Genomic DNA, 57,671 nt, shown 5'->3' with positions numbered 1-57,671 from the left:
CATTCATAAAACTCGCTACTCTTCGTTTAATGGCACGGATTTGCTGATTAAGCTGCGCGAACGTCATATTGAGGAGTTGCACTTGGTGGGAGTTTGCACGGATATTTGCGTACTCCACACTGCTGTTGATGCGTATAATCTTGGCTTCAAGATTGTGGTTCACAAAGATGCAGTTGCAAGCTTTGATCCGCAAGGTCACGAGTGGGCGCTTCGTCATTTTAAGACTTGCCTTAATGCAGATATTGTAGAAGGCTGAGAATTTTAGCTACAAACTATTTAAATAATTAATAAATAGTTATTAAAAATAATCGACGCTGGTTGCTTTGAGCTGCCAGCGTTTTTGTTTATTCGGAGTGTCGACTTGACTATTAATGAGAATCATTATTATTATTGATAGACGTTGTAAAGATATCTTCAATAGTCATTCGTGAAAGAAGAGCGCGAATAGGCGAAATAGAGAAGATGAAGTGTAGAGAGCGAAATAATAATTATGACTAAGGTCATTAGGAATATTGTGAAACGTGCTTTTGCAATGGCAAGTGTTGCAATACTTGCCATTGCCGTGCTCGCATCAGGATTTAGTGCAGCTTTACCGGCAGTTGCATTAGAAAATAGTAATCCTGGTGAAAAATACGATCCTACAAAAAAGGAAGTGCTAAGTCACGGCCATACGGACGTATTTTACCCAATTCAATACAATGGTAAGTTCATTATGGCCGTCGAAAAAGACGGTGCCACTTTCTTAAAGCCTGAAAACACTACTTTGCACGTAGCAAAAAACACGTATACTACAAAATCGCAGCTTCCTGCGCTCGCTACTGAATACTACTATCTCGATAGCTCCGGAAATCAAAAAGGAAATCCTCTCTTCCCGGGTTGGGACACAGGTTATGCTGCAACTTTAGTTGGCGCACCTCACGCAGATGACGCAACAGCAGATATTGCAATTCAGCAAGTTACTGGACCAATGAACGGGCGCATTCTGCTTTGGACTACCGATGGTGCTGGTAAAAATTCGAAGAAATTATCGTTTGAAGAGAACGATTTAGACGACGAACCTGATACTGATGGCAGTCGATTTATGCTACCTGGCGTAATTCACCAACATACTGCTGGCCACGTGCATGCAAACTGGGGATTTACGCAGCCTGGCGTTTACAAACTAAAAGTAGCAGCAACTATTACAAATAAGAACACTAAGAAGCAGATCACAACCGAACCTGCAGAATACACTTTTGGAGTAGAAGATACATATTCAGGCGAAGTACCTGCTTCTGGCATTACGGAAACGCTTGATTTGCACCGTCGCGGTGATTTTATTAATCCTGACGATGATGAAGAAGCGCACGAAGCTTCCAAAGATCATAAAGACACGGATAAAGACGATGGCGGCGATATGCGCATCGGCAATATTCGTGATTCCGGACCTCATCCGCATTATCATTCATACGAAGGTTATGGTGGTTTAGACTTAAAAGTAGTTAACAAACCAAAGGGCGCTCGTATTGAGTGGAGATATGTGCGTGCTGACGAAGGTCCTGACGCGTATGGAACCACTCTTTTTGCTGAGAGATTGCAGCTTCCAGCTGAGCCTGCAATGAACAAGATGAAAGTGTATGCTCACGCAACTGAAGGTGAAACGCAAGTTGGCAAAGATACTGCGTCTGCAACCATCGCCGTTGAAGATCACGGTGCTGACGGACATCCTGTAGTAAAAGCAATTGCTCCTTATAAGCGTTTCAAACCAGGGGATACTTTACACGCGAAAACATTATTGCTTAACCCTCATGTTGCAACCGACGGTGTTACCGGTGCGCCAATTGACGATCCGACAAGTCCAGTAACTTCCATTGTTAAAGATTATGTTTGGTTGATAAAAAAGGAAGGAGAAAGCGAATTTAAGCGCATTCCTGGTGCCGTGAACAGCAAGTTGGAGCTAAAACTTGATGCGTCAATGCAAGGTGCAACGATTCGTCCTTCCTTAGTTTTAAAGAACGGTGAACTTTACCGTAATAAAATGTTTGATGAGTTTTGCGATTATGTTATTGAGATGAAAGGTGTTCCTCACTCTCATAACCATGATGGCGATGATGATCAAAGTGGTTCTGATTCTGAAGATGATGAGAACCCTCACGGGAAAAAGCACCATGAGAAGCGTCGTAATAAGCGCAAAAATAAGACTAAGCATTTTGTTGGTGGAAAGAACTTTTTGAAAGGTGTATTCGGCGGCACTGCAAATTCGGGACTATTTGGATCTAGTTCTAATGGTGGATTCCAATTCGAATCTAATTTCTTTAAGAAATCCAACAGAAAATTCAAGCGCACAAAGAAGAATCGCAATAAGACTAACCGCACTAATCGTAAGAATAATTCTAAAAATAATACGCAAAATGGTGCTAGTTCTGGTTCTAGTTCTTTTACAAGAACAGAAAATTCAAGCGGAACATCGTTACATAATTCATCGCGACGAACTTCTGGCGGAACTCATACTAAGAACAAGAGCTCTAAGAAAAGTGGACAGACTATTCGTAATTTCGTAAGAACAGATAATAATTCTGGCAATAAGTCTAAAAATAGTTCTGTCAATAACTCTGATTTTGTTAAGAATACTGAACGTCATGCTTTGCAAGGTGCAAGGCAATACAACGAAGAATCTGATGAAGCGTATGAAGATGATTCAGATGATACAAAAGGTGATGGTTCCTCGACTAAGTGGGTTGCGGTTGCAGCTTCAGGTGCGAGCGTCGGCTTATGCACAATAACTGGCGCATGCGGAGCATTGATACGTTCTAAATTGAAATTGTTGTAAATAATATTCGTATTATTACTAGAAAGTTTAAATAATGAATTACAAACAAAATGAAACATTGCAAGTAAAACGAAAGCATGTATATTCTACTGCGTTGCTTGCACTCATATTTTCTTTAGTAACTTTGGTTGCATCTTTATGTGTACCAAATCCAATGCAGGAAACTGCTTATGCTAATGAAGGCAATCAGCCAGTTATGATTCAAGCAGGTCATGCTGATTTTGGACCAACGCTAATCGACGGCAAATGGAAATTGAAGATTCGCGATGATACTGGTGACGAACCAGTGTGGCGAGACCCAGAAAATGTGGTATTTAAATTAGGTAGCAATTCAATAATTCCTATGCCTGATGATGCTGCCTACAGTTTTATTGGCGAAAAGCCTGGAACCAAGCTTTACGTAATTCCACAAACTCAAAATCCTGATGTGCCGTGGCTTGGTTGGAATACGCAGGAAGGTGGCGTGCTTAACGAGCTCGATCGCGGTGCAAACCTTTCTCTTGAAGGAGTAAGCGGCCCGGGTAAACTGCATGTTTACTTAGAAAATGGCAACAACAATCCACAGCAACTTTGGGATAGTACTAAAGGATATCCGCAAAACAGCTGGATTGAAGCCAACGCTCATACTCACGTGAATTGGGTGTTTTCTAAGCCTGGAATTTATCATGTGAAGCTTACTTTTTCAGGAAAGCTTAAAAATGGACGCGCAGTAAGCGATACGCGTGTTCTTAATTTTGCGGTTGGAGATAATACCGATCCTAATGCTGCTTTAGGTGCGAGTGCTGCTGGAGCAAGTGGCAACGAGGGCGATGAAGAGGGTCAAGATGAAGAAGATAACGATGAATCCGAAAAAGATGAAGCTAATCATCATCACGAACTCCTTCACAACAAGCATAAGCATTCTCACAAAGTATCTGAAAAAAGTGACGATACAGCTTTAGTTCTTCAAATCGTAGGTATTTTCGTGGCTATTATTGCCGTAATTATTGTGATTTTTGTACTAATAGCTGTAGTTAAAAGCAAGAAAGCACGAAATCTTGCGCTTGCTAAGCGAGTTTCTGCACAAGCTAATCAACAGTATGCAAATAATGCAAATTCTGTGAATAATGCAAATGGTGACAATACTGTGTCAAATCTAGTGAGTGATCAAGAAACGACAATAATGTCACCAATTAATAATTCTCAATATTCTCAATCAGACAATATGCAATCTGATGGTACTCAGTGGAAATAATGGTGTGACGAAAATGGTTCGTAATAGTATAAAGAAATTATCTCGCGCTTTGTTGGTGGGCGTGTGCTTGTGTGGCATGATGATGGGAACTCCCACGGCTTTTGCTGACAATGGTAGTGACGCAACTGTTGTAAGCGGAAAGAAATCTTCTAAAGATTTTGCCGAAATAAAGAAAGCTAATTTTGAAGCGTGTGCCGCTGCTCGCTTAGATAAAACTGCTTCGCAACCTGCGGCTGATAGTAAAGCTACAATATGCCACGCGTATAAAGGTCATACTGACGTTTTTGCAACTTTCTTTGATGTTACAAGCAAGCGCATGGTATTAGGTACCTTGGGCGATGCGTTTGAAAGTGAAGATCATAATGGCACTCGGTATGATACGAATCGACTTATTTTTGAAGTCGGCTCTAAAAATATCATGCAGTTTTCCAAAGATGAGAACGATCCGATAATAAAAGAAATCTACGCAACAACTCGCGAAGGTGTAGTCTGGTTCTTTGATCAATCTGGAGCTGGAAATACTGGTGCATTATGGCCTGGTTTAGATACTAGACCGTTATATGAGGGAGCTGGTTCTACAAAAATTAATCCAACAGTCAAACTGTCATTAACTGGTATCGAAGCACCCCACAACGGCGAAGTTTTTATGTACAGTCGCAGCGGTGACGATTATGAGAAAATGCTCGGCTCTGCTGAAAACTGGCCGAAAGATGTTGACATTACTGATGATGGTGGTAGTGGAAAGCATTCGCACATGTATTGGTCTTTTAACCGTCCTGGTGTGTACAAGCTAAAAATGAAGGCTACTACTACCGTTGGTGACGAGGAGCAAAGTTCTGAGCAAGTCTATACATTCCACGTCACTAATCATGATGTAACAGCTGGGGATTTTGCTGATTATGATGGCGCATCTTTTGACGGTGGCGAAGACGACGAAGAAGATTCAGATGATAATGATGATTCTCAAAGTGAGGATCACAGCATTAATGTGCAACAAAGTAACGGATCTTTCTTCATTAATGGTAACAACAACACTGTGTATGTGACTCCATGGCCTGGAGCAAAAATGCAACAACAAGGACTTCTTGGAAGTAATAACGGTGTTCTTATTAATGGGGAACATAACGCTAAAAACGGAAAGCAAGTTTCTCAAAGTCAGCAATCTGCTGTGACAAAGTTCAAAGACATCAAGGGCGACAAACTTGTTATAGATCATGGTCACGTTGATATTGCTGTATATACTGGCGATTCAAATAAAGTTGATATGGCTGTGCAAGAAGATGTGACAGGAAGCCACGTCTTTAGAGACCCGGATACAGTTGTATTCGCAGTTGGTGATGCTGGTAAAACTAACGGCGTGTATCGTATACCGCAAACACAAATTGATGGTGTGCCATGGATGGGTTGGAATAATCAGTCTATGAATCCGCATAAGCCAACTCAATTGAGCCTAACAGGAGTTGAAGGTCCTGGAAATGTACGTGTCTGGATGTTTGGCGGCTTGGGCGGTGGAGATCAAGAGATTTTCTCCACTCAAGGAGCAACAGATTATACGATACCTGCAAATACGCATGCTCATGCGAATTGGGATTTCGACGAACCGGGATATTACACATTGCAATTCCAAGCTTCTGACGGGAATTCTACAGTAACTCGCAATATTCATGTTGCTGTCGGTGTAGATCCACAAGAAACACCAATGGGGTATGCTGACGGCGGCGAAGGTAATGAAAGAAAGGATACACAAGGCAAAAAGGTTGATCCTTCTGCACCTTATAATCCACCAAAACCTGCTAATTTGCCTCGTTCCGGCGGAAATAATGGCGGCCATGGAATAGGTGCCGTTGGTGGTGGAAATTCTTTTGTTGGTGGTCGTGGTTTTGGATCAAATAATTCACACTCTGGAAAACAATTGCCAAGAAAAGCTAAAAAGCATAAAGGTCTTGTTTCAAAAATTAGTAACAAGAGACTTGCTAAAAGTTTGTACCGACAGAAGTTGAACGATAATGACGATGTTGTGAAGTCTGAAGCAAAAGGTGTAACAGGATTATTTAAGCGAAATCCTTCACTTGCTTATTCGCTTCTTGCTGGTGGAATTATTGCTGTGCTTGGCGTTTTGGGTGCAGGAATTTGGTATCTACACAAGCGTGGACTTGTTAGCTTCAACTGGTTGTTGCGCTATTAGTAGTAGGAGTGTGTAAGGGTGATTCGTAAGCCCAAAAAAGTAAAGCAAACTTTGTTCTCTTCGCTTGCTGCAATTGCAGCCGTTGCGCTTATTTTGCCGCTTTCTGCTTGTGGTAGTGCTAATGGGAATCGTGCAGTACATCGCGATGGTCGCATTAATGTAGTTACAACTACAGGCGTTTTGCGAGATATGGTTGCGAACGTTGCAGGAGACGCGGCAAATGTGAGCGCGATTGTGCCAGACAACGCGGATCCACATTCGTACGAGCCGCGTTTGCGCTCAATTAGAGATGTTGTGTACGCGGATGTAGCTTTTAGCAACTACATGATGCTGGAAGAACACGGCGTAATTACAGCTTTAGATGCGAATTTGCGAAAAGGTGTGCCAAATGTGCAACTTGCGGAAGAAAGTGTTAAGCACGCGGCAGATATTATTCCGATGATAGAAGACGTGTCTTTAGACACGATTTGGCTAGGGCTTGCTACAGAACGCATGGCTGCGCAGCCGAGCGAGGAAGCGCATAGCGCGCAAGGCGCTACAAGTGAAAATACGCAAAAGCGTGCGGAAGAATCGCCCTCGGCGGCGGCTGGTGGACTAGCTTCGCTAAACAATCTCAATAAAACAAAAACAAATTCAAAACAAGCTAGTCAGCTAGAAAAGTCAGGTCAATCTTTGCAATCGAATGCGCCTTCTACCGCAACAAAAGAAGGTCGCGCAACTGTAATAAAGCCTAACGCATACAACATGAAGCGTTCCGACAGAATACGCTTAACAGCAACAAAAGTAAGCGGACCAGGCGCGCTATTTGCATACTTGACTGGCACTTTTGGAAGCGTAGAAACATACTTTAACAGCGCAAACGGCATAAGCGCAGAAGACCACATAGACTTGCCAGCAGACGCGCACACGCATTTAAGCTGGGCATTTAGCAAGCCAGGCGAGTACACGCTTGAATTGCACGCCGACATGCTAAACGCGCAAAACGAGGTAGTTTCTAGTCTTGGAAACGCTAAAATGCGATTTGCTGTAGGCGTAAACGCGCAAAAAATAGCCAAAAAACGTGGAGCTAGTGTAGTGCTGAACAAGGGTCATGCAGATTTGGCTTACGACTTAGCAAAACGCGGATTTGTGTATCGCGTAGATACTTTGCAAGAAAAACGCTCCGCTGCGCCAAAACGCGTGTATTACAAGCCGCAAGATGTTGTTGTAGAAGTGCCAACTAACGCGCTAAAAGAGATACCAGCCGAACAAGGATACAGGTTTTTGGGAGCTGCAAGGCAAAAGATTTATCAGCTGCCGCAAGCAGTTTTAGGAAAGCACGTTCACGGAGATATTGACCCGCATTTGTGGCAATCCGTAAAAAATGGCATAGCATACGTGCGCACAATCGCAGATCGCCTTTGCGAAGTGGACCCTAAAAATGCTCGTAAATATCGCGAAAATGCGGATAGATACATTAACAAGTTGTTAGATGTAGACGCGTATATGCGAAAAAAAGTTGCGTCAATACCAAAAGAGAAGCGCAATTTGGTTACAACGCACGATGCTTTTGCGTACTTGGGTAAGACTTACGGCGTGAATATTGCAGGATTTGTAACGATTAATCCTTCGAGCGAGCCGAGTGTGCAAGATAGGCGTAGATTGCAGCAGATTTTGCGCGATTTAGAGATTCCAGCTGTGTTTTTGGAGCCAAATTTGATCTCGCGTTCGTCTGTGCTTAAAGAGTTGGCAGCGCAAGCGCACGTAAAAGTTTGCCCGATTTATGGAGATGCTTTCGATTCTAAAGTGCGAACTTATGCGGATATGATGCGAGCGAATGCGGATTCTTTAGCGAAGTGCTTGAAGTGAGATTTAAGTGAGATTGATGTTGGATTTAAGTTGGATTTAAGTTGGATTTAAGTTGGATTTAAGCGATGAGGATTGACGAGGGAAATATGGACGCGAACATGGATGCGAATACTGTTATAAACGCGCAAAACTTAAGCGTAAGTTACGGCAGCCGCACTGTTGTAAAAGACGTTTCGTTTACGATTAAAAGTGGCGAATTTGTGGGACTTCTTGGCGCAAATGGAGCTGGTAAAACAACGCTTTTCCGCGCGATTATGGGGCTAATACCGCATTCTGGAAAACTCGAAGTGCACGCTAGTAAAAGCGATGAATCTTTGATTAATTCGCGAGTAAACAACGTTGGTTACGTGCCGCAACGCCACGATATTGCGTGGGATTTCCCGCTTTCTGTACTAGACGTAGTAATGATGGGTCGCATTCGTCACATTGGCTACGTTCGTCGCGCAAAAACAGAAGACTACGAGATAGCGCTTGCTTCTCTTGAGCGCACAGGAATGGCGGATTTTAGGGATCGCACAATCGGCGAGCTTTCGGGCGGGCAAAGGCAGCGCGTACTCGTTGCGCGCGCTCTTGCAGGGCAGCCGCGTTTGCTTCTTTTAGATGAGCCATTTACAGGCTTAGACATGCCTACTCAAGAGCTGCTCACGAGTCTTTTTTTGGATTTAGCAAAGTCGGGAGAAGCGATTTTGATGAGTTCGCACGACATAATCGGATCTATAAACTCGTGTTCTAGAATCATGCTTTTTGACGGAAGCATAGTAGGAGACGGCGCTCCAGAATCGTTAAACGCAAATCAATGGGTGCAAACATTCCATGTGGATGCGCAAAATCCACTAATCAAAGCTGTAGAGCGCGTTATGGCGCATGAAAGTGGGGCAGAAAAATAATGCTATCTCCAATCGACTTTATACAAGACCTTACAAACCCAGACCTTTGGTTCTTGCTCAAAGCGCTTATAGTGGCGTGCCTTTCTAGCGTAATATGCGGAGTTGTAGGATGCTACGTAGTGCTACGCGGAATGGCGTTTATTGGAGACGCTGTAGCGCACTCAGTATTTCCAGGACTTGCAATCGCGTTTGTTCTGCAAGGAAACTTGCTGTTTGGCGGCGCGCTCGCAGGAGTTGCAACCGCGCTAATCGTATCAATCTTTAGCCAAAATCGCAGGCTTCGCGAAGACTCGTTTATAGGCGTATTTTTTGTGTCTGCCTTTGCGCTGGGAATCGTAGTAATATCAAAAGCTTCTGGATATGCAGGGTCCCTAGAATCGTTCCTATTTGGCTCCATTACAGGAATCCCAGACTCCGACATTGCTGTTGTAGCAATAACAGGGCTAATAATCGTAACGCTTTTAATGATGTTCCACAAAGAGCTAGTATGCGTTTCGATGGACCGAGAAACAAGCCGCGCAATGGGCTTGCCAGTAGCGTGGTTGGATGGAATGCTATACGTTTTAGTTGCTATTGCTGTAGTAGTATCTGTGCAAATAATCGGAAACGTGCTTGTTTTAGCGCTTTTGATTACGCCTGCGGCGACTGCGCGATTGCTTACTGACCGACTTGGAAAGATGATGATTTTGGCGCCTGCTATTGGGTGCGCTTCTTCGATTCTTGGAATGTACTTGTCTTGGAGTTTAGACACTGCTACTGGCGGAACAATCGTTTTGGTTGCCACTTTTATGTTTGTTCTAGCGTGGGTGTGCTCGCCTAAACACGGGTTGGTAGCGAGAATTGTGCCGAAACTACGAATCGACTTGCATTAGCGCGCTTTCCTTACTTAGCGTTGCGCGAGGTTTGAGTATTTCTCTCCTCGCAAGTCCCGTCGCTATGCTCCTCTTTTATTGCTCGTATAGAAATACATCAAACCTTCTGAATGTCTAGAACAATTGCGTAGCGTTTATCACCGAGATTCTCGATTTTTCTTGCTCTCTCGGCGAGTCACCACCTTCGGCGCTGAGGCTCGCCTCTTTCGCTGCGAAAAATCTCGAATCTCTACACAGATTGGCGTAATCATGTAGTGTGCTTATGGAAGATTTTGCGGTTTATACTTTGCGGCACAATAGACGTATGGTATCTAAAGGAAAACCTTCGCCTAGAAGCGCAGTTAAGCCGCTCAGCGATGAGCAAGTAGAACGCTTAGCGCGCGCACACAAGTTAGTTGATCCTACTTATTACTACCCAACTGGCGCGCGTACGCCAAACGCAGCAGAAATCAACGCGCAAAATCCAAAGGCAACCGAGCGCCTGCTCGAAGGAACGTCTAGAGTGCTTAGATCTCGTTGTAAAGTGCGCGCATGGGGACTAGAAAACGTGCCAGAAGAAGGCGTGTTTATAACCGCTTGCACGCACGTTACAATGTTCGACGTTTTTGTGCCAATGACGTCTCTATTCCACCAAGGTCGCCGTCCGCGATACATGGCAAAAGCAGAACTCGCGCATTGGCCAATCTTAGGAAAATGGTTCCAGCTTGTTGGCATGCAACCAGTTCCACGCAGAAGCGGAAAAGCGCGCGAAATCGAAGAAGAATCGATTAAAATCCTTACAAACGGCAGGCCGCTTAGCGTATGGCCAGAAGGAACAGTTACGCGCGACCCTCAAAAATGGCCTATGAGCATGAAGCCAGGAATCGGAGTTATTGCGCTCGAAGCATCGCGCAGGCTGGGGCATCAAATTCCGCTATTTTGCGCTGTTACGTGGGGTGCTGCAAGCATTAATCATTGGTGGCCGTGGCCAAGGAAGAACGTTGTAATGTGCTACGATGCGCGTCTTGACTATTCGGATCTTCTAAAAGATATGGAAAATTGGGGTGATTTGCCGCCTATGGAGTCTGCTGCAGAGCTGGCTCGTCGCGTACGCGTGCGCATGACGGAAATTATGGAAGAGATTCGCGGCGAAAAATCGCCAGAAGGATACTTCGATTACAAGCTTATGAAAAGAGTCAAAGAATAGTTGATAAATTGCGATTCGATAAGTCGTAAATTGTTGACAAGTCGTAAGTAAATCGTTGATAAATCAGTGATAAGTTATTAGAAAATCGTAAGCAAGTCACCGATAAATCACTAATAAAGTCTTCACAAAATGCCCGTAAAGCGCACTGTGTAGAATTATGTAATAGTGTGATTAAAAGTTGACTAAGTTGACTAAGTTGACTATAGCTTGACTAGTTGTAAATCGCTACAAATGGCTTAAAGCCAAAGTGGTTTACAAACTCATAAATCGAAAGGCTAGGCGTAAACATGAACGTTACGGTGTTGGGTGCTGGAGCTTGGGGTACGGCGTTTGGGCAGGTGCTTGCAGACGCGGGAAATCAAGTGACAATGTGGGCAATAGAGCCGCAAATTGTTGAAGGCATTCGAGATAATCACCGCAACGAAGTGAGGCTGCCAATCGTAGAGCGTTTGCCAGAAAACATGACGGCTACGGGGAATCGCGAAGAAGCTGTAGCAAACGCAGACATTGTAGTAGTTGCGATTGCAGCACAATTTGCGCGCGTTGCACTCGAAGAATTTGCTGGCAAAATTCCGCAAAATGCGATTGTTGTTTCGCTTATGAAGGGCATTGAGCGAGCTACAGGCAAGCGCATGGACGAAGTTGTGTGCGAGGCCTTGAACTTGCCGCGCAACCGTTTTGCGGCATTATCGGGGCCAAACTTAAGCAAAGAAGTTGCATTAAGGCAGCATGCTGCGGCGGTAGTTGCGTGCGAGAATCGCGAGAATGCCGAAGTTGTAGCAAAAGCTTGCTCAAACAGCTATTTTAAGGCGTTTGTGTCAAGCGACGTAATCGGCGTAGAAATGTGCGGATCGCTTAAAAACGTTGTTGCGCTTGCAGTTGGCATGGCTAGAGGAGCGGGTTACGGCGAAAACACGGCCGCTATGATTGAAACTCGCGGTCTTGCAGAGTTGACGGCATTGGGTGTTGCGGAAGGCGCAGATTCGCGCACATTTGCAGGACTTGCAGGCTTTGGCGATTTAGTTGCAACTTGTGGGTCTCCGCTAAGTCGAAACTACACTTTTGGATCAAATCTTGGAAAAGGCATGAGCGTTGAAGAAGCAACCGCTGTGAGCAATGGCGTTGCGGAAGGCGTTCCAACTACTAGCGCGGTTGTAGCAATGGGCAAGCGTTTGGGAGTTGCAACTCCGCTTGCAAGCGCAATGGCTCGCGTGTTAGAAGAAGGAATCTCGTGCCAAGAGATGCTTGCAATGCTTTTTGATAACGATGTTTGCGAGGAGTAGTGAAGCGCGAAAGTAGCAGTTGCGAAAGCCGCGCGTTAATCGTAAGCATGCAAATCGTAAGTGCGTTAGTCGTGGTCGCGTAAATCGTAAGCAAAAATAATAATCCAAAACAATTCAAAATAACTAAAATAATCTAAGATAGCTAAAATAATTCAAAATATATAGAGGAAAAAAATGACGAAAAAGCGTGTAGTGTTCTTGTATGGCGGTAAAGCAGACGAACATTCGATTTCTTGCATATCGGCTGCTGGAGTGCTCAGTGCTGTAGACGAGAATCGATTCGATATTGTACGAATTGCAATCACAAAGCAAGGCGAGTGGATTGTTGGTGGCGAAGATCCGCGAAACTTCCGCATGGAACAAGGCGAGCTGCCAGTAATCACAAAAACCGCGCAAACGCGCGATGTTGTTTTAGACCCAGCAAAGGGCGCAGACGGATTTTTGGTGCGAGAAGCAGACGGCACGCTTACAAGCCTAGGGCATATTGACGCAGTTTTTCCAGTTCTTCACGGCCCGAATGGCGAAGACGGCACTTTGCAAGGCTTGCTAGAAATGATGCAAGTTCCGTACGTTGGTTGCGGGGTTTTGGCATCTGCTGCGTGCATGGATAAGTATTACGCAAAGCAGCTTTTTAAGGCAGCGGGAATTAATGTTGCTCCTGGAATCGCACTGGATGCGCGCAAGTTTGAAAGTGACGCGGCAAATCGATTCGTCGCGTACGCAAACGAAATTCTTGAGCAAGTTGAAGAAGCAAGACTAGAGTATCCGCTTTTTGTAAAGCCAAGCCGTGCAGGGTCTAGTTTTGGAGTTACAAAAGTTGAATCGCGCGATGCTAAGGCCTTAGCAGATGCTGTTTTTGAGTCTTCGAAGCACGATTGGCGAGTATTGATAGAGCAGGGAATTGACGCGCGAGAAATTGAGTGCGCGGTTCTTGCAGCGCGCGATGGTGAAGAGCCAAAAGCCAGCTGGCCTGGAGAAGTTGTGCTCGACAAGCGCCAGGCTGGCGAAGACCAGTTCTACGATTTTGACAGCAAATACATGGATTCTGCAGCTTCGCACGTTGAAGTTCCAGCAGATTTGCCAGAAGAGACTTTGCAACGCGTGCGAAAAACTGCGCTCGCAGCATTTAAGGCGGCAGATGGAAGAGGGCTAAGTCGCGTGGACTCTTTTGTAACTAAAGACGGCCGCGTAATCCTTAACGAAATCAACACAATGCCTGGTTTTACGCCAATTTCCATGTATCCAAAAGCTTGGGAAGCAACAGGAATAAGCTACAGCGATTTGATTACAAAACTTATTGAAGGCGTGATTTTAGACTAGTCGGAGGTAAAAATGCGTAAACAGCGTAAGCTTGCAAACAAACAGCATCCAGACGCGTACACGATTGCGCGCAAGCGTCAAGGATCTGTAGGAGTGTCGCTGTGCGTGTTCCTATTTACGTGGATTCTTGCAACGCTTTTAATTGGCGAGTTGATTAGCATTTTTGTTCCAAAAGGTGTTTTAAGTCCTTCGCTAAGCTCCTTTGTTTCTTCGGACGTTGCGCAATACTTAATAGCGTTGCCGCTTGCAATGCTTGTTCTAAGACGCACTCCAGCAATAGAAACTCGCAAGTTTACTATGTCTTTGCGCCAATTTGGCGGATTCTTTGCTGTTAGTGTGCCAATAATGTATGCAGGAAGTTACATTGGGCTTGTTGCTTCTGCGCTTATTTCTGGCGGAAAAGCCGAGAATAGGATTGCAGACGTTGTAGCAGGCGGAAACGTGTGGGAAACGCTGCTTTTTGTGGTATTTTTGGCGCCAGTTGTGGAAGAATGGCTATTTAGAAAGCAAATTATAGACAGGTTGCGCGTATATGGCGAAAAGCGTGCGATTGTGTTTTCTGCATTAGCGTTTGCGCTTTTCCACATGAACATGTTCCAGTTCTTCTACGCTTTTGGACTTGGTCTTGTGTTTGGATACATGTACGTTCGCACGTCGCAGCTTAGGTACAGCGTATTTTTGCACATGATTGTAAACTTCCAAGGAAGCGTTATAGCAATGTGGATTTCAAACAACATGATGGATTCAAATGGAGATCTTATTAAGGTTGAAAACTTGAACACGCAAGAGATTGCGGATTTGGCTCCTGGATTTATGTTTATAGGCCTTTACGCAATGTTTATGATTGTTATGTTTGTGTTTGGAATTGTGCTACTTGCGCGCCGCAAGAGGTATCTTGAATTCTACGATTCGCCGCTGGAGATTCGTGGGAGCGCTGGAACAAAAGCGCTTTACGGAACTGTTGGCGTTGTTGGATTCTTAGTGGTGTCTATTTTGCTGAATTTGCTTATGCTGTTTGTGTAGGTTATTTGTGTAGGTTGAATCTGAGTATGTTTGTGTAGGTTGAATCTGTTTGTGTAAATTGAATTTATTTAATTGAATATTGATTTAAGTTAGGAGGCGTCTATGTTAGACAAAAACAATTTGGAAAGCGCTCAATGCGCAGATGACGATTGCTTTGCCGCAGATCCAATCCGCGTGGGTCTTTTAGGCGCTGGAACAGTAGGATCGCAAACAGCGCGTCTAATAGTGGAAGAAAACGCTGAACTATCTGCAAGAATCGGCGCTCCGCTAGAGCTTGCGGCAGTTGCGTGCTTGCATCCAGAAGATGTGGACGCGCCATGGATTTCCAAAGATCTTCTAAGCGCAGACGCAGGAGCGATTTGTAAACGCGAAGATATAGACGTAATTGTTGAGTTAATTGGCGGTTTGGAACCAGCGCACACATTTGTAAAAACTGCGCTAGAATGCGGAAAATCGGTTGTAACGGCAAACAAAGCGTTGCTTGCAAAGTGTGGTCCAGAACTATATGAATGCGCGCAAAAAAACGGAGTCGATTTAAGCTTCGAGGCGTCTGTTGCAGGCGCAATCCCAATTTTGCGCCCACTTAGAGAGTCGCTTGTGGGCGACAAAATCACGCAAATTTTTGGAATCGTAAACGGAACTACAAACTACATTCTTGACGAGATGACGGTTCGCGGGCTTGATTTTGATTCGGCTTTGCGCGCAGCTCAAGAAAAGGGATATGCGGAGGCGGATCCTACAGGAGACGTTGAAGGATTTGATGCAGCAAACAAGGCTGCGATTTTGGCAACACTTGCATTCCAAATGCCAATAAGCATTGATGACGTTAGTGTTGAAGGAATTAGCGCGATTACGGCTGAAGATATTGCGGCAGCAAGTGCGCAAAATCGCGTGATTAAGCTGCTTGCGGCGGTTGCAAGCGACACGCGTGGCGCAGTGAGCGCAAGCGTTTACCCAGCGTTGGTTAGCAAAGAGCATCCGCTGGCTTCCGTTCATGGCAGTTTTAACGCCGTTTTTGTTAAAGCGCAAGCGGCGGATGATCTTATGTTCTACGGCCGCGGCGCTGGTGGTGCTCCAACTGCAAGCGCGGTTGTTGGAGATATTGTTGGAGCTGCTAGAAACATAGCGCGCGGCTGCAACGATTCTAGCGTGCCAATGTATAACGCCAAATCTTTGGCTTCCACGCGTTCGATTCGTGCGGATTTTGTTGTGCGATGCAGCATGGAGGATACTTCGCTTGCTCTTTGCAGCGAAGTGATGGATGTGTTTGCGGAGCACGGAGTTAACGCGGAACGATTGCCTATGCTTTGCCAAACTCAATACGATGGCGAAGGTGATTGCCCAGCTTGCGGAATCGGCGGCCCTGGCGATTTGCGCATGCTTGTAAAAAATTGTACAGAGGCGGATTTGAGCGCAATTCTTGCGGATTTGCAAAAGGTGGATGCTGTGTGCGCAAAGCCTCTTGCATTGCGAATTATTGAGTAATTGAGTAGTTGAGTAGTTAAGTAGTTAAGTAATTATTAAATAGTTAAGTAATTAAGTAATTTAGTAGGCTGCTCGAGTGGAAAAGGTGCGAAATGAAACCAGTATGCAACAGTGTGTCAGTTTGCGTGCCAGCAACAAGCGCAAATCTTGGGTCTGGATTTGACGTTGCAGGAATTGCGCTTGATTATTCGGATTCGCTAGTTTTTACGCTTGATGATTCGCAAGATGTTCGCGTGATTATTCATGGCGAAGGCGAAGATATGTTGCCAAAAGACGAGACGCATCTTGTTGTTCGCGCGTTTCGCAAAGCGTGCGAAGCGTTTGGCTTGCCGCGTTTGCGATTTACTCTAGAAGCACATAATCGCATTCCGCAGGCGCGCGGAATGGGGTCTTCTGCCAGTGCGATTGTTTCGGGCGTGGCTGCAGCTTGGGCTTTTGCGCATAATGGAGATCTTAATAAGCAAGCTATTTTTGAGCTTGCATCTTCGATTGAAGGCCACCCAGATAATGTTGCTCCAGCAGTTTTTGGCGGATTAACAACCAGCTGGAAGAATGGCGATGAGTTCCACACAGTTCGATACGGCGTTTCTAAGCAAATTCGCGCAACCATTTTTGTGCCGAACTTTACTCTTTCAACGCAAATGGCTCGTCAAGCGCTTCCAGAAAAAGTGCCATATGCAGATGCCGTGTTTAACGTTTCGCGCGTTTGCTTATTGCCGATTGCGTTTGGTGATTTTGGTTATGCTCGCGATTCTGCTGATTCTGCTGATTCTGCCTATGCTTGCGATTCTTGCGTAAAATCCACTCTTTCTAGAAACGATTTGCTTTTTACAGCTACTAAAGACGCTATTCACCAGCAATACCGAGCAAGTCTTATGCAACCAACTTGGGATTTGGTAAAAGCTTTGCGAGACAAGGGGTTTGCGGCTGCAATATCGGGAGCTGGATCTTGCGCAGCGGTGTTCTACGAGGAAAAGTCGGAAGCTTCCGAAGAGGGAAATAACGCCACTAATATAAACGAAAAAATAGAAAAAATTGCAAAGCCGCTTTTAGATGGTTTCGATTGGAAAATTTTGCACGCGCATGTTGATTCTACAGGCGTTGCAATAACTCGCGAATAATTTGTGTGAAGCTGTAAGTGAAGTTATGAGTGAAGTTATGAGTGAAATCGCAAGTGAAATCGCAAAAAGAGGGAATATGACAGTTTCGTTGATTTTGGCTTCTCAGTCTTCTGCAAGAAGAGCGGTGTTGGCTGCTGCAGGCGTGATTCCTGTGATTCATGTGAGCGAGGTAGATGAGCCAGCGGCGTTGCGTAATGCTGCAAATGCGCAAGGTGTTGGCGTGGAGCAGATGAGCGCCGAGGAGCGCGTTTCGATTTTGGCGCGAGCAAAGGCTTTTGCAGTGTATGAGTCGTGGAAGCTTGTTGCAAATGCGGCGGCTTCGGCTAGTGGAGATTTGGTTGTGGGGTATCCGCTGGAGGCTGAGTCTGAATCTTCTAAATTTGAATCTTCTGAATCTGGTAGTAACGCGTTAGCAAGTGACTCGCAATCGCATATAACTCATAACGTAGATACCGCGCAAACTCGCGATTTTTCGGGCGTAAAAGTGCCTACTAAGACTTTTGATATTCACAATTTTGCGCACGCGAATAAGTCTTCTTCTGATTCCAACAGCGTGCTTATTGTTGGCTGCGACTCCATGTTTTTGCTAGACGGCAAATGCTACGGAAAGCCGCATACTCCCGAAGTGGCTGCTGCGAGAATCAAGCAAATGAGCGGAAAAACTGGAGAATTGTTTACTGGTCATTGCTTAATCGACGCAAAAAGTGGCAAAACCGTGTGTAAAGTGAGTCGCGCAAGCGTGACTTTTGCGCATATGAGCGATGAGGAAATCCGCGCGTACGTAGAAACTGGCGAGCCGCTGGAAGTGGCAGGATCCTTTACGCTAGAAGGCTTTGGTGGAGCTTTTATTGAGGGAATTCAGGGAGATCCGCATGGTGTTCTTGGAATCAGCTTGCCGCTGCTAAGGCAGATGGTTTCGGAGCTTGGGTACGCTTGGCCAGATTTGTGGAATAGTCGCAAGCTAGAGGGCGAGGCGATTAAAGACGATCCCGCTTCAGCACAAGTGCCTAAAGAAAACGTGCATCAGCCTGGAGACGGATGGGTTATGTGCGATTGTGGGCGCAAGCATTGGGGTCATAATGGCGCGGCTGGCGTGTTGCTCGCTAGGCGAGACGAGGCCACTGGGCGCGTGACTCACGTTGTTATGCAACATCGCGCGCTTTGGAGCGCGGAAGGCGGCACGTGGGGGATTCCTGGCGGCGCAATATCTGATGGCGAAACTGCGATTGAGGGCGCGTTGCGCGAGTCGTTTGAAGAGGCGAACATAACGTCTCAAGACATTGATGTTGTTGGAGCGTATTGCGAAAGTCACGGAAATTGGCGTTATACAACGGTTTTTGCGTTTGAAAAGCCAGGTCATTGTGTGAATCCGTGCGCACACGACGACGAGAGCATGGAGATTAAGTGGGTGCCGATTGACGATGTGCCGAAGCTAAAGCTACTCACGGCAATGCGCACTGATTGGCCGTCCTTCCGTGCTCGCCTTGATTCTCTTGCCTCGCAAAAGTAGTTGCGCAAAAGTAGCATCGCGAAGATAGTTGTGTGAAGGTAGCTGCGCAAAGAGATCCGCAGTTTGGAAGTAGATTTCCAAATGTTAGCTAGTTTTGCAGAATTTGGAAGTAGACTTCCAGCTTTTGCTAGTTTTTGTTAAATGTAAAATTGCGCTGTACCTCGATTTTCGTGAAAAATCGGCATATTTTTACCCTTGATTTGGTGAAAAATCAGCATATATTGACATTGATTTTCGTGAAATATATACTATAAAACATAGTGTTTTCAACGGTTTTGTGTGTTTGTGTAGTGTGTTTGTATCATAATCCGAGTTTGTTGCTTCTTATCTATGAAATCTTATAAAATCGTATTTATGCGCTGATGCATGCTAGTTTTGCTAGTTGTTAGATGTTATATGGCTTGTGCTTGATTTTTGTAATTTTGCTTGTGATTCATGGGGATTGTGGGAGAGTATTAACAATCCGAATTTTAGAGGGGTCGAATTCGACTCCTTTAAGAATGAGGCTGATTTGTGCAAAGTTTGTGTAAAAAATGACGCGTGTTGTTGTGTGAAAATATTGATTTAGGGCTACGGGGGGGGGGTATTCTGAGTGCTGTATACATCATTTTTAGTGTATAAAAGTCGAAATTTCGTAATGCGATTTTTTGGCGCTCAGATTCTCCCACGTTATTCGTGAAGAGAAAGAAGAAAGGATGAGTTATGTTAAATAAGAAAGCGATTGCTGCTTTCGCTGCCGTTGCAACGCTGGTTTCTGGACTAGCGTTTGCTGTTCCTGCGGCTTCTACTGCGTTTGCTGCGCAATCATCAACTCCTGCCCCAGAGCATAAGACTGAGCCACAGACTCCAGATGAGCATAAGCAGAATCCAGACGTGGCGCCAACGCCAACTCCAAAGGTTGACACGACTAAGGAAGATGCTGAGTTTAAGGCGGCTCAAGATTTAGCCAACCAGAAAGCCAAGAATGCGTTGCTTTTGAAGCAGATTGCCGAAGGTAGTGTTAAAGCCTTGCAAGAAAAGGTTGCTAAGGCTACTGGTGCTGAAAAGGTGAAGCTCCAAGAACAGTTGGAAAATGCTCAAAAGATTGCCAGTTCTTTCAGTGAATTGAATGATAAGGCTACGAGCGTGGCTAAGGCTTACACTCAGACTGCAACCATTCGTAACGATGTTAAGGCTCTTGAAGGCCAAGTTGCGACCGCTCAGGCCGAGTTCGACAAGTTGGCAAAGGAACAGACTGGTCCATCTGGTTCTGAAGCTTATAATAAGGCTGCTGAGGAGCTTGGAAAGTTACAGAAGCAGCTTAAAAGCAAGAAGAATCTTCTCGAAAAGGCTAATAAGGGTGTAACCAAGGCCGAAGAATTGCTCGTGAAGCAAGAAACTAAGGTTCAGGAAGTGCAGAATCCTAAGAAGGAAGAACCTCAGACCCCAAAGCCTGTGACTCCTGTGAATCCAGTGACGCCAACTCCAAAGGTTGACACGACTAAGGAAGATGCTGAGTTTAAGGCGGCTCAAGATTTAGCCAACCAGAAAGCCAAGAATGCGTTGCTTTTGAAGCAGATTGCCGAAGGTAGTGTTAAAGCCTTGCAAGAAAAGGTTGCTAAGGCTACTGGTGCTGAAAAGGTGAAGCTCCAAGAACAGTTGGAAAATGCTCAAAAGATTGCCAGTTCTTTCAGTGAATTGAATGATAAGGCTACGAGCGTGGCTAAGGCTTACACTCAGACTGCAACCATTCGTAACGATGTTAAGGCTCTTGAAGGCCAAGTTGCGACCGCTCAGGCCGAGTTCGACAAGTTGGCAAAGGAACAGACTGGTCCATCTGGTTCTGAAGCTTATAATAAGGCTGCTGAGGAGCTTGGAAAGTTACAGAAGCAGCTTAAAAGCAAGAAGAATCTTCTCGAAAAGGCTAATAAGGGTGTAACTAAGGCTGAAGAAACGCTTGTAAAGCAGGAAACTAAGGTTCAAGAAGTTCAGAATCCTAAGAAGCAAGACCCTCAGGCACCAAAGTTTAACGTTCATGACGTTCTCGCCAATGTTAATGGTGATAAGGTTGCTGACTATAAGTTGACTCCAGCTGATGTGAGCGAGCTTGTTGGTGAAAAGAAGAATACAGATCCAGTTGTTCCACCAGCTCCAAAGCCAGTGACTCCAACTCCAAAGCCAGTGAATCCTGTGGAACCAGACCATACGACTCCGTCTAATCCTTCAACTCCATCGGATGATACTCCATCTTCGACTCCGTCTGTAACAACTCCATCCGCTTCGACTCCTGCTGGCGCATCTCAGTCTGCTCCTGCTGCTGGTGTTCCTGCGGCTCCTGCTTCTGTTGCTGACTTGTTGCCTGCTTTGAAGGGCATGATTACGGCTGGTGCTAATAATGTTGTTGTTGCTGGCGTTGTGAACAGGGTGACTTTGAGTATTTCTAACCAGGCGTTCCTTGATCGCTTGAACCGTGATGGTTCTGCTAAGGCTTATGCGTTCATTTACTCTAGCCCACGTCTTCTTAAGGGTGCTGATGGTGCTAATTATGTGACTGTTCGCTTGGTTAATGGTAAGCCTCAGTTTGATGCCATGTTCCCAGCTGGTTATTCTGGCAAGCATACGGTTGTTCTTGTTGATGAGCAGGGCAATCAGCTTGGTTGGACTAACATTACTGTGAAGAGTGGTGTTAGTGGTTTGCCTAATAGTGGTGTTGGTGTTGCTTTGACTGCTTTGGCTGCTAGCGTTTTGGCTGGTGCTGGTGCAGCGTTCCGTAAGATTCGCCGCTAAGCTATTTGGCTGTGTTTAGCTCTGAATGGTGCTGAACGCGTAGAAACTATATGATAAAGGCCTTTGTGTGTAATGCGCGCAAGGGCCTTTTTGTATGCTTTTTACATGCTTTGCGCCAATTTGCATTAGGCTTTTTGCATGCTTTGATTAGTTCGATTAGCCATATTTTGATAATCTCTGGCACAATGTGATAACATTTCGTATACGAAATATTAGGAGTGATTATGGCTAATTTTCGCGGTGAAGGTGGCGTTGACGTTACCGATGAAATGCTTGATAAATGGGAAAATGATGCTGAAAAAGGCATATATCATGGAAAAGCTGGTAATTTACGTATTAAAAAGCCGCTTGGCAGACCGCCTCTTTATGAAGAAGCTATGCTGCCTATAACTTTCCGCATATCTGCTGAAGATGCGGAGGCTCTAAAGGCTTCTGCTGATAAGCAGGGTGTGAAAGTTGGGGACGTTGTTCGAGAAGCGTGCAAACTGCTTCTTGCTCAAAAAGCAAGATGATTGCAAAGTGTTGTGATTGCTTAGCTTTTAATATGTCGCTTGTTTTTTTTGTAAAGCTTGAGAACAATGCAATACTTATAATTCATGCGAATCGGCTTACAAAAGGATTTTTACAAGAGATAAGGGATGCAAGATGAGTAGGAATACGTATACGGCAGAAAATGGATTCGTTATTACAGACGATATTGTTGATAAGTGGGCTGCAGAAGCGGAAGGCAATTTTTCTGGTGCTGCTGTTACAGAGTTTTCTGGAAGAGCTTGGGAAGATGAGACTCAGCCATTGAAGCCGCGTACTGTTAGGTTAAGTGATACTGTTTGGCATTTAATCGAAGATGATGCGAAGCGCAGAAAGATGACTGTGAGTGCGTGGACTAGAAAAGCTATACTTAACGAATTGTCTAATGAGCTAGCGTCGCAAAGGTAGCTGTGCGCTTTTTGCGCTCCGACATGCCTTCGCGCTTAAAGCGTAGCGCGCGAAGGTAATTCGGAGCGCTGAGCTTGCTTAAAGTTGAAAGCACGGTGTGCTTTCAACGCAAGCGAAGGCGTTAGCGCGCTTAGGCCGCGCTAACGACGCGACACGCCGTGAATCAGCTACAAAGTGCGGAGGATTAATCACCCCAAAAGTGCTGCGATTAGCGCAATAAAAATCGGACTCGTAATAGTAGAAAACAGGATTCCGTCGCGCGCAAAACTCAAGCCAACATTGTATCGTGCAGCGTAATTGTACACGTTCTGACCAGTCGGAAGAGCCGCCAGAACAACGCATGCGTAGAGCGTAGCACCTCTAAAGCCCATAACAAAATAAGCCAGCAAAAACGCAACAATTGGCATAATCAGATTTTTAAGAATCGCAACCGTCGCAATCGCAGCGCGATTAGAATCCTTTTGTAGCGGCTTGCTGCCGTAAAGCGACATTCCAAAAGCCATCAAAATCATAGGAACCGCGGAATCGCCAATCATCTTAATCGGGTCATAGAGAAAATTCGGAACAGGGAAATATCCAACTTTTGCGGAAATTGCCGAAATAATAATTCCTCCAAGCGACCCGATTAAAAGTGGCTGTTTAAGCGGCTGCTGAGTAATGCGCTTAAGCGAGCACTTTCCAGTAGTTGTAACGTCTAAAACCGTTAGTCCAACAGGCGTAAAAACAGCTTGCTGCATAACTAAAATCGGTGCAACAAGCGCGGGATTTCCAAGAATATAAGTTGCAACAGGCAAGCCAATGTTGTTCGAGTTTAAGTAAAGCGAGTTAAGCGCGCCAATTGTGCAATCCGCTGCAGGAAGGTGGAAGAACAGGCGATTAAGCAAGATGAACGCGATTCCAACAATCATTGCGGAGAAAAACGCAACAAAAATTGACGAGTGGAAAATCTCAAAAATTGGCTCTTTTGCAAGGATTGCAAACATTAAACAAGGACTAGATACAAAGAAGCTTACGCGATTAAGCACCATTTGTGCTTGCGATCCGCCGATGCGAAGACGCGCGGTTACGTAGCCTGCGGCAATTACGATGCCGATTACGCAAAAGCCTTGCATAGCGCTGATTAAACCCATGCAAACGATTTTAGCGCTGATTTTGCGATTGGGGTAATGCGAAATTGACTTTTAAGAGCGTATGTTGTTTGACGTTGCAATATGGCATACTAGAGAACGGTGGCGCTGCAAGCCGCCAAAGCATTCGACGGCGTCGATCCCCTCGCGCGTTTTATCGCATGATTTTATTGAGGCAGGTGTCCGCTGTCGCGCAGCTAGACTTTATTAACAGCCCGAGGGGTGGCTCGCATAAGCGTGCCAATTCCAGGCTAAGAGCGCGAGACGATTGCAGCGTTTCGCTAGGAGCATTGTGCCCAGAGTAACGCGAGAAAGCTTCAACGTATTTGAAGCAGACGATAATAAAAAAGATAAAAATGAAAATGCTAATTCTAGTGCTAGCGAGAATGCTGGTGCTGATTCTAGCGTGAATTCTAATGCTAGCGTAAATCCTAATGCTACTTCCGCTAGAGTTGGCGGCGTTGTTAATGTTGTTTCGGGCTCTAAAGATGCTGCTAACGGCGTGCGTCGCAGGCGCGCTGGAAGGCGTGTAGTTAGAGTTGCAGGTGCTGCTGGCGAATCGATGAAGTTGCACGTTGAAGGCGGAGATACTCAAGATTTGCGCTCTGGAGTAGCGGCGGCGGATTCTGCGCCTTTTGTTGCGGATTCTGCGGCAGATAGTTCTTATACACAGCAGCAATCTCAAGCACATTTGCGACCAATAACATCGCTTTTGTTCCAAGAGCCAGTTTTGCCTCAGCGCGAGCATTCTGATGAAAGCCGCGATGCGGATTCGGATTACGAAGATTCAAGCAGTAATAAGCGCGATTCGCACAGCCGTCGTGATTCGCGAGATTCGCGAGATTCTCGCAGTAAAGACGATAGTAGGCGAAATAGCCGCGAGTCGCGTAATAATCGCAAGTCAACAGACAATAGTTTAGATTTTAGCGAATCATTTGAAAACAAAGACGATTTTAGTGAAGACACAAATCGCAATTCTAAAAAATCGCGTAAAACTCGCTCGAATAAGTCTTATGCCAAAGCTAAAAGCGGCCGCGAAACTTTTGACGATAATTATGATTTGCAAGACGACGATACGCAATTGATTCGCGTGCGTTCTAGAGCAAATCGAGACGAGAAAAACGCGCAAATTGAGCGAGATAAAAATGCGAATCAAGATGAATCGCAAGCAAGTGAGCGCGGCGAGTATGGAAGCCAAAACGCCCGAAAATCGCGCAAAAATCGCAGACTTAACGCTGCAGAGCGCAGAGCTGCTGCCGAAGTTGAGCAAATCGAAGAAGACCTTGAATACGACGATATAACTTACGCTCCAATCGAAAATCGTAAAGCTGGAAAAGCCTCTAGAAGACTTGACTATGGCGATTTTGAGGATGACTTTAGTGACGAATCTGCTCGTAGTCGCGTTGATAGTGCTGACAACTTTTATAGCGCTGATAACGCAGATCGAGCAGATAGTGCAGATCGCGCTGATCGCGCAGATTCAAATGAAGTCTATGCAAAAGAATCCGATTTGCAAGACGACGAGGATGGCGTTATAACAAGGCGCAGGCGTCGCAGGCGCTCCTCTAGAGTAGATAGGGCAGATAATGCCAATAAATCTGCAGAATCCGAGGATTCTTCCTTTAACTCGGCATCAAGCAAGTACAGCGTAGACGAAATTGAGGTTTCTCAAGAAGACCGCGATTTGATTCCAGACCCAGAAGAATTGCGATCTCAAGACGAAGAAGTTTACACGCGTAGGCGCAGGCGTCGCAGGTCTAAGCTTGCAGATGATTCAAGCACGAGCGAATCGCGATTTGACTCTTCGGATACGGATTCGCAAAGTCGAAGGTCTAGAAAACAGCAATATATTGACGAAATCACGGATATTGAAGGCTCCACAAGGCTTGAAGCCAAAAAGCAGCGCCGCCGCGATAATCGTAGGGAGCGCAACCGCCAGAACTTGCTTATGGAGCAAGACTTTTTGGCAAGGCGTGAAAACGTTGACAGACTTATGGTTGTGCGCGAGCGCGATCGTCACACGCAAATATCTGTAATCGAAGACAACATTCTTGTAGAGCATTACGTTTCCGACATTCAAGAAGTTGCAACCGTTGGAAACATTTACCTTGGCCGCGTGCAAAACGTTTTGCCAAGCATGGAGGCTGCGTTCGTAGACATTGGTCAGGCTAGAAACGGCGTGCTTTACGCTGGCGAAGTCAACTGGGATACAACCAGGCTAGAAGGTCAGCCGCGAAGAATGGAGCTTGCGTTTAAGGCGGGAGACCCTGTTTTAGTGCAGGTTACTAAGGACCCTATAGGCCATAAGGGTGCGCGATTAACATCGCAAGTAACGCTTGCTGGAAGGTTCTTGGTGTTGGTGCCGTCTGGAGCGATGACGGGCGTAAGTCGCAAGCTATCCGACCGAGAGCGCAGCAGACTTCGCGCAATCGTAAGCAAAATCGCACCTAAAGACATGGGCATAATCATTAGAACTGCTGCCGATGGTGCTAGTGAAGATGCGATTGAAAAAGACCTTGAGTCGCTTGTAAAGCAGTGGGATCGCATAGAAGCAAAGCGTCAGGAATTCTTGCACGGAAAGCGTCCAAAGCTGTTGCAAGGCGAGCCAGATGTGGCGATTCGCGTTGTGCGAGACATATTTAACGACGACTTCCAAAAGATGATTGTGGAAGGCAAGGGCGCGTACGACCGCATTTGCGAATACTTGGAGATGATGGCGCCTGATTTGCGAAGCAAGATTGAGTACTGGGATCCTGCAGAGCATGAAGGTAAAGACGTGTTCGACAAGTGGCAAATCGACAGCCAGCTTAGAAAAGGCATGGAGCGCCAGGTTTATCTTCCTGCAGGAGGTTCGATTGTTATTGACCGAACGGAAGCAATGACAACGATTGACGTGAACACGGGCCGCTTTATTGGCCGCGGAAAGTCGCTGGAAGAGACTGTGACTCGTTGCAATTTGGAAGCTTCCGAAGAGATTGCGCGCCAGCTGCGACTTCGCGATATTGGCGGCATGGTTATGATCGACTACGTAGACATGGTTATGCCAGCAAACCGCGATCTTGTTTTGCGCCGTCTTGTTGAGTGTCTTGCGCGCGACCGCACAAAGCATCAAGTTGCGGAAGTTACGTCTCTTGGCCTTGTGCAAATGACGCGTAAGCGAGTTGGGCAGGGGCTTGTTGAAGCGTTTTCGGAGGAGTGCCCAACGTGCAAAGGCCGCGGGTTTATTCTTCACGACGAGCCGACTGTGTCTTCGGAATACGCCGATCCGTACGCGCTTAAGGGCGGAGATCCGTTTATTAAGACCAATAAGCACGGCCACGGAAGCCTTGCGGACACTGCGCCTACAGTTAAGCAGGAGTCTAGTGCGGATGTGCGCGCTAAGTTGGCGAAGATTGCGGCGGCTGCGGCATCTTCGGCGTTCTTTGAGGAGTCTTTGCGCAGAAGTTTGGACGGCGGTAAGGATGATGCGGATTCTGCGGATTTGGCGGATTCTGTGGATTCTGCGGATTCTGCGATTAGTGAGGATGCTGCGAATGCGGCGTTTGCTGGCGATTTTTCAGTAGATGAGCCAGTAGATAAGCCAGCGGAAGAGTCGCAAGCAACCGTTGAATCGCAAGAAGCAACAGACGAGTCGCAAGGAAAAGACGAATCGCAAGAAAAAACAGACGAATCAGAAAACTAAAAACGCCCAAAGTATAAGGCTTGAGTACAATAGTTTCTACTGTTTAGCTCGACTTTATGGATTAGCTCTTGACGTTAGTACAGGGGTAGGTGTATTTTTGATAGTCGGTGTCTTGCCGCATGTTCAATGCTGCGCGCGAGGCAAAAGTAAAGCTTTCAATTTAGCTAAGGAACGAATTATGTACGCGATTGTGAAGGCCGGTGGCCATCAAGAGAAGGTTGAGGTTGGAGACGCCATCCTCGTAAACCGTCTCGATGCAAAGAAGGGCGATACCGTGGAATTCCCGGTCGCGCTCGTTGTTGACGGTGCTAAGGTGACCTTAAGCGCTAAGGATCTTGCAAAGATTACAGTTAAGGCAGAAGTTCTTAACGACGAAGCTAAGGGTCCAAAGATTAGCATTATGAAGTATAAGAACAAGACTGGCGTGGCTCGCCGCAAGGGTCATCGTCAGAAGTTGACTCTCGTCAAGATCACGGCCATCGCCTGATTGACGGTGTTATAAACCTGAAAGGACAGCAAGATGGCACATAAGAAGGGTGCGTCCAGCTCGCGCAACGGTCGCGATTCGCAGGCGCAATATCTTGGCGTTAAGAAGTTCGGTGGAGAAGCTGTTGTGGCTGGAAACATTATTGTTCGCCAGCGCGGCACCAAGTTCCATGCAGGACAGAACGTTGCTTTGGGCAAGGATCACACGCTGTATGCTTTGGTAGACGGCAATGTGAAGTTTGGTATTCGTCGCGATCGCAAGGTTGTTGACGTAGTTACCGCCTGAGTAACTCATTAATCTTCTAGCCGCACCCCGTTCGGTGCGGCTTTTTTGTTTTCGCAAAGCTGGCGAGTATTGAGCATCAAGTAAGGTAAAAGTTATGAGCGATTTTGTAGATCGAGTAACAGTACATGTTAAAGGCGGCGACGGCGGCGACGGTTCCGCAGGCGTGCGTAGAGAAAAATACAAGCCACTTGCGGGTCCAAATGGCGGCAATGGTGGCAATGGCGGAAGCGTTATATTCGTAGCCGATCGCAATGCAAATAGCTTGCTTGATTACCGATTTATGCCTCATCGCGTAGCGCAGAATGGCACAATGGGCTTGGGAGATACAAAAGACGGCTCCAAAGGAGAAGATCTTATACTCCCAGTGCCAGTTGGAACCGTGATTTTTGAGGCGAAGGGCGCATCGGGCGCGCAAAAAAGGCCAGGCAACGTTTTGGTGGATTTGCAACACGTAGGAGACACTTTCGTAGTCGCAGCAGGAGGCGCAGGCGGTCTTGGAAACGCCGCTCTTGCAAACAAGGTGCGTCGCGCTCCAGGATTTGCGCTGCTTGGAGAGCCTGGCGAAGAGCGAGACGTAATCCTAGAGTTAAAGTCAATCGCAGACGTGGCACTAGTTGGATTCCCGTCTGCAGGAAAGTCAAGTCTTGTAGCATCAATTAGTGCTGCAAAGCCAAAAATCGCAGATTACCCGTTTACAACGCTTGTTCCAAATCTTGGTGTAGTCAGCTTTGGTGAATATCGCTACACAATCGCAGATGTGCCAGGGCTTATTCCAGGTGCTTCCGAAGGAAAGGGCTTGGGGTTAGAGTTTTTGCGTCATATTGAGCGCACGGAAATAATCGCCCACGTAATCGACTGTGCAACGTTGGAGCCAAATCGCGACCCAATCAGCGATTATAATGCGCTGGAACACGAGCTTTCGCAATACGCAAACAAGCTTGATTTGCCGCTTGGAGCGATTCCGATTCCCGAGCGTCCGCGAATTATTGTGCTCAACAAGATTGATGTGCCAGAAGCAAAAGAGTTGGCAGAATTTGTGCGAAGCGACTTTGAAAAAATGGGCTTGCCAGTTTTTGAGATTTCTACTGCATCTCACGAAGGCTTGAAAGATCTTGGTTTTGCGCTTGGAAAGATGGTGGCTAGTATGCGCGAAAAGCTTGCCGAGCAAGAGGCAGCGCGCGAAGAAGAGCGAGTTGTTATTCAGCCGCTTGAGCAGCCAGCATTAAGACGCAGGCGCGACGATGGCCGCGGAAGTGCTAGCGACTTTACAATCGAGCGCGAAGAAGACAAAAATGGCGACTTTTGGTTTACTGTTACAGGCGCTAAGCCAGAGCGTTGGGTTGTGCAAACAAACTTCGACAACGACGAGGCAGTGGGCTATTTGGCGGATCGCTTAGCGAAACTTGGTGTAGAAGACGAGTTGCGCAAGAAGGGTGCGCGGCCAGGAGACGAGATTAGGATTGGCCGCGGCAATCGCATGGTTTGCTTTGACTGGGATCCAAGCATTGCAGCAGGTGCGGAAGGTTTGGACGGCGCAAGCCTTGGTGCGCGCGGAAAAGACTTGCGACTTGAGGCAAATGATCCGCGTGGTGCAAGGCGCACTAATGCGGAGCGCCGCCGCGATTACCACACTATGATGGACGCAAAGAGCGCTGTGCGAGATGCGATGATGGCAGAACGCAAGCAAGGTCATTGGGCGGATCCATCGGTAGATGACGATAAACACGATGAGCAGAGCCTATTTGGGCGTGGTGAGTAGATGGTTAATAAAGCAATTGAGCCTACCGAAAACGGGGTTCGGCGTTCAATTAGCAATGCGCGCACAATAGTCGTAAAAGTGGGGTCTAGCTCGCTAACGGCGCAAAATGGCCATTTAGATGTGCAAAAACTGCGCTCGCTAGTAGACGCCATTAGTCGCGCGCAAATTAACGGCGCGCATGTTGTGCTTGTGTCTTCTGGCGCAATCGCAGCAGGATTCGGGCTGCTCGGCTTTGATTCTAGGCCAAAAGACGTTCCAACGCAGCAAGCTACGGCTTCGGTTGGTCAGGGTTTGCTTATGGCGCAATACGAGCAAGCTTTTGCAAAATATGGCCTAAAAGTTGGTCAAATGCTGCTAACAGCAGACGTTACTATTTCGCCGTCTCGCTATCGCAATGCTCAACGTACAATGCTTAGGCTGCTGGAATTAGGCGTTGTGCCAATCGTAAACGAAAACGATGCTTTGTCTAGTAACGAAATACGTTTTGGAGATAACGATAGGCTGGCGGCGCTTGTTGCAAACATTGTTCGCGCAGATGCGCTGGTTCTTTTAACAGACGTAGACGCGCTTTACACGGCTCCGCCCAGTGAGCCAGGTGCTAAGCGAATTGGCTTTGTTGCAGATGTTACGCGCGCGCTAGACGATATTAAAGTTGGCGAAAGCGGATCGGGCGTTGGTACAGGCGGAATGGTAACCAAGATGGATGCGGCGCATATTGCTGCTGTTTCTGGAATTCCAACGCTTTTGACGTGTGCGAGTAGCGCGGAGAGTGCGCTAGCTGGCGATTCGGTTGGAACCGTTTTTGCGCCACTAAACTCGCGCGCGTCTTCTAGAAGACTTTGGATTGGTTTTGCGTCTAATCCGCATGGTGCGATTATTGTAGATTCTGGTGCTGCTGCAGCCGTTTGCGCAGGGCGAGCAAGCCTGTTGGCTGCTGGAATTGTGGGAGTTACTGGCGATTTTTGTGCGAGCGACCCAGTGTGGATTGATGATGAGCATGGAAACCACTTAGCCAAAGGGCTAGTTGCATTTGATTCAGACGAGATACCGCAGGTAATGGGTCTTACTACGGACGATTTAGAGGCCACTTTGGGGCGGCAATACGCGCATCCTGTGGTGCATCGCGATAATCTTGTGCTTTTATAGCGTTTGCTGCGATTTGCGCGCCAACCTGCCGGAGCGCTTAAAGCGTAGCGCGCGAAGGCAATTTGGCGCGCTGAGCTTGCTTAAGGTTGAAAGCACAGTGTGCTTTCAACGCAAGCGAAGACGTGAGCGCGGCTAATCCGCGCGAACGACGACCTGCCTTGTAGTGCGATTGTACCTGATTTACGGCGTGTCGTCATACAATCGCACTACAAAAAACGCACAAAATATTGAACAAAAAGTAACATAAACAACAAAAAGCGGAAATAGTTGGCGCATTAAGCAGCTCGAAGTTGTCAATTTTCCCGCGTTTGTTTCCCAAATCGGCTAGTACGTAAACAAATGTGGGCAAAAAGAAACAAAATCGTGAAATAACGTGTAATGGCTAAACTGTAAGTATGGCAGAAAATATCGCAGCAAATATGGCAGAAAATGCATCGCAAATCGCAGAAGGTTCGCAACAAATCGCAGCAAATACATCAAACTCCCAATGGCGCTCTATGAGCAATCGCATTAACAAAGTGGCGCCAAGCGCAACGCTTGCTGTAGATGGCAAAGCGAAAGCGATGAAAGCCGCAGGAATCGACGTTATTAGCTTCGGCGCAGGTGAACCTGATTTTCCAACGCCGCTCTATATTGTGGAAGCCGCAGCCGCCGCATGCAAAGACCCAAAAAACTACAAGTATACGGCTACGGCTGGCCTTCCAGAGTTACGCGAGGCGATTGCGCGCAAAGTTAAGCGCGATTCTGGCTACGATGTTTCCCCAAATCAAGTTGTTGTAACGAATGGCGGCAAACAGGCTGTTTACGAAGCATGCCAGATTTTGCTAAACGACGGCGACGAAGTTATAATCCCAGCGCCATATTGGACAAGCTATCCAGAGGCGGTAAAACTTGCAGGCGGCGTACCAGTGGCGGTTATGTCTGGCGCGGATCGCGGTTTTGAGCCAGATATTGAGGCGATTGAGGCGGCTCGCACACCGCGCACGCGTGCGATTATTGTAACTTCGCCTTCTAATCCAACAGGCGCTATTTGGAGCGCGCAAACGATTCGCGCGATTGGCGAATGGGCTGTAAAACACCACATTTGGGTGCTTTCCGACGAGATTTACGAGCACTTGCATTACGACGGCGTAAAAACTTCGTACATTGGCGTGGAAGTGCCAGAAGTGCGCGACCAGCTGCTTGTTTTGAATGGCGTTGCAAAAACTTACGCAATGCCAGGTTGGCGTGTTGGTTGGATGGTTGTGCCGCTTGAGGCCGCAAAAGCCGCGATTAAGCTTCAAAGCCACATGACGTCTAACGTTTCTAATATTTCGCAGCGCGCAGCTCTTGCAGCAGTTGGCGGGCCATTAGACGAAGTTGCAAAAATGCGTGATTCCTTCGACGCTCGTCGCAAGGCGATTGTGCAAGCGTTAAACAGCATGAAAGGCGTAACTTGCCCTCTTTCGCACGGCGCTTTCTATGCGTTTGCAAATGTTGAGGCGCTGCTTAATCGCCCGTTGGGCAAGGATTCTAAGATTCCAGGCACATCGTCTGCGCTTGCGCAAATGCTTCTTGACGAAGCGCATGTTGCTGCTGTTCCTGGCGAGGCTTTTGGCGCGCCTGGCTACTTGCGATTCTCGTGCGCTTTGGCGGATAGTCAACTTGCAGAGGGCATGAGGCGCATGAAGCAGTGGATTGAAGGCGGAAGCGCGTTTTAAGCGTTGCAGCGCGTCTTCACTAGGCGGCAGCGCGTTTTCACGCGGAAAAGTCGCCAGCAACCGCGCATTTAGCGACACTCGCTAATCATAATAAAAACCCTTAAATCTTGCCCTTCCGCTATCATGAATATTCGGCGGTTTTGCCAAGTCAATCTTTTTAAGGTATGATTAGCAAGTTCACCTAGGGATGTGGCGCAATTGGTAGCGCAACGGTCTCCAAAACCGTAGGTTGTGGGTTCGAGTCCCGCCGTCCCTGCCAGTTTTATTGTTAACAATTTTCAAACGAAGGATTCAAGCATGGCCAAGGCAAAAGAGAAGAAGCCAAATTTGTTCATGCGTATTGGCATGTTCATTAAGCAAACTATTGACGAAACGCGCAAAGTCGTAGCTCCACACGGCAAAGAGTTGTTTGCTTGGTCAGCTTCCGTGTTTATTTTTGTTATTTTCTTGATGGTTTTTGTCACTGTTATGGACTTCGGTTTAGGAAAGTCCGTTATGTGGCTGTTTGGCTGATTTAGACGAATTTTGAGGGTGTGCAAATATGACTGACGAGTTGAATCTCGAAAATGTTGAATCCGTAGATAATTCTGTAGAGAATCTAGATAATCTTGCGAATTTAGACGCATCTGCCGATGCGGTGGAGGCGCATGAGCAGGCTGATTCTACGGCTGCTGGCGATTTGCCAGCGGAAAATAACGCTGATTCTGCCGACAATTCTGCTGATTCCACCGATTCCGCCGACTCTGCAGACGTAGACCCTACAGACGCTGGCGCAGCCGCTGTTGCCGAATTCTCCAAGACTTTGCGAACTCTTGAAGGCAAGTGGTATGTTCTTCACACCTACTCTGGCTACGAGAAGCGCGTTAAAACTAACGTTGAATCTCGCGTTCAAAGCTTTGGTTTGGAAGACAAGATTTTCCAGATTGAAGTTCCAATGGAAGAAGTCGAAAAGCACACAGACAAGGGCAAGAAGGTTATTACGCGCGTGCGCGTTCCAGGATATGTGCTTATTCGCATGTGGCCAGACGAGAATGCTCGCCGCATTGTGCGCGAGACCGAAGGTGTTACTGGTTTTGTTGGCCCGTCTAAGGAGCCAGCGCCTCTTAGCCGCAAGGAAGTTATTGATATGATGGCTCCTATGATTGCGTCTGAGGCGTTGAAGAAGGCTGGAGATAAGCCAGCAGCAGCTCGTAAGCGTACTGTTGAGGTTGCTTACAAGGTTGGAGATCAAGTTACAGTTACCGACGGCCCATTTGCAACTATGGCTGCCGTTGTTTCGGACGTAGATCCTACAACGCAAAAGCTTACGGTTCTTGTTTCTATCTTTGGCAGAGAGACTCCTGTGGAGCTTGGCTTTGACCAGGTAGAGCCTATTGTTTGATAGCTATTTCTTTGATAGCTGTTGTTTAATAGGTTTAGTCTGTTTAGGCGATTTTAATAGATTTTAAGGGATTTAATTCTCGATGAATTTTATCTTTTTAGACTCGGTTGATTCTACGCAAAATATTGCGCGAAAAGAGCTTATTGATTGCGATTTTGAAAGCTCTTCAATCTTGAATCCGCTTGTTTGTGCGATTATTGCAAACAATCAAAGCGCTGGCAGAGGTCGTCTTGGTCGCAAGTGGGTTAGCGAATCGGGGCAAAGCTTTCTAGCGTCTTATGGTGCTGTTTTGCCAAAAAGCGTTGTTATGGATTCAAAATACAACGGTTGGCTGCCTATGATTGCAGGACTTTGCGCAAGAGACGCGTTGATTGGCGCGCTTAAAGATGTTGGTGCGCGCAAAATCGCAGAAGCCAGCGAAGTTGGCGAAATTAGCGAAATCGGCGAAGTCGAAAGTAAAATTTGCGATTTTGGTCAAGAAATAAAAATCAAGTGGCCAAATGACATTTTTATTGGCGATTGCAAAGAAGGCGGAATTTTAACCGAAATCGCAGCACTTGCAAATCATGACTCTTTACAACAAAATATTGGTGTGATTTTTGGAATCGGCCTTAATCTTAATGTGTCTAAAAGCAATCTTCCAATCGAAAAAGCAACATCTTTACAAATGCATTACGCGAATCTTCCAGACGCTATGGAGTTAAGGGATATTATTGCTAAGCGTTTAGCGAAAAACTTAAACAATAGACTCGCGAGTTTTGTGCAAAATCCTGCGCAAAACGCATTGTGCTTGCGTAAGGAAGTTAGCGCAGTTTGCTGGACTCTTGGGCGCAAAGTTAGCGTGTATGCGCCAGAAGTTAATAGCGAGTTAAACAACAGCGAATGCGTTAAAGGCATTGCTCAGAGCGTTACTGATGATGCTTCGCTTTTGATTCTTAAAGACTCGGGAGAATCTGCGATTGTGCACACGGGCGATGTTCACGCGCTTAGTGTTTGATACAAACGTGGGCGCGACAACCTACCTGAGCGCGCTGTAACGCGCGAACGGTTTTCCTCGCCTAGTGTTGTAGGAGGGCTGGGTGTTTCTTGTCTCACAACGCTCCGCCTCTTGCGTGTTGTCTGCTGTTGCGGTTGTTCCGATTTGGCTTTGATTTTCTGTTTTTGGTTTAAGTTTGTTTGTATGTGTGTGTCATTGGGTTGTCTAATATCGGCTGCCGCTCTTATACTGTTCGACCAAGAATCACCCAGCCCTCTTACGTGCTTGAACAATTACGTATTGCTTAATCGCCTGAGATTCTCGATTTTTCTTGCTGCTTCAGCGAATCACCATTTCATGCTGAGGTTCGCTTCATCCGCTGCGAAAAATCTCGAATCTCTACCTAGCTTGCGCGACGACCTGCCTGAGCGCTTGAAGCGTAGCGCGCGAAGGCAATTTGGCGCGCTGAGCTTGCTCAAAGTTGAAAGCACAGTGTGCTTTCAACGCAGGCGAAGACGTTAGCGCGTTTAGACCGCGCTAACGACATGACCTGCCTGAGCGCGAAAATGAGTCAAAGTGATCTTGCTTTTGATACAAAAAAGACCGCAGTCTCGTCACTGCGGCCTTAGAATAGTTAGCGCGTTACGCTTGAGATTAATCACGCATCACGCATCACGCATCACGCATTGGTGTTGTGCTTAAACGCGCCATACAATCCTGCGCAAGCAGCGCTAGCGATTGCAGCTTTAATAATATCGCCCACAATAAAGCCAGTAGAAGCCACGGCGATTGCCCAAACAGGCAAGTGCATCATAAGCGATTGGCCTACAAAACCAAATGCGTAAATCACAAGAGAACCAACAACAGACGCTGCAAAATACGCGCCAAATCGTGCAAATTTCTTAGCAACAGAATCCTCTGGCATAGCAGCATTAACAACACCTTCGAGAGCAGACTTTACAAGCGCAATCGCAGCCACGCCGAATACGAATCCAACAAGAAATCCAACGCTAGGACCTGCAAAAGCCACAACGCCACTCTTTCCGCCTGCAAACACTGGCATTCCAGCAGCACCAATCGCAAGGTACATAAGCACAGAGCTAACGGCTTGGCGCCAAGTCAAAGTAAGACCTGCCAAAGCCAAAACCAAAGTTTGCAAAGTTACAGGAACAGGAGTTCCAGGAATTGGCAATGCGCCAGCCATAGTGGCAGCGCTAATAAGAACAGTAAACAAAAATGCCTTAGCAAATGGAACAGCTAAACGATTAATGTCAAATGCCTTAGATGCAACTGCATTAGAGTTTGCGCCAGAGTTTGATTCAAAATTAGCCACGATATCCTTCTTTCGTATTGTTTTTCGTTGCTGAATCAAACATTAGACAAGAATCGGGCAGCGCGCGTTGGAGAAGTTTACAAAAAATCGCATAATGTTTTGTTCAAATTCACGGATACTATAAGCCAAATTTCATATAACTTGTAACATATGGTTACGAATATCAAAAAAATACTTGTGGCAAATCGCGGCGAAATCGCGCTTAGAGTGATTCGCACTGCCCAAGAAATGGGAATCCCAACTGTGGCTATTTATGCGGCATCCGACCGTCAAGCACAGTATGTTGAGATGGCAGACGAAGCGTACGCGCTTTCCGGAGACACGTACAGAGACACTTATTTAAACGAAGACGCGATTATAGACATTTTGCATAAAAGCGGAGCGGATGCTGTGCACCCAGGCTACGGATTTTTATCGGAAGTAGCGAGTTTTGCGCAAAAGGTGATTGATGCTGGCGCTGTGTGGATTGGTCCGAAGCCAGAAGCGCTTATTGATTTAGGGGATAAAATAACCGCGCGGCGCGTGGCAACTCGCGCTAAAGTGCCGCCCGTTCCAGGAATCTCGGAGCCAGTAAAAGACATTCGAGAATTGCTGACTTTTGCGCAAACACACGGCTACCCAGTTATGATGAAGCGCACGGATGGCGGCGGCGGCCGCGGAATAACCGTTGTGCAAAACGATGATGAGCTTCGCGGATTCTACATGAACCACGACGCTTTGCAAGGCGGCGACCTTGACGAGTACTTTATTGAGCGTTTTATAGACAAGGCCAGGCATGTGGAAACGCAAGTTGGCCGCGATTCACATGGAAACTTCACCATATATTCCACGCGCGATTGCTCGGTGCAGCGCCGAAACCAAAAGTTGGTTGAGGAAGCACCAGCACCATTCCTTACCGATGATGAGAATGCGCAGCTTCACCGATATTCTCGTAACCTATTTGAAGCTGTTGACTACGTTGGTTTGGGCACGTGCGAATATATGGTGACTTCTCAACACAAAGTTTACTTCTTGGAAGTGAACCCACGATTGCAAGTTGAGCACACAGTTAGTGAGGAAGTTAGCGGACTAGATCTTGTGCGCGAACAGCTTATGATTGCCGACGGCGGCGAGCTTACGCAAAATCACCCTTCGCGCGGACACAGTTTTGAACTTAGAATCACTTCGGAAGATCCAGCAACGAATCTTACGCCTAGTGCAGGCACGCTAACAAAAATAGAATGGCCATCGGGCCCTGGAATTCGCGTGGATTCTGGCGTAGAAGTTGGAGATAGCGTGTCTCCAAAATTCGACTCCATGATGGGCAAGCTTATTGTTACGGCGCAAAATCGCGATGCGGCAATTGCTCGCGTAAGGCGTGCGCTTAAGGAGCTTTGCATTGAGGGCGTGCCTACTCCTGCTAAGCTTTTTGAGCAAATTTTTAACGACCCTGATTTTACGGCTCAAGATCACGATTTTGATATTTCTACAAAATGGCTTGAACGCAAGTATTTGAACCGTACTGCTGCAGCGGCAAATGGCGGACAGCCTGCTTCTTTGTATTCCAATAAGGCTGGTGAAGACGCGCAAAATAAGCCGACCAAAATGGAGTCTTTTGTAATAGAAGTAGACAATAAGCGCGTAAAACTTACTATTCCGCAAGACATTGTAGACAATCTTACTGGTTCTGCACGAGTTAGAAGCACGGTTCGCGCATCGCAGCCGCTTAGAGGGCGAGGATTAAGGGGAGATACTCATAAGTCGGAAACACCTAAGGACGCTCCTGGCGTGATTTCTGCTCCAATGCAAGCTGTGATTACGCGTGTAAACGTTGCGGAAGGTCAGAGCGTAGCCAAAGGTGATTTACTTGCTGTTCTTGAATCCATGAAAATGGAAAACTACGTTTACGCACCTGCAGCTGGCGTAGTTACTGGCATTTTTGTTGGGCCTGGAGATGGTGTAGAAGCAGGCGAAAAGCTTGTAACAATTGACGTGACTAAAGGCGGTAGTGCAAAATGAGTGCGCTTACTAAAGATGATACGCAAGTTGCAAAAGATGTTAATAAAAGCGCTGCACAAGTTAATAAAGACACGCAAAATGCGCAAGACGCTCAGCCAACGCAGCCTACGCAGCCTCAGCGCGGAAAAGCAGCCGTAGAACACGCGGCTCGCCTTGCAAGAGACGCCGAGCAGAAGGCTTTAGAACGCCAGCATGCAAAGGGAAAATCCACTGCAAGAGAGCGCTTGGATTTGCTTTTTGACACAGGCACGTTTGAAGAAATCGGCCGCTTTAATGGCGGAGATATAAATAACGATGTTGCAGGATGCGCTGTAATCACTGGCTTTGGCGAAGTGTACGGCAAAAAAGTGGCAGTTTATGCTCAAGATTTTTCCGTTCGCGGCGGCACGCTTGGACGCGCTGAAGGCCAGAAAATTTGCCATCTTTTAGACATGGCGTTGCAACTTGCGGTTCCTGTTGTTGCGCTAATCGACTCGGGCGGCGCTCGCATTCAAGAAGGCGTTAACGCGCTTACGCAATATGGCAGAATCTTCAAAAAAACTTGTGAAGCAAGCGGTTTAATTCCGCAAATTTCCTTGATTTTAGGACCTTGTGCTGGTGGCGCAGTTTATTGCCCTGCTCTTACGGATTTTATAATCATGACTCGCGAGCATTCCAACATGTTTGTAACTGGTCCAGATGTTGTTAAGGCTGCTACAGGCGAGTCGATTAGCATGGACGATTTGGGCGGTGGATATGTGCATAACTCCACTTCGGGCGTTGCTCACTATTTGGGCGAAGACGAGGCGGACGCCATTGACTACGCGCGCACGATCCTTGCTTATTTGCCGCAAAATTGCAATCAAAATCCGCCAACATTCGCATACGCTGCCACTCGCGCAGACAGAGAAACCGCTAAGCAGCTTGCGACTATTGTTCCGAGCAATGATCGCCAGCCGTACGACGTTTTAGACGTTATTCGCGCAATCGTAGATTATGGCGAATTTGTGCAAGTTCAGGAGCTTTATGCTGCATCCGCGGTTGTTGGTTTTGCTTGCATAGACGGGCATCCTGTTGGAATAGTGGCAAATCAGCCTAAGGTAAACGCGGGAATTTTAGACGTTAATTCTTCCGAAAAAGTAGCGCGATTTGTGCGATTGTGCGACGCGTTTAATCTTCCTGTTGTAACTCTTGTAGACACTCCTGGATACAAGCCAGGATCGGACCAGGAGCATGCTGGAATTATTCGCAGAGGCGCAAAAGTGATTTACGCGTACGCAAACGCGCAAGTTCCGCTTGTTACCGTGATTTTACGCAAGGCTTTTGGTGGAGCATACATTGTAATGGGCTCAAAGTCTATGGGCGCAGACTTTAACTACGCTTGGCCTACCAGCCAGATAGCGGTTTTGGGCGCTCAAGGAGCTGTGAACATTATTCATCGCAAGGATTTGCAAAAAGCAAAAGAGCGCGGTCAAGATGTTGACGCTTTAAGAAAAAAGCTTGTTGAGAATTACGAAAATACCACTGTAAACGCGAATCTTTCGCTGGAAACTGGCCAGATTGACGCAATGATAGATCCGGAGCAAACAAGAGATGTTATTGCTAATTCTTTGAAGATTTTAAGAAGTAAAAAACGTGTTTCGAGAACGGGGAAGCATCATGGAAACCAGCCAATGTGATTTAAGAATGATTTGAGACGATTTGCGGATGATTTTAGATGATTTGAGCCGCGCGGATTAATCGCAAGCAGCCGCCACGCGCGACTAGCAACAAGTCACAAATAATCCGAAAGTCACAAATAATCCAAAACACAAATCTTAAAAATAAAACGTAAACCCACAAACAAAGGAAAATAAAATGACAAAATACTTATTTGATGAGCTTGCACAAAATCCACATATTTTATCTTTTGCAGGGCAATCCACGCCGTGGGTTCAAGCGTTAAAAGAAGCGCAAAAAGACGAAGATTTAAGCGCGCAACTACGCGATTACAATAACAGCGCAAAAAATCTTTTGAACAATATATATGCGCAACTTTTAGCAAACGCAGGAAAAGACATAAACGTATTCGACGCTTTAGAATCCACAAATGATCGCACGCAAGACGCGCAAATAAGCGTTCCAGGAATCGCATTGGCGCAGCTTGCAGCTGTTAGTGATTTTACAAATCTTGGGTACAATTTTGAAGTTTGCAAGCCAATCGCAAGTCTTGGTCATTCTCAAGGCGTGATTGCTGCAAAAATGGTAGAAGCGCGATTAGAGGCTGGCTCTTGGCAGGCAGCGCAAGGCAAAATCGCGGAACTTTTGGCGATTGCATACATAATCGGAGCGGCTGCAGATCGCGAAGCGCGGCTTTTGGAAATAAGCGGAAACGGCTCTGCAACTCCAATGCTTTCGTTAAAAGGCGTAACTCAAAAACAGGCAGAAGTTTTGATTTCGCGCGTGGATCGTAAGCGTGCCGAAGTTTCGATAGCAGTTAAAAATTCGCGAAATCACATGGTGTTATCTGGCTATCCGCAAGACATGGAGGCCGTTTTAAGCGAAGCGCAAAAAGAAGCGACCCATTCTAAAAAATTACGAGATATGAAGCAGCGCGGCGGATCGGTTTTTGCGCCAATCGCAGAGTATTTAGATGTTACAGTGCCATTCCATTCGCCAATGATGAGCAAAGCTGTAGATAACGCTGAAAAATGGGCAAAAGAAGCTGGGTTAAATGCCGATCTTACTAGAAGTCTTGCAAATCAAGTTTTAGTAGAGCAAGTGGATTGGGCAAGTCAAATCAAAAAAACTTTGGCAAATCTGGGCGAATCTGCTAAAGATTTGTGGGTAATCGACATGGGTCCTGGAGAAGTGCTTGGAAAGCTTACAAGTGTGCTGGTTCAGGGAAGTGGCGCTGGAATCGTAGAAGCTGGAACAATGGTCTCTCGCGCTAATGCGTCTACACTGGACGCTTCTTCCGCAAATTCTTTGCGCACGGGATGCTGGGCGGATTTTGCACCACGCGTAGTAGAAACGCCATTGGGGCGCAAAGTAGTTACAAAGTTTAGCCAGCTAACAGGCAAAGCTCCTGTTCTTCTTGCAGGCATGACTCCAACAACCGTAGACCCGCAAATCGTTGCAGCTGCTGCAAACGCGGGGTACTGGGCAGAGCTTGCAGGCGGTGGCCAAGTAACAGAAGAAGTGTTTAACAAGCACGTGGAAATGCTCCAAAATCAGCTAAAAGAGGGAGCAACTGTAGAATTCAACGCAATGTTTATGGACCGCTATTTGTGGAATTTGCAATTTGGCGCCAAGCGCATAGTTCCAAAAAAGCGCGCTTCGGGAGCGCCAATCGACGGAGTTGTAATATCTGCAGGAATCCCAGAGCTAGACGAAGCGAAGGAACTTGTTAAAACTCTTCAAGAAGACGGATTCCCGTATGTTGCTTTTAAGCCAGGAACAGTAGATCAGATTCGTCAAGTTATTCGCATTGCAAAAGCTGTTAAGCCAGCAACGATTATTGCGCAAGTAGAAGGCGGATCTGCAGGTGGACACCACTCTTGGGAGTCGCTAGATGATTTGCTTATTAGCACTTATGCTCAAGCGCGCGAATGCAATAATTTGGTGCTTGTAGCAGGTGGCGGAATTGGCACTCCTTCGCGCGCTGCCGACTACATTAGTGGCGAATGGTCCAATAAGTACGATTTGCCAAATATGCCTGTGGATGCCGTAATGATTGGCACAGCAGCAATGACGGCAAAGGAAGCGCACACAAGTCCGCAAGTTAAGCGCATGTTGGTGGAGACGCCTGGAATCACAGAAGCAAATGATGCATGCGTGGAAGGTCTTGGCGCAAGTGAAGATCCGTTTGCTCCGATTGGCGAGCGCTGGGTGCCGTCTGGAAAGGTTGTTGGCGGAGTAACAAGCGGATTAAGCCATTTGCACGCAGATATTTACGAGATTGAAAATGCGTCTGCGCGTTGTGGAAGGCTTCTTGTTCACATGATGAAGCATCCAGAAGAGCTTGAATTACGCAAAGACAAGGTTATTGCTGCTCTTAACACAACAGCAAAGCCATATTTTGGCAATGTTGAAAGCATGACATACAAGCAATTTGCACAACGATTCCTAGACTTATGCTACCCGTGGGCGGATTCCACATACGCGGATCGCTATGCTCATTTGCTTAAGCGAATCGAAGCGCGTTTTACGTTGCAAGATTCTGGCGAATTTGAGTCAAGCTTGCCTTCTGCTAAAAGCATTTTTGAAAATCCTCAAGAAGCTTTGAATAATCTTATTGAAAAGTTCTCAGATGCAGCGCAAACAAACGTTATTCCAATGGATGCCGCATGGTTCCCAACTTTGGTGCGCGAATACCCTAAGCCAATGCCGTTTGTGCCAGTAATCGACAACGATTTGCTTCGCTGGTGGGGTCAGGATCAGCTTTGGCAGTCGGAAGATTCGCGATACTCGGCAGATGCTGTTCGCGTAATTCCAGGGCCGATTTCTGTTGCTGGAATAACAACAATGGACGAGCCGATTGCGAATATTTTGGGAAGATTTGAAGATGCGGTTATAAAACGTTCGGCTGCTGGCGATTCTAGAGTTTCTCTTGCGCAAAGCGCGTTTAGCCAAAGCGCGTTTAGCCAAATCGCGTGCGCAAAAAACGTTGAAGAATACGTGCGCGCATGCCCGAATATATCTTGGATTGGTCACCTAACTTCTAATCCTGCTTACAAAACGCAAAATGATAGCGAAAACTACGTTATAAGCGTTGTTAGTGAAGAAGATAGCGTAATTAAGCTTGATTTAGACATTAAATTAGACACATTCTGGGATAATTTAAGCGGAAATGATTCAAGCGCTAACGATTCAAGCAAGAATGAGAACAGCAATAAGAATCACGCTGTGCGAAACATTGTGATTCCGCTTATTGTAGACGCAAATCGCGCAGGAGGCGTGCCAGTAGTAGATAGAGAGCGCTTGCCAAAGCACGTTTATAAGATGCTTGCAGCTACAGCAGGCATTGGAAATGTTGCGATTACGGGAGATGCTTTAAGCGAAATGCCTAAAGTTGATGTAAGCGAGCAAAGTGAAGAATCGCCATTTGGCGTAGTAAAATCTTCGTACACGCTTTCTAGAAATCTTGGAATCGATCACGAATCTTCTACAGCTGGGCGACTTTCTGGCGGTCTTCAAGCGTCTAAAATCGTGCCAGACGCGCTAGTTGGTCCTGCTTGGCCAACAATTTATTCTGCTTTGGGATCTGTAATGGTAAATGGGTACCCAGTAATCGAAGGCTTGCTTAACGCGGTTCATTTAGATCACTTAATAGAGTTAGACGTTTCAAATAGCGATTTGAACAAGCATGTGGGCGAGCGCGTAAACCTTGTTGGTTGGGCGCAAAGCGCGCAAGAGTCTGCTTCTGGACGCGTTGTTACGATTAACGTTGTTCATTTTGCGCAAGACGGAACGCGTTTAGCTCACGAAACAGAGCGATTTGCGATTCGCGGACGCAGCTACAGTTCAGCGTTGCCAAAGCCTGCTGCACAATACGGAGCTGCCGCGGATTTGCACGGATATGATGTGGATGCAACTCCTAGAAGAATGCTTAGAAGAGTTGTTGTGAGCGCGCCTAAAGACATGACGGCGTTTGCGCGCACTTCTGGCGATTTTAACCCAATTCACACTTCTTACAGAGGCGCTGCAATATCTGGGCTTAAAGCGCCGCTTGTGCACGGAATGTGGCTTTCGGCGGCAGCTCAGCACGTTGCGCAAGCCTTGGATGAAAAAGGCGCGCGCTACGAGTTGATTGGCTGGACGTACAACATGTACGGCATGGTGCAGCTTAACGATAAGGTTGAGATAACTGTTGAGCGCGTAGGAAAAGTTCGACGTGCAGGACTTGCGCTAGAAGTAACATGCCGCGTAAATGGGCAAGTTGTGTCTAAGGCCAGCGCTCTTACAAGCTCGCCGCGCGCCGCCTTTGTATACCCGGGTCAGGGTATTCAAAAGCAAGGTATGTCGCTAGATGAGCGCGCAAAATCGCCAGCTGTGCGCGAAACTTGGCAGCGCGCCGATAAGCTTACTCGCGAAAAGCTCGGATTCTCAATTCTTGCTGTTGTTCGAGATAATCCTAAGGAGCTAACAGCAAATGGCGTAACGTATCGTCACCCAGAAGGCTTGCTTAACTTAACGCAATTTACGCAAGTTGCGCTCGCTACTGTTGCTTTTGCACAAACTGCTCGCTTGCGTGAAGCTGGATGCGATATTTGGCCTGCCTACTTTGCTGGCCATTCGCTTGGTGAATACAATGCGCTAAGCTCTTTCGCTCAAATTATTCCGCTAGAAACCGTGTTGGAGCTCGTGTTTCACCGCGGATCTACAATGCATCATTTGATTGAGCGAGATGCGCAAGGCCGATCCAACTATAGAATGGGAGCTTTGCGTCCAAACCAGTTTGGCGTAGGAGACGATGGCGTAAACGCGTATGTTGAAGGAATCTCTAAGCAAACTGGCGAATTCTTGCAAATCGTAAACTACAATTTGGCAGGTCAGCAGTATGCGATTGCAGGAACAATAAAAGGTCTTAAAGCTTTGGCCGAAGATTCCGCTAAGCGTGCTAAAGAATATGGTGGAAAGCCGCCGTTTATTTTGGTTCCAGGAATTGACGTGCCATTCCATTCTAAGCTGCTTAGAAAAGGTGTGCCAGAGTTCCGCGATAAGCTGGATTCGCTTCTTCCAAAGCATATTGATTACTCTGTGCTTGTTGGACGCTACATTCCAAACTTGGTTGCATGTCCGTTTGAGCTTACGCGCGAATTTGCGCAAAAGATTCTAGACGTTGTTCCTTCAAAGCGAATTGAAGCAGCTTTGCAAGATGATGCAACTTGGGATTCTTATGCCGCTGATGAGCAAAAACTCGGCAGATTGCTTCTTACGGAGCTTCTTTCTTGGCAGTTTGCTTCCCCTGTTCGTTGGATTGAAACGCAAGCGCTTATGTTCTCTAGCGAATCTTGCGGCGGATTGGGCGTAGAAGAATATGTTGAAGTTGGTTTAGCGAATGCTCCAACTTTGGCAAATCTTGGTACAAAAACGCTTGCATTGCCAGAGTTTAGTAGTCAGCGTGTTGCTGTTTATAACGTTGGGCGAGACGAGAGTCGTGTTTATAAAACAGACACAGATTCGCTTGTGCCAGAAGTTTTTGAAGACGATGAAAGCGCGGTTAATGACGCGTCGGTTGCTGGCGATTCTTCCCAAGCTGCTGCGCAAAAGTCGCAAGCAACCGCAACGGCAAGTGCTGCATCTGCTTCTGCATCTACTCAAATAAATGCAAATAATAATGCAAATAATAATGCAAATAATTCTGTACAAAATGCATCAAATGCAGTGCCAAATGTGCCATCTGGCTCTGTTGCAGATATTGCGTTTAAGGCGTCGGATGCTATTGAAATGCTGATTGCATACAGTGCTAAGATTCGCGCTGACCAAATTGGCGCTGCCGACACAACGGATACGCTAACAAACGGCGTATCTTCTAGGCGAAACCAGCTTTTAATGGACATAAGCTCCGAGCTTGGCGTGCCTAGCGTGGACGGTGCTGCAGAAGCTCCAATGAGCGCTCTTAGCAAGCTAGTAAACTCCGCTGCTCCTCGCTACAAGGCTTTTGGTGCCGTTCTTAGCGACATTGTAAGGCAAAGTTTAAGGTCGCTTTTTGGCGCAGCTGGTGTAAAGCCTGCTCAAGTAGATAAGCGCATTACGGAAGTCTATAAGCTTGGCGAAGGCTGGCGCGCGCACGTTTTGGCGGCTCTTGTTTTGCAAACGCGATTTGGCGCAAGCGTTCGCGGAGGCGATTTGGCGCAGCTCTCTACGCAGCCAGCAAAGAACGCTTCTGCAGCTCAAGCGTTGATTGATTCTGCGATTAATCAAGTTGCTAAACAGCACGGAATTACTCTTGCTCAGCCAGGTTCTGCAGGCTCTGGCGCTGCAGGCGGCGCGGTTGTTGATTCTGCGGCGCTTGACGCTTTTGCTCAACAGGTTGTTGGCGCGGATGGAGTTTTGGCTGCTACTGCTAAGTTTGTGCTAGCAAAGCTTGGTGTTGAAGAGCCTAAAGTGCAAGATGAAGCGGATGAAAATGCGGCTGTTGTTGCAGCTGTAGAAGCTGAGCTTGGAGCAGATTGGCCAAAGCAAGTAGAGCCTCGATTCGATGAGCGCAAGGCGATTCTTTTCGACGATCGATGGGCTAGCGCTCGCGAAGATTTGGCGCGTATCTACTACAATTCTGGGTATGATTCTTGCGCGAATAATTCCGAAGATCTTAAGCAAGTTAGCGAAATTTTGAACCGCTACGGTAGCTTTGTTGGATTAGGGAGCGCAACTGCTCGCGAAGCTGAGTGGTTTGCTAAAAAGAGCAAAGGCAGCAATTACACGGTATTGTCTTCTATTTTTGAGCAAGTTGCAAAAGATGCGCTAAAGTCTACTGGCGATTTGCCAAAGTCGCGTAATCATGAGCATTATGGAGACGATTCGCAAATCTTCTCCAATTGCTTTGAAGGAGATGTTGCTGTTGTAACAGGCGTTGCGCCAAATTCGATTGCAGCACGAGTTGTGACTGGTCTTCTAGAAGGCGGAGCTACGGTTATTGCCACTTCTCACAGCTTTAAGCCGAGTGTAAAAAAGTGGGCTAAAGAAGCTTACAGACTTCACGCAACAGCTTCAGCTAAATTGTGGCTTGTTCCAGCAAACTTGTCTAGTTACCGAGATGTTGACGCTCTTGTAAAGTGGGTTGGCACAGTTTCTAAGAAGGTTAGCGGAGCAACAACCACCATTTTGAAGCCTGCTTACAATCCAACTCTATTCTTCCCATTTGCAGCTCCGCCAGTTAGTGGAACTTTGGCGGATTCTGGTGCGCTTTTTGAATCGCAATCCAGGCTTATGCTTTGGGGTGTTGAGCGCGCAATCGCAGGATTTGCGCAAATCGGAGCAGACACAGATGTAAAGCATTGTATGCACGTTGTGTTGCCAGGATCGCCTAATCGCGGTATTTTTGGCGGCGACGGAGCTTATGGCGAAGTCAAGAGCGCATTTGACGCCATTGTGAACCGCGCGCATGCAGAAAAAGTGTGGTCGAATCGCGTAACTTTTGCTCATCCAAAGATCGGCTGGGTGCGCGGAACTGGCTTAATGGGAGGCAATGATCCTCTTGTGGAAGCTGTTGAAAGTCGTGGCTTAAAAACCTTTACAACAAGCCAGATGGCGAATCTTTTGCTCGATTTGTGCACTAAAGATGCGCGTAATCTTGCTGCAAAAGCGCCTCTAGACGTTGATTTAACAGGTGGATTAGGCTCGGAGCCGCTTGACTTGAACGAGCTTAAAGCTCAAGCTTTGCAAGAGAATAGTCGTAAGCAGGCTAATCAGAATGCTGCAAACGATTCTGAAGTCAAGTCTGAAGTCAAGTCTCTAAATAAGGCGCTTCCATCTCCAAATATTCCAACTCAAGCAAGCGTTAACTTGGAAGATTGGAAGAACGTAACAGCAAAGCCGCAAGACCAAATCGTTATAGTTTCTGTTGGAGAGATTGGTCCGTGGGGCTCTGGTCGTACGCGCTTTAGTGCCGAGCAGTCAATTCAAGATAACGGAACGGTTTCGCTTTGTGCAGGAGCTGTTTTGGAATTGGCTTGGAGCATGGGATTGCTCACTTGGCAAGACTCGCCAAAGCCGGGATGGTATGATGCGGAAGGCACGCTTGTGCCAGAAGAAGACATTGCAGAAAAGTATCGCGACGAAGTAGTGGCTCGCTCGGGAATTAGGCCGTTTGAAACTGGCATGGGCGGCGACTACAAAGACGGAGCAAACGAAGAAGAAGCCGAAATCTTCTTAGACCACGATGTATCTTTCAACGTTGCTACAGAGCAAATTGCGCGCGAATACGTGGCGCTAGACGAAGAGCACACCGAGATTTCTAGCGACCAAGAGTCGGGAGAGTGGATTGTTACACGTAAAGCTGGATCCATGATTCGCGTGCCAAGGCGAGCAGCCATGACGCGCACTGTTGGTGGGCAATTGCCTAAGGGCTTCGACCCATTAAAGTGGGGTATTCCGGCTTCGATGGTTGGAAGCGTAGACCCGATTGCGCTTTGGAACATAGTCTCTACTGTTGACGCGTACATTTGCGCAGGATTTACGCCTTCGGAAATTTTGCAAGCTGTGCATCCGTCTCTTGTTGCATCAACACAAGGTACTGGATTTGGCGGAATGACGTCTATGCGAAAGCTGTATTTGGATAGATTCCTAAATCACGAAATTCCTACAGACGTGCTTCAAGAAGCATTGCCAAATGTTGTTGCAGCTCACGTAATGCAAACGTACATTGGCGGATATGGAAACATGATTCAGCCAGTTTCGGCATGTGCAACTGCTGCAGTTTCGCTAGAAGAAGGCGTTGATAAGATTGCGCTCGGCAAAGCCGACTTTGTTGTAACAGGAGCGATTGACGATATTGGCGTGGAGTCCGTGGTTGGCTTTGGCAATATGAACGCCACTGCAAACAGCAAGGAAATGTACGAAAAGGGCATAAATCCGCGATTCTTCTCGCGTGCAAATGATCGCAGGCGCGGAGGATTCTTGGAAGCGCAAGGCGGCGGCACGATTCTTATTACGCGAGGAGATATTGCGCTTAAGCTTGGCTTGCCTGTTGCTGGCGTAGTTGGATTCATTCACTCATACGCGGATGGTATTCACACTTCAATTCCAGCTCCAGGATTGGGCGCGCTCGCTGCAGGATTGGGCGGCCGCGATTCCAAGCTTGTGCGCGATTTGGCAGCGCTTGGCGTTACTCCAGACGATATTGCTGTTGTTTCTAAGCACGATACGTCTACAAACGCAAACGACCCTAATGAGTCTGAGTTGCACAATACGCTTGCGCACGCGATTGGGCGCACAAGCGGAAATCCGCTATTTGTGATTAGCCAAAAGTCGCTTACTGGCCACGCAAAGGGTGGCGCATGCGTGTTCCAGATTAATGGCTTGACTCAGCTGTTTAGAAGTGGTTGGGTTCCAATCAACGCTTCGCTTGATTGCGTGGATCCTAAGCTTGCGCGCGACGACCACATGGTTTGGTTGCGCAATAGGATTCACATTGGCTCCGTTAAAGCGGCTCTTGCTACATCGCTTGGATTCGGTCATGTTAGCGGATTTGTGGCTCTTGTGCATCCTGGCGCGTTTGAGGCTGCTGTGGCTTCTAGCGCTGGAGTGGATGCGCTTAACGAGTGGCGAACAAAGGCAAATGCGCGCTTGGCTGCAGGCCAGCGACTTTTGCAAGAGGGCATGATGGGCCATGTGCAACTGTTTGAGCCTGTGCAAAATCGCCGTTTGCTTAAAGACGGCACGCGCATGCCAGATGGGTCGCGCTACGATGGTCATGAAGCAGAAAAAGCTATGCTGCTAAACCCAGATGCTCGCTTAGATGCAAGTGGCTATTATTGCTAACGAATTGACTTGCCTTGTAGTGCGATTGTACTGAGTTTACGGCGTGTCATCATACAATCGCACTACAGTTCTGCGTGTTTTTGTAGTGCGATTGTATCAAAAAACACCAAAATTCAGTACAAACGCACTACATGATTACGCAAAGTGAGGTAGAGATTCGAGATTTTTCGACGCTATCGAGGTGTATCGTTAGCGCGGTCTAAGCGCGCGAACGTCTTCGCCGCCGTAGAAGCACACCGTGCTTCTACGCTGAGCGGCTCAGCGCGCCAAATTGCCTTCGCGCGCTACGCTTTAAGCGCTCCGGCAGGTTGGCGCGCTATATAGTAGTTAGGAAGTGAGTTTAATGATTGCAGGCATTGGTTGCGATGTTGTTAATGTGGCGGATTTTGCGCAACAAATGCAAGATGGCAATGGGTGGCGCTCGCTATTTTCTACGCGTGAGCTTAGGCAATGTGCTATGCGCGCGAATGCTAAGAACGACTCACAAGCGATTCATATTGCGGCTCGCTGGGCTGGTAAAGAGGCGGTTATAAAAGCGTGGTGCGATGCGATGAGCACTCTTGGTTTGCAATATCCTTACACATTAGACAACACTCCTTGGGCAAGCATTGAGATTTTAGACGATTCGCATGGATGCCCAAGCGTTCTACTTAGTGAAGACGTTAATCAAAAGCTTCTAGAGTCGTTGCACGCGCCAGAGGCGACTAATCCGCAGGAATTCGCCAGCGTAAATCGCGTAGATGGCATATACGGGGTAGATGGCGTAAATCGCCCTAATTGGCATGTGTCTTTAAGCCACGATGGCTTAGTGCAAAACTCTTCTGCTATTGCACTTGCGTTTGTTGTTTTAGAGTTACGCGAGTCTTAATCATAAAACCTTAATCATGCGAGCATGCAGCGAATTTTACGCATGAATGTGTGTTCAATGTGCACTAAATGTGCAAATTTTCGCGAATTTCACAATTTAGCGCGAGTGTCGAAAGTTGCTTTAGGTCTAAACAGTCTGTATAATTAATCGAGTTGCTGTTTTGCAAGGCAATTAATAGCTTGCAAAATTCGCATATTGCGGATGTAGCTCAATGGTAGAGTATCAGTCTTCCAAACTGATGACGCGGGTCCGATTCCCGTCATCCGCTCCACTTTTATTCTTACCTTTGTTCTTATTTGATTCCATTTTGTTTTCATACACACATGTTTTAAGCTGTTTGCGCATGTTGGTATTGTTGTAACAGTTAAACACGTAAAACATGTGTCTGGAGGGATTTTGGGACAGTTTATTGTACGTGTAATTGCAAGTTTAGTTTCTATAGCAACAGCTCTTGTTGTAAATTCTGCTCCTGCGTTTAAGGTAGAAAATCGTTGGGATTTTAAGAATGTTGCTTCCAAAGTCGCAGATGTTGCAGATGGTGCAAATAATGCGGAATTGTCAGATAATGGCGCTAACACTGTTGAAGAAGATCAATTAAATGCGCTTTCTAATGGCGATTCACGCAATGATTCTAAGTTGCCTAAAAAAGTGGCATCTTCCTTTACAAACAAAGACGAAGTTGTTTCTTCAAAGTATGCGATTGCAGATAATGGAGAATTAAAGTCACTTAAAACTGGCCAAACTATTACCGATTCTAAGCTTGTTGGAACTAAAGATAAGCAGCCAGATCCACTCGCTAAAAGTAACGGTGAGCGTTTTACGCCTATAACTGTTGGCGATTTGCGAAAAGAGATAAAGCGCGAAAATTCGAGCAGCACTAATGCTGATTTTTCTACCGCCAATAACACTCCGATTTCTAGCAAAAAACGTGTTGAAAATAAACGTTCTCTTAGAAAAAATAAGGTTGTTCTTATAAGCTCTAATCAAAAAAATCCCGAAGAAACTGACTCAAACGAAAAGAGCCAGGAGTCACAAGCTTTAGAATCTAGAACATCCACGTATACAACTTATGGCTCGGTGCGTAAGATTTCTTTGCCAACAAACGGATTTGGCACTAGGTGGGGAGACTACAACGGAACTCAGGCATTCTATGATGGCAATGGAAGCCTGTTTGCGTACAACGCCAGTGGCGTGATTGATGTTTCCGAACATCAAAAAGAAATTAACTGGGCTGCAGCTAAGGCAGCTGGCGTAGAAGGCGCGATTATACGAATTAGCTACGGATGGGAAAACGGCTACGATAAATACGCTTTGCGAAATATTAGAGAATGCAAGCGTTTAGGTATTCCGTTTGGAATCTACATGTATTCTTACGCAGAAAAACCAGAAGATGGTGCTAACGAGGGCGCAGACGTTGCAAGTCTTCTTAGGCGTGCAGGCGTTAGCCCAGGCGACCTTTCTTATCCTGTTTACTACGATCTTGAAAAATGGGTTTGGGCTGGCCACACTGCTCCAACTAGCCCATACGTTTACCAAAACATTGTTTCGTCTTGGTGGAATCAGCTGTATAGCGCAGGATACACAAATCTTGGCATTTACTCATATGCAAACTATTTGAGAGGCCCGCTTAATTCGCAATACATTCACGATCGAGCAAGTTGGGTTGCTAGCTACGGCGCAACTCCGCTATTTAACATTAGAACGGCGTTGCGCGGATGGCAGTACACGTCTAAGGCTCGCATATCTGGTATTGATGGAAATGTTGATGTTAGCGCGTTTGGAACTGGTCCAAATTCTCCAGTAACGCAAACTAGCGTAGACTTTACGTGGATTATTCGCAATAACGATATTGCTGTTGGAGCTGCTGTTACAGGCAATTTGAATAGACGCTTGGAATATCGTTGGCTTTCTTACGATTTGTATAACAAGCAATGGCGTACAATATCTGATTGGAGTGTTGGCAATTGGGCATCTTGGGTAACAAGCAATGGCGATTATTGGCTTCATTGCGAAGTTCGCGATGCTTACACTTATAAGTCTCTTGGAACTAAAACAATTGCCTTCCGCTACCAAGTAAACAATCCTGTTGAGCCTGAGTTTGTTGAAAAAACGATTGTTTCTGGAACTTACGCAGCTTGGCAAGGAAGTAGCGTTCTCTTAGGCGCTGTAACGAATAATCCTAGTGGATATACGATTATTAAGATTTACGATTACAACGCTAAGCAGTGGGTGAGCCAATTTAAGGGGCCATGGGCTTTGTGGAGTCCTCATCCTGGAATTTATTGGACTCATTTCGAAGCGTATTCAAAAGATGGTAAGCTTCAAGACACTAAGACTTATGCTTTTGGAGTGTGATTCTTAATCTTTATGTAGCTTTATGTAAAGATAGAAAAAGTCAGTGAATAAAATAAAAAGACCGTGCGTAAACAGCTCGGTCTTTTTGTTAAATTAAGTTATTAATTTATTTTACTAATCTTCAAACAAATCTTTAGATATAATAATGCGATTTTCCGCAACCTGCTTTAAGTGCTTGCCATAATTGCTTTTGCCATACTTTTGCGCCGACTCAAGCAAACGCTCGCGACTAATCCATTGATTCTCGTACGCAATCTCCTCAAGCACTGCGATTGGCAGCCCTTGCGCTCGCTCTATTGTGCGCACAAATTCGCCAGCTTCGTAAAGCGAGTCCATTGTGCCAGTGTCTAGCCACGCGTATCCGCGACCAAGAGTCATAACGTTTAGCGAGCCATTTTCTAAATACATTTTGTTAAGGTCTGTAATCTCAAGTTCTCCGCGCGCGCTCGGCTTAACTTGTTTTGCAAACTCTGTAACTCTGGAATCGTAGAAGTACAAGCCTGTAACAGCATAATTCGATGCTGGGTGTTCTGGTTTTTCTACTATGCTAACGGCCTTGTGATTTTCGTCAAATTCCACAACGCCGTACCTTTCTGGGTCGTCTACGTAGTAGCCAAATACTGTAGCGCCGTGTTCTACGTGTGCAGCGCGCTTTAGAATTGCTCCCAAACCATTGCCGTAGAATATATTGTCTCCAAGAACAAGCGCGCAAGAATCGCCATTTATAAACTCTTCTCCGATTATAAATGCTTGAGCAAGTCCGTCTGGAGATGGCTGAACTTTGTACGATAAGTTGATTCCAAATTGCTCTCCGCTTCCAAGCAGCCTTTCAAAATTCGGCAAGTCTTGAGGAGTAGAAATCACAAGAATATCTCGGATTCCAGCCATCATAAGCACGCTAAGAGGGTAGTACACCATTGGCTTGTCGTACACTGGCAAAAGCTGCTTAGACGTTACAGTAGTAAGTGGGTATAGGCGCGTGCCAGAACCGCCAGCAAGAATAATGCCTTTCATCTTTGAAACATCCTTTACTTGTTGTTTTGTTCAATTCTATTTACGTAAGATTCAAGCAAATCTTCCCAATTGGCTGGCGTAAATCCAGTGGACTCGATTTTTTGCAGGTCAAGTGCGCACTTGTGTGGTCTAGGAGAACCATTAGATATACGCGTGTAATCGTCTACTCGGTTTGCTTCGATTTTGCTTGTGTCTACATTAAGTTGTGTAAACACTTTTTGAGCAATATCGTGCCAAGACGCGATTCTGCCAGATCCTGTAAGATTGTATGTTCCGTATTGCGCTTGCGTGTTTAGAAGATGGAACATGCCTTTTACTAAGTCGCTTGCAAAAGTGAGTCTTCCAGTTTGGTCTATTGGAGCTTGAATGCTAACAGATTCGCCATTTTTGCAACGGTTTGCAAAGTCAATCATGCGCGTTACAAAGTTTCTGCCTTCTCCAACAATCCAACTTGAGCGAATAATATAATGCTGTGGAACGTTTGATACTAGAGAATCTGCTGCAGCTTTTGTTTCGCCGTACACGCCTAGTGGTGCAAAGTCCTCGTTTTCTTTGTGATTTTCTTGAGTGCCGTCAAAAACATAGTCGCTTGAGATGTGCACAAGAGTAATGTGGTGTTCTTGCGCAATTTTTGCAAGATTTGCCACTCCTTTAACGTTGCTATTCCACGCGGCTCTTCGCCCTTGTGGAGTTTGCGCGCCATCTACAGACGTGTATGCTGCTGTGTTAATAATCGTTCCGTACAAATCCCAGTCGTAGCTGCTGTAATCGTCTTTATTTGCTATATCGAAGCTATCTAAGTCTACGTACTCAAATCCTTCTAAATTATGCTCTTTAGCATAGTTTTGTATTGCGCGTCCAAGTTGACCGTTGCATCCAGTTACAAGAGTGCGCTTTGGTGCCATTGGCTTTGCATCTTTTAGCATTGGATGGTGTAAGTCTGCTTCGCTGCGCTCGGATTCTTCTAAAGGTATTGGCCAATTAATGTGTAAATCTGGGTCTGCAAGGTTTACAAAAGTGTATGTTTTCTTTTGCTCTAGCGACCAGTGTGCATTTACTAAGTAAGTGTATACTGTGCCATCTTGCAGTGCTTGGAAGCTGTTTCCTACGCCTCTAGGCACGTAGATTGCTTTGCTTGGGTTTAGTGTTGTTGTGTACACTTGTCCGAAGCTTTGCCCTGGTCTTAAATCTACCCATGCGCCAAATACTTCGCCAGTAGCAATGCTTATGTATTTATCCCATGGTTCTGCGTGGATGCCTCTGGTTACTCCGCGTTTTTCGTTGAACGAAATGTTGTTTTGCACAGGTCCAAAGTCGGGGAGACCTAGAGCTGTCATTTTAGCGCGCTGCCAGTTTTCTTTGAACCATCCGCGGTTATCTCCGTGTACTGGAAGATCGAACACGATTAAACCTGGAATGTTGGTTTTTGTAACGCTTAGTTCTTTTTCAAATTCCATAGCATCCTGCAAATTCTTTATTTTTATTAGATTTATGACTATTTTTGGCTAGATTTGCAAACTACTGCATACAAGTTACATACAAGTTGCATGCAATCTTCGTACAAGCAAGCTTGACTTTTATGCGATTCACTGTCCTTGTGCTTTATATTTCGCTTCGGTTGCGCTTTTAGCGCCTTCCCACCACGCGCGATTTTCTGTGTACCATTTAATTGTTTGCTCTAAGCCTGTTGTAAAGTCTGTGTGCTTTGGCTTCCATCCAAGCTGCGTTTGCAATTTTGTGCTGTCGATTGCGTAACGGCGATCGTGGCCTGGGCGATCTTTTACAAGGTCAAAGTCGTCTGCATCTTTGCCCATCATTTCAAGAATCATGCGCAAAACTGTTATATTATTTTTTTCACCGTTCGCACCAATCAGGTACGTGTTTCCAAGTTCTCCCTTTGTTAGGATTGTCCAAACAGCGCTGCTGTGGTCTTCAGTGTGAATCCAATCTCGCACGTTTAATCCTTGGCCGTATAGCTTTGGTCGAATACCCTCTAAAATATTTGTGATTTGTCGAGGAATAAACTTTTCAACATGCTGGTATGGTCCGTAGTTGTTTGAGCAGTTGCTAATTGTTGTGTGCAAACCGTATGTGCGGGTCCATGCGCGTACCAGCATATCGCTTGCAGCTTTTGTGGAGCTGTATGGGCTGGATGGGTGGTATGGCGTTTCTTCAGTGAATTTAGCTGGGTCGTCTAATGCCAAATCTCCGTACACTTCATCTGTGGAAATGTGATGGTATCGAATGCCGTACTTTCTAACTGCTTCTAGTAGTCTAAAAGTGCCTTCAACGTTGGTTTTAAGGAATGGTTCAGGGTCTGCAATGCTGTTGTCATTATGCGATTCTGCAGCGTAGTGCACAATAGCGTCGTGCCCTGGAACAAGCTTATCTAAAAGCTCAGCATCGCAAATATTGCCGTGCACAAAATCAACTCTGTCTTCTGGCAATCCTGCAATATTTTCAATATTTCCGGCGTACGTTAACGCGTCTAATACTGTTACGTGCGTTTCTGGGTGATTGTTCACTACGTAGTGCACAAAATTAGACCCAATAAAGCCACATCCGCCAGTTACAATTATGTTTTTTGGCTCAAAGTTTGTTGTGTTACTCATGTTTTCCATAATATCCTCTTATATGCCTTTTGCTTTTTAGTTTTGATTATTGCTTAAGATTTTCGTTTAAGCTTTATTGTTTAAGCTTTCTCGCATTGCGTTAAATGCTGGCTCGGCTTTACCATCGTAAATCATGTGTGAATGAGACAGCACTATGCAGCGAGAGCAAAGTTGCTTAATTTGATCTTCGCTGTGCGAAACAATTACCATTGTTTGCCCTCGTTTTTGCTGCTCTTTAAGCCTTGTTATGCACTTGTGTTGAAAAGCTTCGTCTCCAACTGCAAGAATTTCGTCGATTAAGAAAATGTCTGGATCGCTGTGCGCTGCTACAGAAAACGCCAATCTAAGGAACATTCCCGAAGAGTAGAACTTAACTTCTGTATCCATAAAAGGCTCTATTTCGCTAAAGTCTACTATTGATTGGTATTTATCGTCTATCTCTTCTTTTGTCATTCCAAGAATTGCGCCGTTAAGATACACGTTTTCGCGACCAGTTAAGTCGGCAGCAAATCCTGCTCCAACTTCGATTAGTCCTGCGATTCTTCCGCGCGCAAAAACTTCGCCTTCGTCTGGTTGCATAACTCCAGAAAGCATTTTAAGCATAGTAGACTTTCCAGAGCCATTCATGCCTATTAGTCCAACAGTTTCGCCGCGTTTAATAGTAAAACTAACATTGCTTAAAGCTGTAAAGTTTTGCGTCTCGTGCTTTTTAGACGGCGGTGTCAGCAAGTTTACAATCGACTCTTTAATCGAATGATTTGCTCGCAGCGAGAATCGTTTAGTAACGTTAGAAACGCTTAACACAACGTCTTCTGGAAGTGTGTTATAAGGCTTATTCATATATAACTCCTGCTGCTCTTAAAAGTAAAATCCACAAAATCTTAGTAAGCTTAAATTTCTTGAGCAAACTTGCCTTCAAGATGTCTAAATGTAACTTCGCCAATAAGTAGTACAGCAAATGCAACTACAAGGCTTTCGCAAAGTCTTAAAGACCAAGCTCCTGCAAATTGGAAAGTGCGATCTGTGGCATTTAGCCAG

The 57,671-nt window shown here is 46.3% G+C and carries 38 protein-coding genes and 2 tRNA genes (2 of these 40 running past the window's edge); 33 read left to right on the top strand and 7 right to left on the bottom strand.

The window, feature by feature from the left end:
- The 17 genes from NYP55_RS02455 to NYP55_RS02375 all read left to right on the top strand — a co-directional run.
- Positions 1–256, top strand: the end of a protein-coding gene (locus NYP55_RS02455; RefSeq protein ID WP_101896667.1) for a cysteine hydrolase family protein. Its footprint begins 299 nt before the window's first position; 256 of the gene's 555 nt are visible here — the last part of the coding sequence; its start codon lies off the left edge, out of view; the stop codon is at positions 254–256.
- A gap of 234 nt (positions 257–490) precedes the next feature.
- Positions 491–2,809, top strand: a complete 2,319-nt coding sequence (locus NYP55_RS02450) for a choice-of-anchor M domain-containing protein (protein WP_020759287.1) — start codon at positions 491–493, stop codon at positions 2,807–2,809.
- 34 nt (positions 2,810–2,843) lie between these two features.
- Entirely contained in the window at positions 2,844–4,043 is a 1,200-nt protein-coding gene (locus NYP55_RS02445) for a TIGR03773 family transporter-associated surface protein (protein ID WP_020759288.1), read from the top strand.
- A 13-nt stretch (positions 4,044–4,056) separates the two neighbouring features.
- Positions 4,057–6,228 carry a choice-of-anchor M domain-containing protein gene (locus NYP55_RS02440; RefSeq protein WP_172534976.1) on the top strand — a complete coding sequence of 724 codons (2,172 nt, stop codon included), beginning with the start codon at positions 4,057–4,059 and terminating at the stop codon, positions 6,226–6,228.
- A gap of 18 nt (positions 6,229–6,246) precedes the next feature.
- Positions 6,247–8,076, top strand: coding sequence for an anchored repeat ABC transporter, substrate-binding protein (locus NYP55_RS02435; RefSeq protein ID WP_472781507.1), 1,830 nt, complete (start codon positions 6,247–6,249; stop codon positions 8,074–8,076).
- Positions 8,077–8,141: 65 nt separating this feature from the next.
- Positions 8,142–8,963 carry an anchored repeat-type ABC transporter ATP-binding subunit gene (locus tag NYP55_RS02430; RefSeq protein ID WP_472781506.1) on the top strand — a complete coding sequence of 274 codons (822 nt, stop codon included), beginning with the start codon at positions 8,142–8,144 and terminating at the stop codon, positions 8,961–8,963.
- Positions 8,963–9,835, top strand: a complete 873-nt coding sequence (locus NYP55_RS02425; RefSeq protein ID WP_472781505.1) for an anchored repeat-type ABC transporter permease subunit — start codon at positions 8,963–8,965, stop codon at positions 9,833–9,835. The genes NYP55_RS02430 and NYP55_RS02425 overlap by 1 nt, the downstream gene beginning before the upstream one ends.
- Positions 9,836–10,139: 304 nt before the next feature.
- Positions 10,140–11,021 carry a lysophospholipid acyltransferase family protein gene (locus tag NYP55_RS02420; RefSeq protein WP_415701679.1) on the top strand — a complete coding sequence of 294 codons (882 nt, stop codon included), beginning with the start codon at positions 10,140–10,142 and terminating at the stop codon, positions 11,019–11,021.
- A 287-nt stretch (positions 11,022–11,308) separates the two neighbouring features.
- Positions 11,309–12,304, top strand: coding sequence for an NAD(P)H-dependent glycerol-3-phosphate dehydrogenase (locus NYP55_RS02415; protein WP_472781504.1), 996 nt, complete (start codon positions 11,309–11,311; stop codon positions 12,302–12,304).
- A 174-nt stretch (positions 12,305–12,478) separates the two neighbouring features.
- Positions 12,479–13,624: a D-alanine--D-alanine ligase family protein gene (locus tag NYP55_RS02410; protein WP_472781503.1), complete on the top strand. Its 1,146-nt coding sequence runs from the start codon at positions 12,479–12,481 to the stop codon at positions 13,622–13,624.
- Between the two features lie 12 nt (positions 13,625–13,636).
- Positions 13,637–14,647: a lysostaphin resistance A-like protein gene (locus NYP55_RS02405; protein WP_472781502.1), complete on the top strand. Its 1,011-nt coding sequence runs from the start codon at positions 13,637–13,639 to the stop codon at positions 14,645–14,647.
- A gap of 102 nt (positions 14,648–14,749) precedes the next feature.
- Positions 14,750–16,132, top strand: a complete 1,383-nt coding sequence (locus NYP55_RS02400; RefSeq protein WP_464402239.1) for a homoserine dehydrogenase — start codon at positions 14,750–14,752, stop codon at positions 16,130–16,132.
- A 92-nt stretch (positions 16,133–16,224) separates the two neighbouring features.
- Positions 16,225–17,253, top strand: a complete 1,029-nt coding sequence (thrB, locus tag NYP55_RS02395; RefSeq protein WP_472781501.1) for a homoserine kinase — start codon at positions 16,225–16,227, stop codon at positions 17,251–17,253.
- A 76-nt stretch (positions 17,254–17,329) separates the two neighbouring features.
- Positions 17,330–18,763, top strand: coding sequence for a Maf family nucleotide pyrophosphatase (locus NYP55_RS02390; RefSeq protein ID WP_472781526.1), 1,434 nt, complete (start codon positions 17,330–17,332; stop codon positions 18,761–18,763).
- 702 nt (positions 18,764–19,465) lie between these two features.
- Positions 19,466–21,529 carry a hypothetical protein gene (locus tag NYP55_RS02385; RefSeq protein WP_472781500.1) on the top strand — a complete coding sequence of 688 codons (2,064 nt, stop codon included), beginning with the start codon at positions 19,466–19,468 and terminating at the stop codon, positions 21,527–21,529.
- Positions 21,530–21,753: 224 nt separating this feature from the next.
- On the top strand, positions 21,754–22,041 hold the full coding sequence (locus tag NYP55_RS02380; RefSeq protein WP_004129832.1) for a hypothetical protein: 288 nt from the start codon (positions 21,754–21,756) through the stop codon (positions 22,039–22,041).
- Positions 22,042–22,174: 133 nt separating this feature from the next.
- The gene (locus NYP55_RS02375) at positions 22,175–22,465 is read left to right on the top strand and encodes a hypothetical protein (RefSeq protein ID WP_004132974.1); all 291 of its coding nucleotides are present in this window, start codon (positions 22,175–22,177) and stop codon (positions 22,463–22,465) included.
- Between the two features lie 188 nt (positions 22,466–22,653).
- Here the strand turns inward: NYP55_RS02375 and NYP55_RS02370 are convergent, their stop codons facing one another.
- Entirely contained in the window at positions 22,654–23,595 is a 942-nt protein-coding gene (locus NYP55_RS02370; RefSeq protein ID WP_004132973.1) for an AEC family transporter, read from the bottom strand.
- 289 nt (positions 23,596–23,884) lie between these two features.
- Between NYP55_RS02370 and NYP55_RS02365 the strand changes: the two genes are divergently transcribed.
- From NYP55_RS02365 to NYP55_RS02320, 10 genes are all read left to right on the top strand, one after another.
- Positions 23,885–27,274 carry an Rne/Rng family ribonuclease gene (locus NYP55_RS02365; protein WP_472781499.1) on the top strand — a complete coding sequence of 1,130 codons (3,390 nt, stop codon included), beginning with the start codon at positions 23,885–23,887 and terminating at the stop codon, positions 27,272–27,274.
- 178 nt (positions 27,275–27,452) lie between these two features.
- On the top strand, positions 27,453–27,761 hold the full coding sequence (rplU, locus tag NYP55_RS02360) for a 50S ribosomal protein L21 (RefSeq protein WP_004111933.1): 309 nt from the start codon (positions 27,453–27,455) through the stop codon (positions 27,759–27,761).
- Between the two features lie 33 nt (positions 27,762–27,794).
- A complete protein-coding gene (gene rpmA, locus NYP55_RS02355) occupies positions 27,795–28,046 on the top strand; it encodes a 50S ribosomal protein L27 (protein ID WP_004106248.1) in 252 nt (83 codons plus the stop codon).
- Between the two features lie 94 nt (positions 28,047–28,140).
- A complete protein-coding gene (gene obgE, locus NYP55_RS02350; protein WP_415696318.1) occupies positions 28,141–29,805 on the top strand; it encodes a GTPase ObgE in 1,665 nt (554 codons plus the stop codon).
- Positions 29,806–30,951: a glutamate 5-kinase gene (proB, locus tag NYP55_RS02345; protein WP_101896656.1), complete on the top strand. Its 1,146-nt coding sequence runs from the start codon at positions 29,806–29,808 to the stop codon at positions 30,949–30,951.
- A gap of 395 nt (positions 30,952–31,346) precedes the next feature.
- Positions 31,347–32,651, top strand: a complete 1,305-nt coding sequence (locus NYP55_RS02340; RefSeq protein ID WP_472781498.1) for a pyridoxal phosphate-dependent aminotransferase — start codon at positions 31,347–31,349, stop codon at positions 32,649–32,651.
- Between the two features lie 183 nt (positions 32,652–32,834).
- A tRNA-Trp gene (locus tag NYP55_RS02335) sits at positions 32,835–32,910 on the top strand.
- Positions 32,911–32,948: 38 nt separating this feature from the next.
- Entirely contained in the window at positions 32,949–33,164 is a 216-nt protein-coding gene (gene secE / locus NYP55_RS02330) for a preprotein translocase subunit SecE (RefSeq protein WP_004111941.1), read from the top strand.
- A gap of 28 nt (positions 33,165–33,192) precedes the next feature.
- Positions 33,193–34,032 (top strand): transcription termination/antitermination protein NusG, encoded by an 840-nt coding sequence (gene nusG / locus NYP55_RS02325; protein ID WP_004129868.1) that lies wholly within the window; start codon positions 33,193–33,195, stop codon positions 34,030–34,032.
- Positions 34,033–34,114: 82 nt separating this feature from the next.
- Positions 34,115–35,029 (top strand): biotin--[acetyl-CoA-carboxylase] ligase, encoded by a 915-nt coding sequence (locus NYP55_RS02320; protein ID WP_018620067.1) that lies wholly within the window; start codon positions 34,115–34,117, stop codon positions 35,027–35,029.
- A gap of 658 nt (positions 35,030–35,687) precedes the next feature.
- Here the strand turns inward: NYP55_RS02320 and NYP55_RS02315 are convergent.
- Complete coding sequence (locus NYP55_RS02315; protein WP_004129873.1) at positions 35,688–36,341, bottom strand: biotin transporter BioY; 654 nt, start codon at positions 36,339–36,341, stop codon at positions 35,688–35,690.
- A gap of 150 nt (positions 36,342–36,491) precedes the next feature.
- Between NYP55_RS02315 and NYP55_RS02310 the strand changes: the two genes are divergently transcribed.
- The 6 genes from NYP55_RS02310 to NYP55_RS02285 all read left to right on the top strand — a co-directional run bounded on the left by NYP55_RS02310 (position 36,492) and on the right by NYP55_RS02285 (position 53,007).
- Positions 36,492–38,339 carry an ATP-binding protein gene (locus NYP55_RS02310; RefSeq protein ID WP_101889743.1) on the top strand — a complete coding sequence of 616 codons (1,848 nt, stop codon included), beginning with the start codon at positions 36,492–36,494 and terminating at the stop codon, positions 38,337–38,339.
- Positions 38,336–39,997, top strand: coding sequence for an acyl-CoA carboxylase subunit beta (locus NYP55_RS02305; RefSeq protein ID WP_101889742.1), 1,662 nt, complete (start codon positions 38,336–38,338; stop codon positions 39,995–39,997). The genes NYP55_RS02310 and NYP55_RS02305 overlap by 4 nt, the downstream gene beginning before the upstream one ends.
- A 178-nt stretch (positions 39,998–40,175) precedes the next feature.
- Positions 40,176–49,784 carry a fatty acid synthase subunit beta domain-containing protein gene (locus NYP55_RS02300; RefSeq protein WP_472781497.1) on the top strand — a complete coding sequence of 3,203 codons (9,609 nt, stop codon included), beginning with the start codon at positions 40,176–40,178 and terminating at the stop codon, positions 49,782–49,784.
- Between the two features lie 343 nt (positions 49,785–50,127).
- Positions 50,128–50,652 (top strand): holo-ACP synthase, encoded by a 525-nt coding sequence (locus tag NYP55_RS02295; protein ID WP_415695145.1) that lies wholly within the window; start codon positions 50,128–50,130, stop codon positions 50,650–50,652.
- 197 nt (positions 50,653–50,849) lie between these two features.
- A tRNA-Gly gene (locus NYP55_RS02290) sits at positions 50,850–50,923 on the top strand.
- Between the two features lie 125 nt (positions 50,924–51,048).
- Entirely contained in the window at positions 51,049–53,007 is a 1,959-nt protein-coding gene (locus NYP55_RS02285; RefSeq protein ID WP_472781496.1) for a GH25 family lysozyme, read from the top strand.
- Positions 53,008–53,121: 114 nt separating this feature from the next.
- Here the strand turns inward: NYP55_RS02285 and rfbA are convergent, their stop codons facing one another.
- The 5 genes from rfbA to NYP55_RS02260 form a co-directional block, all read right to left on the bottom strand.
- Positions 53,122–54,021, bottom strand: coding sequence for a glucose-1-phosphate thymidylyltransferase RfbA (rfbA, locus tag NYP55_RS02280; RefSeq protein WP_128813924.1), 900 nt, complete (start codon positions 54,019–54,021; stop codon positions 53,122–53,124).
- Positions 54,022–54,035: 14 nt separating this feature from the next.
- The gene (locus tag NYP55_RS02275) at positions 54,036–55,478 is read right to left on the bottom strand and encodes a sugar nucleotide-binding protein (protein WP_472781495.1); all 1,443 of its coding nucleotides are present in this window, start codon (positions 55,476–55,478) and stop codon (positions 54,036–54,038) included.
- A gap of 129 nt (positions 55,479–55,607) precedes the next feature.
- Positions 55,608–56,642 (bottom strand): dTDP-glucose 4,6-dehydratase, encoded by a 1,035-nt coding sequence (gene rfbB / locus NYP55_RS02270; protein ID WP_004129905.1) that lies wholly within the window; start codon positions 56,640–56,642, stop codon positions 55,608–55,610.
- A 57-nt stretch (positions 56,643–56,699) separates the two neighbouring features.
- Positions 56,700–57,371: an ABC transporter ATP-binding protein gene (locus tag NYP55_RS02265; protein ID WP_472781525.1), complete on the bottom strand. Its 672-nt coding sequence runs from the start codon at positions 57,369–57,371 to the stop codon at positions 56,700–56,702.
- Between the two features lie 152 nt (positions 57,372–57,523).
- Positions 57,524–57,671, bottom strand: partial view of an ABC transporter permease gene (locus tag NYP55_RS02260; RefSeq protein WP_004112141.1) — the 3' end only. 716 nt of this gene lie beyond the right edge of the window; only the last 148 of its 864 coding nucleotides appear in the window; its start codon lies beyond the right edge, outside the window; the stop codon is at positions 57,524–57,526.

Source organism: Gardnerella sp. c10Ua_31 (assembly GCF_055700915.1).
Note: the sequence above shows the minus strand (reverse complement) of the source record. Positions and strands in the feature narration are given on the sequence as shown.

What these genes read in the sequence shown, in the direction of transcription:
- NYP55_RS02450 (WP_020759287.1), top strand. Translation starts at nt 491, where the DNA reads ATGACTAAGGTCATTAGGAATATTGTGAAACGTGCTTTTGCAATGGCA.
- NYP55_RS02445 (WP_020759288.1), top strand. Translation starts at nt 2,844, where the DNA reads ATGAATTACAAACAAAATGAAACATTGCAAGTAAAACGAAAGCATGTA.
- NYP55_RS02440 (WP_172534976.1), top strand. Translation starts at nt 4,057, where the DNA reads ATGGTTCGTAATAGTATAAAGAAATTATCTCGCGCTTTGTTGGTGGGC.
- NYP55_RS02430 (WP_472781506.1), top strand. Translation starts at nt 8,142, where the DNA reads ATGAGGATTGACGAGGGAAATATGGACGCGAACATGGATGCGAATACT.
- NYP55_RS02425 (WP_472781505.1), top strand. Translation starts at nt 8,963, where the DNA reads ATGCTATCTCCAATCGACTTTATACAAGACCTTACAAACCCAGACCTT.
- NYP55_RS02420 (WP_415701679.1), top strand. Translation starts at nt 10,140, where the DNA reads ATGGTATCTAAAGGAAAACCTTCGCCTAGAAGCGCAGTTAAGCCGCTC.
- NYP55_RS02415 (WP_472781504.1), top strand. Translation starts at nt 11,309, where the DNA reads ATGAACGTTACGGTGTTGGGTGCTGGAGCTTGGGGTACGGCGTTTGGG.
- NYP55_RS02410 (WP_472781503.1), top strand. Translation starts at nt 12,479, where the DNA reads ATGACGAAAAAGCGTGTAGTGTTCTTGTATGGCGGTAAAGCAGACGAA.
- NYP55_RS02405 (WP_472781502.1), top strand. Translation starts at nt 13,637, where the DNA reads ATGCGTAAACAGCGTAAGCTTGCAAACAAACAGCATCCAGACGCGTAC.
- NYP55_RS02400 (WP_464402239.1), top strand. Translation starts at nt 14,750, where the DNA reads ATGTTAGACAAAAACAATTTGGAAAGCGCTCAATGCGCAGATGACGAT.
- thrB (WP_472781501.1), top strand. Translation starts at nt 16,225, where the DNA reads ATGAAACCAGTATGCAACAGTGTGTCAGTTTGCGTGCCAGCAACAAGC.
- NYP55_RS02390 (WP_472781526.1), top strand. Translation starts at nt 17,330, where the DNA reads ATGACAGTTTCGTTGATTTTGGCTTCTCAGTCTTCTGCAAGAAGAGCG.
- NYP55_RS02385 (WP_472781500.1), top strand. Translation starts at nt 19,466, where the DNA reads ATGTTAAATAAGAAAGCGATTGCTGCTTTCGCTGCCGTTGCAACGCTG.
- NYP55_RS02380 (WP_004129832.1), top strand. Translation starts at nt 21,754, where the DNA reads ATGGCTAATTTTCGCGGTGAAGGTGGCGTTGACGTTACCGATGAAATG.
- NYP55_RS02375 (WP_004132974.1), top strand. Translation starts at nt 22,175, where the DNA reads ATGAGTAGGAATACGTATACGGCAGAAAATGGATTCGTTATTACAGAC.
- NYP55_RS02370 (WP_004132973.1), bottom strand. Translation starts at nt 23,595, where the DNA reads ATGGGTTTAATCAGCGCTATGCAAGGCTTTTGCGTAATCGGCATCGTA.
- rplU (WP_004111933.1), top strand. Translation starts at nt 27,453, where the DNA reads ATGTACGCGATTGTGAAGGCCGGTGGCCATCAAGAGAAGGTTGAGGTT.
- rpmA (WP_004106248.1), top strand. Translation starts at nt 27,795, where the DNA reads ATGGCACATAAGAAGGGTGCGTCCAGCTCGCGCAACGGTCGCGATTCG.
- obgE (WP_415696318.1), top strand. Translation starts at nt 28,141, where the DNA reads ATGAGCGATTTTGTAGATCGAGTAACAGTACATGTTAAAGGCGGCGAC.
- proB (WP_101896656.1), top strand. Translation starts at nt 29,806, where the DNA reads ATGGTTAATAAAGCAATTGAGCCTACCGAAAACGGGGTTCGGCGTTCA.
- NYP55_RS02340 (WP_472781498.1), top strand. Translation starts at nt 31,347, where the DNA reads ATGGCAGAAAATATCGCAGCAAATATGGCAGAAAATGCATCGCAAATC.
- secE (WP_004111941.1), top strand. Translation starts at nt 32,949, where the DNA reads ATGGCCAAGGCAAAAGAGAAGAAGCCAAATTTGTTCATGCGTATTGGC.
- nusG (WP_004129868.1), top strand. Translation starts at nt 33,193, where the DNA reads ATGACTGACGAGTTGAATCTCGAAAATGTTGAATCCGTAGATAATTCT.
- NYP55_RS02320 (WP_018620067.1), top strand. Translation starts at nt 34,115, where the DNA reads ATGAATTTTATCTTTTTAGACTCGGTTGATTCTACGCAAAATATTGCG.
- NYP55_RS02310 (WP_101889743.1), top strand. Translation starts at nt 36,492, where the DNA reads ATGGTTACGAATATCAAAAAAATACTTGTGGCAAATCGCGGCGAAATC.
- NYP55_RS02305 (WP_101889742.1), top strand. Translation starts at nt 38,336, where the DNA reads ATGAGTGCGCTTACTAAAGATGATACGCAAGTTGCAAAAGATGTTAAT.
- NYP55_RS02300 (WP_472781497.1), top strand. Translation starts at nt 40,176, where the DNA reads ATGACAAAATACTTATTTGATGAGCTTGCACAAAATCCACATATTTTA.
- NYP55_RS02295 (WP_415695145.1), top strand. Translation starts at nt 50,128, where the DNA reads ATGATTGCAGGCATTGGTTGCGATGTTGTTAATGTGGCGGATTTTGCG.
- rfbA (WP_128813924.1), bottom strand. Translation starts at nt 54,021, where the DNA reads ATGAAAGGCATTATTCTTGCTGGCGGTTCTGGCACGCGCCTATACCCA.
- NYP55_RS02275 (WP_472781495.1), bottom strand. Translation starts at nt 55,478, where the DNA reads ATGGAATTTGAAAAAGAACTAAGCGTTACAAAAACCAACATTCCAGGT.
- rfbB (WP_004129905.1), bottom strand. Translation starts at nt 56,642, where the DNA reads ATGGAAAACATGAGTAACACAACAAACTTTGAGCCAAAAAACATAATT.